The organism is Kaistella carnis, assembly GCF_003860585.1.
In the GTDB taxonomy this organism is placed as follows: Bacteria; Bacteroidota; Bacteroidia; order Flavobacteriales; family Weeksellaceae; genus Kaistella; species Kaistella carnis.
Genome location: NZ_CP034159.1, coordinates 1,038,087 through 1,095,757, shown reverse-complemented (window position 1 = coordinate 1,095,757; position 57,671 = coordinate 1,038,087). Strand labels below are relative to the sequence as shown.

At 37.0% G+C, this 57,671-nt stretch carries 50 protein-coding genes, 1 tRNA gene and 2 pseudogenes (2 of these 53 cut by a window edge); 36 read left to right on the top strand and 17 right to left on the bottom strand.

Translation table 11 applies throughout. The annotated features are described in order from the left end of the window. Together EIB73_RS04895 and rbfA are read right to left on the bottom strand one after the other, a co-directional pair. Positions 1-103, bottom strand: partial view of an ABC transporter permease gene (locus EIB73_RS04895; RefSeq protein ID WP_125023185.1) — the beginning only. It extends 1,109 nt beyond the left edge of the window; the window shows 103 of its 1,212 coding nt (coding positions 1-103); the start codon lies at positions 101-103; its stop codon lies beyond the left edge, outside the window. A gap of 21 nt (positions 104-124) precedes the next feature. Next, positions 125-487, bottom strand: coding sequence for a 30S ribosome-binding factor RbfA (rbfA, locus tag EIB73_RS04890; RefSeq protein WP_125023183.1), 363 nt, complete (start codon positions 485-487; stop codon positions 125-127). Positions 488-753: 266 nt separating this feature from the next. On the opposite strand from rbfA, the gene mce reads away from it, so the two are divergent. Continuing rightward, entirely contained in the window at positions 754-1,158 is a 405-nt protein-coding gene (gene mce / locus EIB73_RS04885) for a methylmalonyl-CoA epimerase (RefSeq protein ID WP_125023181.1), read from the top strand. Positions 1,159-1,437: 279 nt separating this feature from the next. Then, a tRNA-Ile gene (locus EIB73_RS04880) sits at positions 1,438-1,511 on the top strand. 60 nt (positions 1,512-1,571) lie between these two features. On the opposite strand, the gene EIB73_RS04875 is transcribed toward EIB73_RS04880, so the two are convergent. Next, entirely contained in the window at positions 1,572-2,426 is an 855-nt protein-coding gene (locus tag EIB73_RS04875; RefSeq protein ID WP_125023179.1) for an urea transporter, read from the bottom strand. A 207-nt stretch (positions 2,427-2,633) separates the two neighbouring features. Further along, entirely contained in the window at positions 2,634-3,416 is a 783-nt protein-coding gene (locus EIB73_RS04870) for a glycosyltransferase family 32 protein (protein WP_262706721.1), read from the bottom strand. A gap of 187 nt (positions 3,417-3,603) precedes the next feature. Between EIB73_RS04870 and EIB73_RS04865 the strand changes: the two genes are divergently transcribed. Beyond that, positions 3,604-4,941, top strand: coding sequence for an alpha-amylase family glycosyl hydrolase (locus tag EIB73_RS04865; RefSeq protein WP_125023177.1), 1,338 nt, complete (start codon positions 3,604-3,606; stop codon positions 4,939-4,941). 380 nt (positions 4,942-5,321) lie between these two features. Continuing rightward, on the top strand, positions 5,322-6,851 hold the full coding sequence (locus EIB73_RS04860) for a hypothetical protein (RefSeq protein WP_125023175.1): 1,530 nt from the start codon (positions 5,322-5,324) through the stop codon (positions 6,849-6,851). Positions 6,852-7,096: 245 nt separating this feature from the next. Here EIB73_RS04860 and EIB73_RS04855 read toward each other — a convergent pair whose 3' ends face one another. Next, the gene (locus EIB73_RS04855) at positions 7,097-8,002 is read right to left on the bottom strand and encodes an IS1595 family transposase (protein ID WP_125021496.1); all 906 of its coding nucleotides are present in this window, start codon (positions 8,000-8,002) and stop codon (positions 7,097-7,099) included. Positions 8,003-8,186: 184 nt separating this feature from the next. Here EIB73_RS04855 and EIB73_RS04850 point away from each other — a divergent pair, with 184 nt between their 5' ends. From EIB73_RS04850 to EIB73_RS04805, 10 genes are all read left to right on the top strand, one after another. After that, positions 8,187-9,032 (top strand): hypothetical protein, encoded by an 846-nt coding sequence (locus tag EIB73_RS04850; protein WP_125023173.1) that lies wholly within the window; start codon positions 8,187-8,189, stop codon positions 9,030-9,032. A 173-nt stretch (positions 9,033-9,205) separates the two neighbouring features. Continuing rightward, entirely contained in the window at positions 9,206-9,919 is a 714-nt protein-coding gene (locus EIB73_RS04845; protein WP_125023171.1) for a 3-ketoacyl-ACP reductase, read from the top strand. Between the two features lie 272 nt (positions 9,920-10,191). Further along, positions 10,192-13,167, top strand: coding sequence for a SusC/RagA family TonB-linked outer membrane protein (locus tag EIB73_RS04840; protein ID WP_125023169.1), 2,976 nt, complete (start codon positions 10,192-10,194; stop codon positions 13,165-13,167). A gap of 6 nt (positions 13,168-13,173) precedes the next feature. Further along, a complete protein-coding gene (locus EIB73_RS04835) occupies positions 13,174-14,622 on the top strand; it encodes a SusD/RagB family nutrient-binding outer membrane lipoprotein (RefSeq protein ID WP_125023167.1) in 1,449 nt (482 codons plus the stop codon). After that, complete coding sequence (locus EIB73_RS04830) at positions 14,615-15,373, top strand: glycerophosphodiester phosphodiesterase family protein (RefSeq protein ID WP_125023165.1); 759 nt, start codon at positions 14,615-14,617, stop codon at positions 15,371-15,373. The genes EIB73_RS04835 and EIB73_RS04830 overlap by 8 nt, the downstream gene beginning before the upstream one ends. Beyond that, a complete protein-coding gene (locus EIB73_RS04825; protein WP_125023163.1) occupies positions 15,374-16,954 on the top strand; it encodes a calcineurin-like phosphoesterase C-terminal domain-containing protein in 1,581 nt (526 codons plus the stop codon). Between the two features lie 292 nt (positions 16,955-17,246). Next, complete coding sequence (locus EIB73_RS04820) at positions 17,247-17,849, top strand: TetR/AcrR family transcriptional regulator (protein ID WP_125023161.1); 603 nt, start codon at positions 17,247-17,249, stop codon at positions 17,847-17,849. A gap of 94 nt (positions 17,850-17,943) precedes the next feature. Beyond that, positions 17,944-19,290, top strand: a complete 1,347-nt coding sequence (locus EIB73_RS04815; protein WP_125023159.1) for a TolC family protein — start codon at positions 17,944-17,946, stop codon at positions 19,288-19,290. A 144-nt stretch (positions 19,291-19,434) separates the two neighbouring features. Further along, the gene (locus EIB73_RS04810) at positions 19,435-20,496 is read left to right on the top strand and encodes an efflux RND transporter periplasmic adaptor subunit (protein WP_125023157.1); all 1,062 of its coding nucleotides are present in this window, start codon (positions 19,435-19,437) and stop codon (positions 20,494-20,496) included. A gap of 4 nt (positions 20,497-20,500) precedes the next feature. Continuing rightward, complete coding sequence (locus EIB73_RS04805) at positions 20,501-23,689, top strand: efflux RND transporter permease subunit (RefSeq protein ID WP_125023155.1); 3,189 nt, start codon at positions 20,501-20,503, stop codon at positions 23,687-23,689. Between the two features lie 386 nt (positions 23,690-24,075). Here the strand turns inward: EIB73_RS04805 and EIB73_RS04800 are convergent, their stop codons facing one another. Further along, complete coding sequence (locus EIB73_RS04800) at positions 24,076-26,199, bottom strand: Tex family protein (protein WP_125023153.1); 2,124 nt, start codon at positions 26,197-26,199, stop codon at positions 24,076-24,078. A gap of 200 nt (positions 26,200-26,399) precedes the next feature. Between EIB73_RS04800 and EIB73_RS04795 the strand changes: the two genes are divergently transcribed. The 5 genes from EIB73_RS04795 (at position 26,400) to EIB73_RS04775 (ending at position 30,500) form a co-directional block, all read left to right on the top strand. Then, positions 26,400-26,789, top strand: coding sequence for a DoxX family protein (locus EIB73_RS04795; RefSeq protein WP_125023151.1), 390 nt, complete (start codon positions 26,400-26,402; stop codon positions 26,787-26,789). A 2-nt stretch (positions 26,790-26,791) separates the two neighbouring features. Next, complete coding sequence (locus EIB73_RS04790) at positions 26,792-27,370, top strand: TetR/AcrR family transcriptional regulator (RefSeq protein ID WP_125023149.1); 579 nt, start codon at positions 26,792-26,794, stop codon at positions 27,368-27,370. Between the two features lie 78 nt (positions 27,371-27,448). Beyond that, positions 27,449-28,444 (top strand): NADP-dependent oxidoreductase, encoded by a 996-nt coding sequence (locus EIB73_RS04785; RefSeq protein ID WP_125023147.1) that lies wholly within the window; start codon positions 27,449-27,451, stop codon positions 28,442-28,444. A gap of 17 nt (positions 28,445-28,461) precedes the next feature. After that, positions 28,462-29,622: an iron-containing alcohol dehydrogenase gene (locus tag EIB73_RS04780; RefSeq protein ID WP_125023145.1), complete on the top strand. Its 1,161-nt coding sequence runs from the start codon at positions 28,462-28,464 to the stop codon at positions 29,620-29,622. A 197-nt stretch (positions 29,623-29,819) separates the two neighbouring features. Further along, complete coding sequence (locus EIB73_RS04775; protein WP_125023143.1) at positions 29,820-30,500, top strand: type 1 glutamine amidotransferase domain-containing protein; 681 nt, start codon at positions 29,820-29,822, stop codon at positions 30,498-30,500. 134 nt (positions 30,501-30,634) lie between these two features. On the opposite strand, the pseudogene EIB73_RS04770 reads toward EIB73_RS04775, so the two are convergent. From EIB73_RS04770 to EIB73_RS04735, 7 genes and pseudogenes are all read right to left on the bottom strand, one after another. Beyond that, a pseudogene (locus tag EIB73_RS04770) lies at positions 30,635-31,741 on the bottom strand (DUF2254 domain-containing protein). A gap of 178 nt (positions 31,742-31,919) precedes the next feature. Next, positions 31,920-32,825 carry an IS1595 family transposase gene (locus EIB73_RS04760; protein ID WP_125023137.1) on the bottom strand — a complete coding sequence of 302 codons (906 nt, stop codon included), beginning with the start codon at positions 32,823-32,825 and terminating at the stop codon, positions 31,920-31,922. A gap of 44 nt (positions 32,826-32,869) precedes the next feature. Beyond that, on the bottom strand, positions 32,870-33,766 hold the full coding sequence (locus EIB73_RS04755) for a mechanosensitive ion channel family protein (RefSeq protein ID WP_125023135.1): 897 nt from the start codon (positions 33,764-33,766) through the stop codon (positions 32,870-32,872). A 38-nt stretch (positions 33,767-33,804) separates the two neighbouring features. Beyond that, entirely contained in the window at positions 33,805-34,629 is an 825-nt protein-coding gene (locus EIB73_RS04750; RefSeq protein ID WP_125023133.1) for an alpha/beta hydrolase, read from the bottom strand. 178 nt (positions 34,630-34,807) lie between these two features. Then, positions 34,808-35,308 (bottom strand): FKBP-type peptidyl-prolyl cis-trans isomerase, encoded by a 501-nt coding sequence (locus tag EIB73_RS04745; protein WP_125023131.1) that lies wholly within the window; start codon positions 35,306-35,308, stop codon positions 34,808-34,810. A gap of 235 nt (positions 35,309-35,543) precedes the next feature. Continuing rightward, complete coding sequence (locus EIB73_RS04740; protein WP_125023129.1) at positions 35,544-37,661, bottom strand: type IA DNA topoisomerase; 2,118 nt, start codon at positions 37,659-37,661, stop codon at positions 35,544-35,546. A gap of 260 nt (positions 37,662-37,921) precedes the next feature. After that, positions 37,922-38,812: a M23 family metallopeptidase gene (locus EIB73_RS04735; RefSeq protein ID WP_125023127.1), complete on the bottom strand. Its 891-nt coding sequence runs from the start codon at positions 38,810-38,812 to the stop codon at positions 37,922-37,924. A gap of 205 nt (positions 38,813-39,017) precedes the next feature. Here EIB73_RS04735 and EIB73_RS04730 point away from each other — a divergent pair, with 205 nt between their 5' ends. The 10 genes and pseudogenes from EIB73_RS04730 to EIB73_RS15020 all read left to right on the top strand — a co-directional run bounded on the left by EIB73_RS04730 (position 39,018) and on the right by EIB73_RS15020 (position 48,129). Beyond that, the gene (locus EIB73_RS04730) at positions 39,018-40,046 is read left to right on the top strand and encodes an NAD(P)H-dependent glycerol-3-phosphate dehydrogenase (protein ID WP_125023125.1); all 1,029 of its coding nucleotides are present in this window, start codon (positions 39,018-39,020) and stop codon (positions 40,044-40,046) included. After that, the gene (gene trhA, locus EIB73_RS04725) at positions 40,046-40,720 is read left to right on the top strand and encodes a PAQR family membrane homeostasis protein TrhA (RefSeq protein ID WP_125023123.1); all 675 of its coding nucleotides are present in this window, start codon (positions 40,046-40,048) and stop codon (positions 40,718-40,720) included. The genes EIB73_RS04730 and trhA overlap by 1 nt, the downstream gene beginning before the upstream one ends. 85 nt (positions 40,721-40,805) lie before the next feature. Continuing rightward, entirely contained in the window at positions 40,806-40,940 is a 135-nt protein-coding gene (locus tag EIB73_RS15280; protein ID WP_262706720.1) for a hypothetical protein, read from the top strand. A gap of 96 nt (positions 40,941-41,036) precedes the next feature. After that, entirely contained in the window at positions 41,037-42,539 is a 1,503-nt protein-coding gene (gene mqo, locus EIB73_RS04720; RefSeq protein WP_125023120.1) for a malate dehydrogenase (quinone), read from the top strand. A 117-nt stretch (positions 42,540-42,656) separates the two neighbouring features. Next, positions 42,657-43,046 carry a hypothetical protein gene (locus tag EIB73_RS04715; RefSeq protein WP_125023118.1) on the top strand — a complete coding sequence of 130 codons (390 nt, stop codon included), beginning with the start codon at positions 42,657-42,659 and terminating at the stop codon, positions 43,044-43,046. A 1-nt stretch (position 43,047) separates the two neighbouring features. Beyond that, positions 43,048-43,524: a hypothetical protein gene (locus tag EIB73_RS04710; RefSeq protein WP_125023116.1), complete on the top strand. Its 477-nt coding sequence runs from the start codon at positions 43,048-43,050 to the stop codon at positions 43,522-43,524. Next, a complete protein-coding gene (locus EIB73_RS04705) occupies positions 43,521-44,138 on the top strand; it encodes a DUF1684 domain-containing protein (protein WP_125023114.1) in 618 nt (205 codons plus the stop codon). Before EIB73_RS04710 ends, EIB73_RS04705 begins: the two co-directional genes overlap by 4 nt. A gap of 267 nt (positions 44,139-44,405) precedes the next feature. After that, a pseudogene (locus EIB73_RS04700) lies at positions 44,406-45,215 on the top strand (glucose 1-dehydrogenase). A 58-nt stretch (positions 45,216-45,273) separates the two neighbouring features. Further along, a complete protein-coding gene (locus tag EIB73_RS04695; RefSeq protein ID WP_125023112.1) occupies positions 45,274-47,949 on the top strand; it encodes an MGH1-like glycoside hydrolase domain-containing protein in 2,676 nt (891 codons plus the stop codon). A gap of 24 nt (positions 47,950-47,973) precedes the next feature. Further along, positions 47,974-48,129 (top strand): hypothetical protein, encoded by a 156-nt coding sequence (locus tag EIB73_RS15020; RefSeq protein ID WP_164467856.1) that lies wholly within the window; start codon positions 47,974-47,976, stop codon positions 48,127-48,129. Here EIB73_RS15020 and mtaB read toward each other — a convergent pair whose 3' ends face one another. From mtaB to EIB73_RS04680, 3 genes are all read right to left on the bottom strand, one after another. Further along, positions 48,130-49,479 carry a tRNA (N(6)-L-threonylcarbamoyladenosine(37)-C(2))-methylthiotransferase MtaB gene (gene mtaB, locus EIB73_RS04690; RefSeq protein ID WP_125023110.1) on the bottom strand — a complete coding sequence of 450 codons (1,350 nt, stop codon included), beginning with the start codon at positions 49,477-49,479 and terminating at the stop codon, positions 48,130-48,132. Between the two features lie 129 nt (positions 49,480-49,608). Then, the gene (locus tag EIB73_RS04685) at positions 49,609-50,190 is read right to left on the bottom strand and encodes a cupin domain-containing protein (protein WP_125023108.1); all 582 of its coding nucleotides are present in this window, start codon (positions 50,188-50,190) and stop codon (positions 49,609-49,611) included. Between the two features lie 94 nt (positions 50,191-50,284). Next, positions 50,285-50,875, bottom strand: coding sequence for a DUF1572 family protein (locus EIB73_RS04680; RefSeq protein ID WP_125023106.1), 591 nt, complete (start codon positions 50,873-50,875; stop codon positions 50,285-50,287). A 49-nt stretch (positions 50,876-50,924) separates the two neighbouring features. On the opposite strand from EIB73_RS04680, the gene EIB73_RS04675 reads away from it, so the two are divergent. The 5 genes from EIB73_RS04675 (at position 50,925) to EIB73_RS04655 (ending at position 56,157) form a co-directional block, all read left to right on the top strand. After that, a complete protein-coding gene (locus EIB73_RS04675) occupies positions 50,925-51,287 on the top strand; it encodes a hypothetical protein (protein WP_125023104.1) in 363 nt (120 codons plus the stop codon). A gap of 180 nt (positions 51,288-51,467) precedes the next feature. After that, positions 51,468-53,126, top strand: coding sequence for an alpha-glucan family phosphorylase (gene glgP / locus EIB73_RS04670; protein ID WP_125023102.1), 1,659 nt, complete (start codon positions 51,468-51,470; stop codon positions 53,124-53,126). 140 nt (positions 53,127-53,266) lie between these two features. Continuing rightward, positions 53,267-54,379 carry a peptide chain release factor 2 gene (prfB, locus tag EIB73_RS04665; protein WP_125026061.1) on the top strand — a complete coding sequence of 371 codons (1,113 nt, stop codon included), beginning with the start codon at positions 53,267-53,269 and terminating at the stop codon, positions 54,377-54,379. Between the two features lie 40 nt (positions 54,380-54,419). Beyond that, the gene (locus EIB73_RS04660; protein ID WP_125023100.1) at positions 54,420-55,388 is read left to right on the top strand and encodes a sterol desaturase family protein; all 969 of its coding nucleotides are present in this window, start codon (positions 54,420-54,422) and stop codon (positions 55,386-55,388) included. Positions 55,389-55,461: 73 nt separating this feature from the next. Further along, the gene (locus EIB73_RS04655; protein ID WP_125023098.1) at positions 55,462-56,157 is read left to right on the top strand and encodes a DedA family protein; all 696 of its coding nucleotides are present in this window, start codon (positions 55,462-55,464) and stop codon (positions 56,155-56,157) included. Between the two features lie 90 nt (positions 56,158-56,247). Here the strand turns inward: EIB73_RS04655 and EIB73_RS04650 are convergent, their stop codons facing one another. Next, entirely contained in the window at positions 56,248-56,619 is a 372-nt protein-coding gene (locus tag EIB73_RS04650) for a glyoxalase (protein ID WP_125023096.1), read from the bottom strand. Positions 56,620-56,784: 165 nt separating this feature from the next. Here EIB73_RS04650 and EIB73_RS04645 point away from each other — a divergent pair, with 165 nt between their 5' ends. Both EIB73_RS04645 and EIB73_RS04640 read left to right on the top strand, forming a co-directional pair. After that, positions 56,785-57,114, top strand: a complete 330-nt coding sequence (locus tag EIB73_RS04645) for an ArsR/SmtB family transcription factor (protein ID WP_125023094.1) — start codon at positions 56,785-56,787, stop codon at positions 57,112-57,114. 62 nt (positions 57,115-57,176) lie between these two features. Continuing rightward, on the top strand, positions 57,177-57,671 hold the 5' portion of the coding sequence (locus tag EIB73_RS04640) for an arsenite methyltransferase (protein WP_125023092.1). The gene runs 339 nt beyond the window's last position; only the first 495 of its 834 coding nucleotides appear in the window; its start codon is at positions 57,177-57,179; its stop codon lies off the right edge, out of view.

Genomic DNA, 57,671 nt, shown 5'->3' with positions numbered 1-57,671 from the left:
CCAACATCGCCAAAGCCGCCAGCCACGTAATAAATGTGACGGCAGTACTTCCTTTTTTTGCCAGAAGATAGCGCGTAGCAATATAAAATGCAGTATTTCTCAAGAAAAGTAATTTAAGGCCGGATTACAAAATCGGATTATCGCCTAGGCCTTTCAGCTCTCTTTCAATTTTTTCTACATCGTCCAGCGTGGTATCCAGATAAAAATTCAGTTCCGGAATAATACGAACCTGTTTCCCCATTTTCTGGCCTAAAAAGTTTCGGTAATGGGACTTATTTTCTTTAATTTCCTTCATGATCGAGTCCCGAAATTCTGGAGGGAAAATACTCAGATAAATTTTAGCGATACTCAAATCTGCCGTTACTTTAACATCAGAAACGGAAATTAAAAAGGTCTGTTTGCTCTCAGAAGCCTGTTTGCGGAAAAATTCTGCAAAATCTTCCTGTATAATTTGGGCGACTTTTCTTTGTCTGTTGCTTTCGTTCATGGCGCAAATTTACTACTTTTGTTTGAATTATTTTGGGCGTGCCCATTTTTTACAGCACCAAAAAGGCCAACGTAAAAAATCGTCGGTCTGCGTGCAGTCGCTTTTTTCTGCCATCGCCAAACCAGCCTAAGAAAAAGAGCTCCAACAATGCACTCCGCCCTCACGCAAACGCATCTGAAAATGAAACACAGTCACCAACAGAAATGTAAAATTAAATTCTACTTTCATCAACCATCAACTAATTCCTACAACCTAAAATCTAACAAATGAAAATTGAACACCTCGGTATCGCCGTCAAATCTTTAGAAACATCTGATGATTTATTCGCCAGATTATTAGGCAAAGGAAACTATAAAAAAGAATCGGTGGAAAGGGAAGGAGTTACCACTTCATTCTATGAACTTGGGGAATCTAAAATTGAACTTCTCGAAGCTACAAATCCTGAAAGTCCAATCGCTAAATTTCTGGACAAGCGTGGCGAGGGAATTCACCACATCGCTTTCGGGGTCGAAAACATTTACACCGAAATAGAAAGATTAAAAAAAGCCGGCTTCATCTTTATCTCGGAAGAACCGAAAGACGGCGCAGATAATAAATTGATTGTTTTCCTCCATCCAAAATCCACGAACGGAATTTTAATCGAGTTGTGTCAAGAGAAAAATGCGGTTTAAAAGGATAGTAAAAGTAAAAAGAGCCAGGTAAAAAGTAAAAAGAGCCAAGTAAGTTCTTGGTTGACATTGCTAAGTTAAACGCCTTTGCGTCCTTAAAAGTTTCATCAAAAACCATATCAATTGTAAGAGAATTTATTGCGTCTTTGCGTTAAAAAGAATTCTTCACACCTAATTATATCGTAATTTTCTCAGGAAAAATCTAAAATAAATTTTGATTATTTCAAAAAAACGCTATTTTTGCAAACCAATTGAGACGGTATTTCTTCGGAAATAAAGTTAGGCCCTATAACTCAGCTGGTTAGAGTAGCTGACTCATAATCAGCAAGTCCCTGGTTCGAGCCCAGGTGGGGCCACTAAATTGGAATAGAAGCACTTACAGAAACGTAGGTGCTTTTTTGCGTAAAAAAGTGCTGTTAATTTGCAATTTTCTTCTTTCTTTCTTCGAGTTCTTTTAATCCCAACACGATCCAGGTTGTTAAGACAAATGGTGCTGTCAAAGTAATAATGCCTGTTTTCCCTAAGCCAATCTGAACTAAGGTCGACAAAATAATAGCGAACGTAATCCAGACCAAATCTTTCTTTCGTGTTCCGCCTAAAGCGATCGCACACAGAATCGCATTGTAACCCATCAAACCATCATTAATACTGGAAAAAGATGCCGAGAAAAGCCATCCAAATAGGGAACCGGCAACTGCAGCGTACACTGCATAAAGCGCAGCCAGTTTGTCGTTGATCAAAAGAGCCACCAAAAATAAGAAACCGGTAACTGCATTGTTTTGAAACATCACCTGACCAAAACTCTTGCCGGATGATTCTATAATCTGAAAAGAATAATCAATAGCTGAAGACGGTTCTGTTTCCAGCGGAAATTTAAAAATGTATACTAGGGAATAAATTAAAATCCAAGTCACTAAAACAAATGGAGCTGTAAAAGGCGGAACTATTTTCTTCAAAAAGTTCATTACCACCGTTGAAACTAAAGAACCTACGATTAAAGCTACAATTGATCCTAAAGTTGGTTCGAAAAAAACCAATATTGCAATTCCGGTCAAGGCACCATTAAAACCAAATAAACCATTTTTAATGTCCTCTTTTGAATAGTTCAAAATTTGTGCAGACACCGTACTGATTATGGTTCCGGCAATAGCCGCCAATCCAAATAACCAGGAATTATAAAAGATGCCGATCAAAAACAAAAGACCAGAAAAGTAGTTATTTTGAAACATGACTTGGCCTACGCCACGCAAAATAATCTCTATAAATTTCATTTAAAATGAGGTTCTAATTGAATTTTAAAAGGCAATGGTACAAATATTTTTAAAGAAATTGATAATACCGACCATAATTCTTCCTCTGCGAGGTTATCAAATCAAGATATTTATTTTGGCTCTAATAGCACTATACGATTGATCATTAAATTTTTAATAAAGATAAGTTTACCAAGATCACATGACTTTAAAAATATGCTTGTAGAATTAACGAAGGTCTCTTTTTTCCAGATATTCTCTGATCTGCGCGTGGGGTAAAAGATCCAGAATATCACTCACCTTAAGGAGTGTATGTTCTTCTAAAATACTTTTCACAGCGCTTGCAGCGTCAGGATAATGAACCAGCCGATCCAAAAGTCCATATACATTGACCATTTTTTTGTGCGTATTTTCCGAATCTCCCCCAAACCATGAGCCGTTGAAATGGTGACTTACATAATTTCTCTGCAAATCCTGGGAAAAATAGACGGAGGGATACAGCGTGACATCATGCTTCAGATGTTGGATCGTATCGCTATATCGGTCAGCTCCATATTTCGTTTCCAGCATTTCAGAAAAAATATCCGTATTAATTCGTTCTACAAAACCTTCCTGGCTTTGATAATAATCACAAAAATCTTTTGCCAGTTGATGTTTCGGTTCGGCCATCCAAAAAGCGGAGTAGGGAACGCTTTTCACTTCGAAACCACACACTGCTTTTTCACTCAGGAATTCATCCAGCGGTAATTTGAGTTCCATATCGGTGTCCATATAAATTCCGCCATGCTCGTACATCACTTTCGATCTTACATAATCGGAGACGAAAGCCCATTTTCCCTGTGCGAAGGCTTCTTTTACATAGTTGTTGTCTGTCAGCGGTGAATTATCTTCATTCCACTCCACAAATTCGAAATCTGGATGAATTCTTTTCCAAGAGGCGATGCAGAATTTTGCAAGGTCATTTTTTTCCTGTCTGCCAAACCAGCAGTAATTGATTTTCTTCGGAATCATAAATAATAGTTTAGGTAATGCTTTCGGCCGCAGATCAGCCTTTTTGATCTTTTTTCTCAGCAAATAGCAAACCTAATTGTATTAAACCCTTAAAAAAGGAATTCGTAGAAAAAATTATTTAAATTAACCCGTTCTTAAATGATCAAAGAACTCTTCTGTCAAGCGATAACTTTTTACTTCACCTACCATGCATCATCCTGACTTCGATCCCTACCAACCACAAAAATACGTACAGATTAAAAATCCGGATTGGCTTAAAAATGCTACCCTATATGAAATTAATGTGCGTCAGTTCTCCAAAGAGGGAACTTTTAAGGCTGTCGAAAAAGAACTTCCACGTCTGCGAAAAATGGGAATCGATATTATTTGGCTTATGCCTATTCATCCTATTGGAATTGTTAATCGGAAAGGATCTTTGGGCAGTTTTTATTCTGTAAAAGATTATCTGGGAGTAAATCCGGAATTTGGAACTGAAGAAGATTTTCGCCATTTGGTGGAAACCGTTCATGCGCAGGGCATGCGTCTGATTTTGGATTGGGTGGCGAATCACAGCAGCTGGGACAATTCTTTGGTGACGAAGCACCCAGAGTGGTATAAAAAGTCCCAAGACGGAAACTTTCAGTCGTTGCCGTGGCGGGACTATGATGATATTATCGATTTTGATTACACCCATCCCGACTTGCGAGAATATATGACCGAAGCGCTCAAGTTTTGGGTAAAAGAATATGATATTGATGGATATCGGTGCGATGTGGCCAGTTTTGTTCCGATTGACTTTTGGGAAAATGTTCGAGCTGAACTGGAAACCATCAAGCCCGTTTTTATGCTGGCAGAGGCAGAAGACAAAGAACTTCACCGCAAAGCTTTTGATGCCACGTACAACTGGACTTTATGGAATATTCTGCATCAGATCGCTATCTATGGTAAAAGCGCAAAAACACTAAGTGAAGCCTATCTTGCAGAGCATGTTTCTATTTTTCCGAAGGAAGGGATTCGTCTTAATTTTATTGACAATCACGACAAAAATTCCTGGGAGGGGACGCCGGATCTTAATTTTGGTGTGGTACTTCAGGCGGCAACTATTTTTACGCTGCTTATGGATGGGATGCCCCTGATTTACAATGGACGGGAAAGCGGTCTGGATCGTTCTCTAAGTTTTTTTGAAAAAGATCCTATACATTGGAAGGATCATGATAATGAAGCACTCTTCACGCGTCTTTTCGATTTAAAGCATAAGAATGAAGCGCTGTGGAACGGTAACTGTGGCGGGGAGATGATTCGTATCTTTAACGATAAAATGAATCAGATCGTGGCTTTTTCGCGCGAAAAAAACGGCGATAAGGTTTTGGCTTTTTTTAATTTGAGCAAAGACGTGGCGGACGTTCACTTCGACACGAAAGCGGAGAAGAGAATCTACGAGAACCTTTTTACAGGAAATACAGAAAATATTACGGAAAACTTACATCTGATCCTTGCGCCTTGGGAATTTCTGGTTCTTCATTCCTCAAAAGAGGAGCGTTTTTAAGTGGAAAAAAATAAAATAATTCTATTTAGTAGTTTACTTTAATTTTTAATAATTAAAGATGAACAGAAAGTAAAATTTCTAAATCCAGAAGATTTATTAGTTCAGCATTAATATTTTTTAAAGAGAATTAATTCAAAAATGAATTAAAGAAAACCATTACCTGTTTAAAGAAAGGAAAAGGTTTAGAACGTACACTCTCAAAAATGCTTCTTTTATTATTTTCATAAATTCATTATTAAAATGATTTTTTTTATTTTCCACTAATTAACCTGTTCACTATTCTAATTTTCTCTTATCAATATACAATAAGTGCGATCGTTTTTGAGTTATTATTAATTATTTAGACCTTTTATAATCAATTATTAACCAATTATTCAATTATGAGAAGATTTTTAGCATTTTTAGGCATTTTCACATTGCTAAGTGGAGTCGCAGTTTCATGTAGGGATGACGAAAGCACGAACACTCCCGATGTACCAAAAGTAATGTTAGATAACGCCACAGGGATTTACAGCAGCATTGACGATGCAAAAGGCTTATTTAAAATAGAATTGTCAGGAGAAGACATCGATTTTCATCTCCAGTTTATTTCTGATCACGTAGCAGACGCCGATTTGCTAAATGCAGAAATGACTGCTGAAACCTACAAAGTTGCTGATTTAGCAAATAAATATACCCTAACTCTTGACAGTTATTGGAATAAAGAAGGGGTGACGTCCGGGATTGTAACCGGAACATTATCTGTTCAACGCAGTGACGAAAACTATACGATTAAAGGGACGCTGAAAGACGCAAAAGACGTAGCTTATGAAATCGACTTCACTGGTGTTATAGACATTCAGCCTCAATATGAGGTAGAATATGCAAAACAAAATGGCTGGTATTGGGGCGATGATCCGTACAATTTCCCAAATATTGGTGAATATATGAGCTATTTTGTTCAAGGACAAACAAATAATTATGGCGAACTTACGGGCGATGGATATTATATCAATATTTCGTTTTTCAATGAGATGGCGCCTAAAGCATGGGAAGCGCAGATCCCCAACCAAACCTACACCGCTTCTACGGAATATAAAGTAGGAACTTTTAAAATCGCATCTCAAGCTGATATTGATTCTGGAGCACCGTATTACGCATTTGCTTCATTTCAACACGTAAATCAAGAAAAAGGAATCAATAAAGAAGTATTTATTACGGGCGGAACGGTACAGGTTAAAGATATGGGAGAGAATCAGGAAGTTCGGTTTAATCTGGAGTTGCAGGATGGAACGCGCCACGTGGGTAAATATACGGGCTTCGTTCGTCAGGGAGATGAATATACGGTTTCTTCACTTCTTAGCGATCGCGATATAACCGACTTAACTCATGGTTATTTAGAATACAGAGGTCAGTCGCCAATAGCAGGCAAAACAAACAAAAGATGGAATATGTATCTGTTAAGTGAGAACGTTTCTACAATGCCGGAATATTATTGGTCCCCAAGTGGTACCGGAAATCTTCTACGCGTCACTCTTTATACTTCTTCAACACAATCAACCGATATTCCTGTTGGAACCTATCCTATTGGAGAAGAAGTTGCGGGAAATGCCGGAGTGGGACAGGGATATGAAGTAGGATTGGATTTTGGAACATGGTTTTTTGAATTGAGTTCCGATGAACACGAAAACTACGCACCTATAAAAACAGGAACGGTGGAAGTATCGAAAAACGGTACCATTTACACTGTTAGTTTAAAAGGGGTAGATGATCGTGACAACGCCATTACAGCAACCTATTCCGGAGAACTTACATTTGTAGACCACGGTTACGGGACCAAACTTCCCAAAAAGGAGAACACTCCGAAGAAAGTGAATACCAAAAATCAACTCTACGATTGGAAAAAGAATTCCAGAAATATGAAATTCTAATTAGTATTTTCGAAAAATGAAAGAAGCCGTCTCAATGCTGAGGCGGTTTTTTTAATTGTTTTTAATGATTGTTAGGTTGGTGTAGTCTTCGTATTAGGTGTTGACTATCAATTCCATCAATATTTAATTTAGAATTAAAGAGGAGCAGTTTTTCTCCAGCCTGAAAAATGAACGTAAAAGAAAATTAAGAATTTATGAACCATAAAAATATATGTTTTATTTTTTTTATGTATATCCGTTTTTAATCATACTCCTGTAATGCTTGCTATCACAAGTCTATCGAACAGTTTATCTTCAAAATATCTCCGATTTAACTTATAAACAAACTCATTTAGATAAAGTTGAAGGTTTTTGCGTTTTATTTTGTGGTAATTTCCTAATAAATTCCTTTTCGCATTACTGATAAATATGTGAACCCAACGCAAAGTATCTTTTGTAGTTTCTTTCGAAGATTTTTCTGAAATATGAATTTCTACAAGTTGTGATATATCAACATATGACGTGCTTTGATCTGTAAAAACTATGCTGGATTCTGCCAAAGATTCTTTAATAGTCTCATTAATTCCCTCTGCTGTATGATCTTCTAATACTATTGCTTTAAAATATCTACAAGATTTCGATGTCTCTCCTGTTTCTATATTTTCTAATGGCGTAGATTCCGCCATCACTGCAACATTTTGCTTTCCAACTGCACCTCTTCCACGAATCCCTTTCTCTTGTTCCAGTTCTCTAGATTCAACTGTAAAATACCCTTCATCCATTTCAATCATGCCCTCTAAAGTGTATCTTTCATCTCGTTTTCCCATCGCTTTTCTCAATTTGTGCATCATAGCCCAAACTGGCTCATAGCGCTTCAAACCTAATTGCCTTTGCATTTCTTTAGCAGAAAATCCTTTTTTTGTTGCACTCATCAAAAACATCGCTTTATACCAAACTAGAAAGGACAAATTGGAATTTTCCATGATGGTTCCACTTCGTAATGTAGTTCGCTTTCTACAAGATTTACACTCGTAACTTAATCTGCTTTTAATCCAAAAAAAATCAGTTTTTCCGCACTTGCAGGAAACGCCAATTTTGTCACGTTCTGCTTTAAAATGAGATATACAATCCTCTTCACTGCTAAACTCTACGCCAAAACTAAAAATATTCATCTCAATGATTTAATTATCAAACAAATATACGAAATTATGTGGAGTTACGGACATACATAATTTTTTTAATTGATAATGATGATTCAAAAACAGGCAATGCATAAATAGTTAGAGTAAAATTCAGCTTTTTCCAACTCGTTTTTCTAAATTTGCCTCTCCAATTCAGACCACAAAACTTAACATAATGATTGATAAAACCTTCTACTTAGAAAATCTTTCTGCCTTTGATATTCTCATTCAGGATGAGGACCGCAAACAGGCCGAAGAAGTTATTTTCAGGGTGTACAGTATATTGCAGCGAGATAAAATCTGGCTTCATGAGGTAGCGACGCGGGAGGAAATTTTTGAGGAAGATGTTGAGCTTTTGGAAGAAGTAGAACAGGAGCTTAAAGAACTGGATGAGCAATATGATTTCCGGTTTGACGAATTTAATAAACTCGTTCAGCAGGAGATGAAGAAACTTCAGTCCAATTCCAATGTGAGCCTGACCGAAGTTGATGATTTCCAAAATGAAGAAGATGATATTTTTTACGGTCAGGATGATGAAGAATTGGAGGATATTACCGAGGACTTTGAAACTGAAGATGAAGAGGACTTCTTGGTAGACGGTGATTTTTATGACGAAGACGAGGATGAAAGTGATGATGTCCTAAGTCATTTATCAGATGAAGAAATCGATCTGGTGCCGGAGTTTATTCTTGAAAGTGCAAAAAAGCGGTTTAATTATCCTGCATTTTTGGAATCATTCCCGGTTGATGATGAATTTTTTGTAGAGGAGGAATTTCTATTTCCTGTTATCGTAGGAAAAGCCTTTGGAGAAAGCAGCATGGAGATTTCTGAAAAGATACATTCTTCAATGATGATGCACGGCTATGTAATGGAAAAGACGGATTTGCTCCAAATGATTGATCAGAAAGGAAAAGAAATGGGCCCTGAGATTTTAGCCTTCAAAGTTGCGTCTGATTCCTTGCAGCAAGCCGCTCATCCACGTGATGTTGTTGCACAGATTGCACCATTATTAAGATCTTAATATTTTTGAGGAAAGTTGAGCATTTAAATAACAATTTTAGAACAGATTAAATAAAGGTTGGTACATCGTATGCTGACCTTTTTAATTTCCTTAACATCAATCTTAACTTTCCCCTCAATTCCTTAAGCGACCAAATATAATTCCTTAAATTTACTTTATCAAAAATGTATAAAATGAATTTAAAAGGAAAAAACGCCATCGTTACAGGTGGAGGTAGAGGTCTTGGAAAAGCAGTCGCTTTAATTTTAGCCAAAGAAGGAGTCAATATGGGTATCACCGGACGTAATGAAGAGAATTTAAAAAATACCGTTGAAGAATTGAAAGGTTTAGGAGTTCAGGCTTCTTACGCCATTTTCAGTATGGATGAAGAATCTGCGGTTCAAAAAGGAATTTCAGATTTAGCAAAAGATCTAGGTGGAGTAGATATTCTTATCAACAACGCTGGAATTGGTGACTTTGGAAGTATTGAAGATATGCCGTCTGAAACTTGGGAACAAGTCATCAAGACCAATTTGTTCGGAGTTTATTATGCAGCAAAAGCAGTCTATCCATTCTTAAAGGAGAAAGGAGCGGGCGATATTGTCAACGTTGCTTCAACAGCAGGTTTAAAAGGAGGACCAAATATGTCGGCTTACGCAGCTTCGAAAGCGGCAGTTGTTTCTTTATCACAATCAATGATGGCAGAATGGAGAAAACAAAACATCCGCGTCATTACTTTAACGCCAAGTACGATTGCTTCTGATTTGTCGATTCAAGGTGGTTTGACCGATGGAAATCCAGAAACTGTACTTCAACCTGAAGATTTTGCTGAATGGGTAAGAGATATTTTGAAAATGAACAGAAGAGCATTAATTGCTAATGGTTCTATTTTTTCAACCAATCCTTAATCGTCATTCTTTAAAAATTAATAAAGAGTTTAAATACTTATATCAAAAGCGGGTTTTTGCCCGCTTTATTTGTTAAAAATTTATAAATATTAACAAAATATTAAGATAGGTAACATATTATTATTGAGTTATTTCCAAGGTCTTTTTGCGCCTCAAAATTTAGAGAGCGACATTGTGAAGAGTAGAATCTTAATATGGATTTAATAATTGTTAACGCCCTGTTAACGGTGTTTTAGAAGGGTTTTTCTAGTTTTGCGCAAACAAAAAAGATCATGAGAAAGGAAACTCAGAAAATATTGACAATTCCAATATTATTGCTGTTAAGTGCAAATGTAGGCGCACAGCAAAATGTTAAAAAAGACAGTACAGTAAATATTCAGGAGGTGGTCATTACTGCTTTGGGAATTAAGAGACAAGATAAATCTCTGGGTTACGTTGCGGAGAAAGTGAAAGGTGAAGTTTTTGAGAATATTCAAAATAACAATTGGGCACAAAGTTTAGAAGGAAAAGTTGCAGGTTTAAAAATTCAAAGCACAGGTGCAGGTCCTTTGGGCTCATCGAGAATTACGTTGAGAGGTGAAAAATCAATGAGCCTGGATAATAATTATGCCTTAATTGTTGTTGATGGTGTGCCTTTGAGCAATTCCACAACAGGAACTGGAACTCCAGCGTATGGAGCAGGCTCTGGGGGAGATGTCCCTATTGATTTAGGAAATGGTCTCAACAGTATCAATCCAGATGATATTGAATCAGTAACAGTGTTGAAAGGTGCTTCTGCAGCAGCGCTTTATGGCGCAAGAGCTGCGAATGGCGCTTTGATGATTGTCACAAAGTCAGGAAAAAGTAAAAATGGTAAGGTAAAAGTTTCCTTTAATTCATCGTTGAGTTTTGATTCGGTTTTAAAGTGGCCGGATTATCAATATGAATACGGTCAGGGGACCCTAACAAAAAATAAGGCTGGACAATTTTATTATTCATACGGTGCCTCACCAGATGGCGTAAATACAGGTTCGACGAGCAGTGCGTTTGGACCGAAATTCGAGGGACAATCCTATTACCAGTATGATCCAACACTCGAAGGACAAAGTGCAACAAGGCAACTTTGGCGTCCTTACAAAGATAATATCAAAGGTTTCTGGGGCGTGGGCACGACATCTTCCAACACTGTTTCTATTGAAAATTCCAGTGAGAAAACTAACTTCCGAACATCGTTAACTTATCTTGATAACGAATGGATGATGCCTAATACGGGTTTCGATCGATTTAATATGGCATTATCGGTAGCGCATAAACTGTCGGATAAACTCAAGATCTCGGCTAAGTTTAATTATGCCAATACCAAAAGTGATAATCTTCCCGCGACTGGCTACAACAATCAATCGATTTCTTATTTTATGATTTTTCAAAATCCTAATGTTGATTTGGCTTGGTATAAACCCATCTGGAAAAAAGGGCAGGAAAATGTAGATCAAATTCACCCTTTCAGCAGTTTTATTGATAATCCTTATCTGATTGCTTATAAAATGTTGAACGGAGTAGATAAAAAATTAATTAATGGAAATGTAACTGCCGATTATCAATTCACCAAAGATTTTAAAGTAATGCTTAGATCAGGAATTGAAGCGTTAAATGAAAAAAGGACCACCATCAGGCCTTGGAGTTCGGCGAATTATAGCAAAGGCTTTTACCGAGAACAATTTATTACAAATCAAGAGTTTAATAACGACGTTTTATTTACTTATAAAAAAGATTTAAACAAATTTAATATCAGTGCCAATCTTGGAGGAAGCATTCGTTATAATGAATATATCATGAGTGACTACCGCGCGGAAGGTCTGAAAGTCGCCGGAGATTATACACTGAACAATGCCATTTCGTTGCTTACCAAAGTTCCGCAACCGCGCGATCAGCAATCCAATAGCATTTACGGATTGCTAAGCCTTAATTATGAGAATCAGGTTTTCTTGGATGTTACCGGAAGGAATGACTGGAGTAGTACGCTTTCTAAAGATTATCGGTCATTTTTCTATCCTTCAGTAAGTACCAGTTTCATTTTGTCTGATATTTTTAAGATATCTACTAATAGGTTCAATTACTGGAAATTGAGAGCTTCCTGGGCAAAAGTAGGTATTGCCGGCTCGCCTTATCAGTTAGATAAGTACTATAATATCAGTGATTTTGTAGGATCTGTAGAGACACCAGGGACGTATCCGAACCCGTTTTTAAAACCTGAAAAAAACACCAATATTGAAGCGGGAATGGATTTTTCTTTCCTGAACAACAGACTAATATATAACTTCACTCTTTATCAAAATGACACGGAAAATCAAATTATTGTCATTCCTACACTTTATGAGTCCGGCTATTCAAGCCGAGTGATCAATGCAGGTAAAGTGAGAAACACAGGCGTTGAAATGAGTTTAAATGCAGTTCCCATAAAATCGAAAAACTTCTCTTGGAATATTGGTGCAAACTGGTCAACAAACGGCAATGAAATCATCAGTCTGCCAGAAGAATTTAGTGGCGAAAACTATTACACCATGGCAACGGTGGCAGGAGTAGTGTATTACAACGCAACAGTTGGTGGATCTTTAGGAGATATGTGGGGTTTTAAATTATTGCGAAATGCAAATGGTGAGGTGATTTATGATAATAATGGACTCCCAGCAAGACCGGAAAGAATAGAGAAGGTGGGTAATGCTTTCCCCGAATGGCGCGCAGGTCTTCATAATGATTTTAAATATAAAAACTTCACTTTAAGTGTTTCTTTTGATGGGCAATATGGTGGTGTAGCTTATTCGCAGAGTCATCATAAAATGTCGGAGCAGGGGAAACTCCGTCATACTTTAGTCGGGAGGGATGATCCAAACGGCACGATTATCGGAGACGGCGTTGTGGTAAATAGCGACGGATCCTTCAGTCCAAACGCAACACCAGTCTCACTTAGTTCTTACTACGGAGATTATTACCGAAGAGCCAATGTAGAAACCAATACGTTCGACACCTCGTTCGTAAAATTAAGAGATGCCAGAATTGCGTATTCTTTTTCAAAAGAGCTGATTTCTCCTTTAAAATTATCAGAGCTCACTTTCGCAATTTTCGGGAAAAACCTTTGGATGTGGACAGAATTCCCACTATTCGATCCTGAAGTAGCATCATTAAATAATTCAACTATTACACCCGGAGTCGAAATCGGGCAACTTCCATCGGCCAGAACCATTGGTTTTCAACTTAACTTAAAATTTTAAATTCTTATGAAGAAGATAATATTAAATTCCGCATTCATCATTTTACTCCTTGTAGTAAACTCATGTCAAAGATCGTTCGAAGAAATTAATACCGATAACAGCAGGATCAAAAGCCCGTCGGCAGGAAGTTTTTTGAAACCGATTCAATATGAAATGGCAAGTTATGGCTACAAAAGAGCTGATGATTTTACCTTTGATATTATGCAGGTCGCACTGCCGTTTCCCAATGAAGGAAACACCGTGAGCAGATATTATTTAACGGAAGGTACTGGAAATGGCTTTTGGAATACCAGTTATAAGTGGTTAAAACAAGTGAGCGAATTAAATGCCGCTGCGACAAAAGAACAAAACAACAATTATATTGCGATTTCTAAAGTATTAAATGCTTGGATTTTTGCCAACCTCACCGATGCTTTTGGAGATATTCCAATGTCCGAGGCATTGCATTTAGAAAATAATATGATGAAGCCGAAATATGATGAACAAAAGGATATTTATCAATTTCTTTTAGATGATTTAAAAGCAGCGAACTCCTTATTTGATGCTACGAAAACATTACCTGAAGGCGATTTATTTTATCATGCAGATGCCAGCACAGAAGGAATCGTAAAATGGAGAAAGTTATCTAATTCCTTATCACTACGATTGCTGACTCGAATTTTGAACAAAAACGGAGAAATTAATGTTCACCAAAGAATCAATGAAATCGTGAACAATCCAGCGACTTATCCTATTTTTACGAGTAATGAAGATGGTGCGACTTTGGATATTTCAGGAATTGCGCCCTTGCTTCCTCCGATTGCCAGACCTCAGGATTTTACGGCATACCGCGCTGCTGCAGAATTTTTTACGAAGACTTTGGTAGACAATCAGGATCCCAGGCTGAGCAAATTTTTTACCCAAGCCAAAAGTATTCCGGCTAATCAAAATATGGGCTACAAAGGCGCACCTTCGGGTTATGCTTTAGGAAGCAGTTTCGAATATCAACCTTCAAATATGAATCAGAATTTAGCAAAAGCGCCATTGAAAATTCTGGTAATGCCTTATGCTGAAGTACAGTTTATTTTGTCTGAACTGGCTTTCAAAGGAATTATTTCGGGAGATGCCAAGAATTATTATCAGAATGGCGTTAAAGCAACAATTGAACAGTGGGGAAATGTGGTGCCCGCAAACTATTTTGATAATCCTAAAGTGGCCTATAATGGAACTTTTGAACGGATTATGTTACAAAAATATGTCAGTCTTTTCTTTATCGATCATCAACAGTGGTATGAGCAAAGGAGAACTGGGTTTCCAGTACTTCCAAATAATGGAGGTCTATTGAACGACGGAAAAATGCCTCAGAGAATGCTTTATCCAACATCGACTAAAATTCAGAATTACGACAATTATTTAATTGCCTCTCAGCGAATGGGTGGTGATAATATTAACACTAAAATGTGGTGGAATGACTAAGATTACGATAAAATTTACCAGTGCATTTTTACTATTAAATCTTTTATTAATGCAGGCACAAACTCAAATTATAGCACACCGTGGTTACTGGCAAACAAAACCTCCGACCACAGAAAATTCCCTGAAAGCTTTAGAAAATGCTCAAGGTTTAAATATTTACGGAACCGAGTTCGACGTTCGAATGTCAAAAGACGGCGTGCTGGTAATCAATCACGATGAACATCATGGTTCTATGGAAATTTCGGAAACTAATTTCCAAGATCTGGAAAAATTGAAATTAAATAATGGCGAGAACATTCCAACTTTAAAAGACTATTTAGAAAAAGGAAAAAAATACTCCGCCTTAAAACTAATCATAGAACTGAAACCAATCAATTCAGAAACCAAGGAAAATGAATTGGTACAGAAAGCAATTCAAATCGTGAAAGACCTGAATTTGGAATCCCAAAGTGAATTTATCTCCTTCAGTTTAAATATTTGTCAGCAGATCAAAAAATTAGAACCTGCATTTAAAGTGCAATATCTCAAGGGTGATCTTTCGCCTTTAGAAATAAAACAAAAAGGATTGGATGGTTTAGATTATCATTATTCTGTGTTTCTGAAAAATCCTACTTGGATTTCGGAAGCAAAGACTTTAGGATTAATCACCAACTCCTGGACGGTAAATGATGTTGAAATATTCGAAAAACTAAAAAACCAAGGAATCAATTTTATTACCACCAATATTCCTGACCAATTAAAAAATAATTAAATGAAAACATTCTTATTTTCCTGTTTGTTAATTCCGGGAATAGCATTATCGCAAACGTCAGTCTCTGGCTATATTTATAATGATCTCAATAAAAATCAACAAAAAGATCACAACGAGAAAGGAATCGAAAATGTTGCAGTTTCAAATGGTGTTGATGTTGTTTTAACTGATAAAAGAGGGCGTTACAGTTTGTCCATTCAAGACGATCAAACCGTATTTGTCATTAAACCCAGGGGTTATCAAGTTCCCGTGAATGAAAGAAATTTACCTCAGTTTTATTATCATCATAAACCAGCAGGTTCTCCTACGACTTATAAATATCAAGGGGTAAAATCTACAGGGAAACTTCCAAAAGAAGTAAATTTCTCTTTACAACAGCAAGCTGAAACCGACAGTTTCGATATTTTAGTTTTTGGTGATCCACAACCTTACACTGAAAAAGAACTGGACTATTTTAAAAGAGGAATTGTTAATGAAGTTAAGAATAATAGAAAAAATGCTGTCTTTGGAATTAGTTTAGGAGATCTTGTAGGAGATAATTTAAATCTTCAAAAACCTTACGCAGAAGTGATGAGGGAAATTGGTTTGCCTTGGTATAATGTAATGGGAAATCACGACATGAATTATGAGGCGACCGAAGATCATCTTTCCGATGAAACTTTCGAATCGAATTTTGGACCGGCCAATTATTCATTTAATTATGGTAACGTCCATTTTATTATTCTAGACAATATTCTATATCCCGATCCACGAACAAAAAAAGGATATTGGGGTGGTTTTCGCGCAGATCAGTTGCGTTTTATCGAAAACGATTTGAAGCTGGTAGATCAAAATAAATTAATCGTGGTTTCATTTCATATCCCGCTAAACCATAAAAATGAGGACACTTTTAGAAATGCAGATCGCCAGAAACTGTTTGATTTACTAAGTCCATTTTCCAATGTTTTGCTGCTTTCTGCACACACGCATTTACAGCAACAACTTTTTTATGGTAAAAAAGACGGGTGGAATGGGATCAAAGAATTGCATGAATACAATGCCGCTACTACAAGCGGAGACTGGTATTCTGGCACAAAAGATGAAGCCGGGCTTCCTGCTTCTACCATGAGAGATGGCACTCTGAAAGGCTATTCTTTCCTTAGTTTTAAAGATAATCAGTACGATATAAAATACAAATCTTTCGGCAAAGAGGATGACTATCAAATCAAATTATATGTACCAAAGGTGATTCCTTTTCCTTCCAAAACATCTGCGAAAGTGGTGGCAAATTTTTTTATGGGAAGCAAAAAGGATAAGGTAGAGTATCGTCTTGATGGTGGCCAATGGAAGTCGATGGACTATCATGAAACCATTGATCCCGCTTTTGCACAGTCGGTCTATAAATGGGATACTACTGAGCAGCTTTTTGAAGGTAGAAGACCATCAAACCCTGAAGTGTCAAGCCATATTTGGGTCGGTGGTTTTACAAATAAATTGAATGCCGGTACGCATAAAGTAGAAGTGAGAGCTTTCGACATGTTTGGTCATGAATTTACCACTTCGGAAACTTTTGAAGTGCAGAAGGCAATTCCAATTCCGTAATTTTTTTTCTTTTTATATTTCTTTCAAAGACCAACTTATCGTAAGTTGGTTTTTTCGTACAAAATCCCTATAAATGAGGTCGCTATATTTTATACCATTTAAATTGCCGGTTACATGATAGAATTATTGAAGCTCTATTAAATTTTTAGTAAATCCGTTTCTTAAATTAGATGTGACAATAAAACTCAATTTTATCCATCATTATTAATTTTATCTATCGAACATATTACATATGAAAACTTGGAAACTAATTTTGTTTTTTAGTTTTCTTTTGTATCTTTGCCCCCGAATTATGGACGAAAAAACAATTTTTTTAAGTAAAGCATCAGAACTTTTCATCAATAACGGCGCGAAAAGTGTGACGATGGATGAGATTGCAAAAGAGTTTGGAATTTCTAAGAAAACCCTTTATCAGAAATACAAAAATAAAGAGGAATTATTGGAAGAAGTCTTGGAATACAAACTTCACGAAGTGATCGACCGACTTCAGTATCTGGATGACAATGTTGAAAATGCCATTGAAAGAATGTTTTGTCGGGACGAAGAAATCGACAAGGTTTCTCACTCTAACAATAATATTCTGATTCGCCAACTTTTAAAATATTATCCGACTATTTTTCACAAACACATGTTGAATTTTTCTACAAAATTCGCAGAAGTATTGGTGCACAATATTGAAAAAGGAAGAAATCAAGGACTTTACCGAGAAGATTTTAACGCAGAAATTTATGCGAAGATTTTTTTCCAACTTGTGATGTCTTATGACAGTTCTCCGTTTTTTGATACCGAAGTAATCGAACGTGAATATTTTGTGCAGGAAGCTTTGTTGCTCTACATGAACGCGATTACGAACGAAAAGGGAAAAGAAGTGCTAAAAAGTCTTCACCAAAAGTAATATCCTGTAGTTTTCCTTAGAAGTTGATTCATAATATTTCAATTTAATGGAGGTAAACTTAATTATAATCAGTAATAAATAACAATTATATAAAATGACCAATTGGAGAAAAATGGCTTTTGTCGCCCTCTTTGCCGGCTCAATCACAGGATTGAAAGCGCAGCAGACGGTTACCTTAAAACAAGCCATAGAGTACGCGCTTCAAAATAAAGCAGAAGCGCTAAAAGCAAAACTGGATGTTCGGAATGCCGATTATCAAATTATGGAAGCGAAATCGAATGCATTGCCCCATCTTTCGGGTGTTGCGAATCTTACCTATAATCCGCTTTTGCAGAAATCTGCCTTAGATGTGGGTGCATTTAGTGGTGGGCCAAGCAATATACAGTTGATTTCTTTCGGACAGAAATGGAATGCCGGTGCAGGTTTGCAGTTGTCTCAGGCGATTTTTAACCAAAAAGTATTCATAGGACTGAAGGCGGCAAAATCAACCAAAGAATTTTATCAAATCAACGAACAGTTAACTGAAGAGCAGATTATAGAAAGAGTTTCGAATGCTTACTTTCAGGTCTTTACGATTCAGCAGAAAAAGGAAACTTTAGAAAGCAGTTATACAAGTACTGAAAAAGCCAGAAATGTGATCAAAAGTTTGTTCGATAATGGGTTGGCGAAAAAAGTGGATTTGGATCGAACCAATGTAAATTTGACCAATATCAACACCATTTTGAAGCAGCAGGAAAACGGCATTAACCAGGCGGAAAATGCGTTGAAGTTTTACATGGGAATGCCGATAGAAACTGAAATTGAATTGGTGAAAGCCGATATGGAAGTCACTCCACATTTGTTAGATGATGTTATAGAAACAGATAACAGAGCGGAAGTCCAACTTTTAGCCAAACAAAAAGAATTGTTACAGTATAATAAAAAAGCAGTTGAAGCAGATTATTATCCGACAGTAAACTTAAATGCGAATTACAGTTATCAGGGATTGGGAGATAAATTTCCTTTAACCCACGGCGAAAAAAGCGGCGTTTTCTGGTCAGATTATTCTGCGATTACGTTAGGCGTAAATATTCCGATTTTTAATGGTTTTGCCACGAAAGCGAGAGTAGCAATGGCGCAAATAGAACTTGAGAAATTAGATGTTGATATTAAAGACACCAAACTTGGTTTAGATTTGTCGTATCAAAACGCGAAATCTCAAATTGAGAACAGTCTTGCTTCTTTAGAAAGTCAAAAAGCCAACGTAAGTCTTGCGGAAACCGTAGCCGCCAATACCAAAAGCAATTACCAATATGGTTTGGCAACACTTACGGATTTGTTGGAAGCCGAAAATGCTTTGGTAGAAGCGAAAAACAATTACAGCAATGCGATCCTGGATTATAAAATTGCAGAAATTCAATATTATAAATCGAAAGGCGAACTTAAAACCTATTTAAAATAAACTAAAAATAAAATCGTGTTGAAAGTTTCCTTTTGACATTAAAAAAAATAATAATTAAGATGAAATCGCCAAGATTGATTAACCCAAATACCCTTAAAAATACAGCGATTGCATAAGTCCTTAAAAAAAAATAAATATATTCTTATGAAAAAAACTTTAATATATATTATCGTCGCAGTCGTACTCATCGGTTTAGGAGCGTACAAAATTGCCAGTAATAAAGCGAATCAAAAGAAAGAAGTAGCCGAAGTTGCCAAACAGGTTGATAAGATCAACGTGAATGTGGTGACGGCAAGCAGAGAAAACATCAATACCGATTATTCTGCCAACGGAACATTTATCCCGAAACAGGAAACCAATCAGTCTTCTGAAATCTCCGGACGTATCGTGAATGTCTTAGTGAGAGAAGGTTCCAGAGTAGGCGCAGGTCAGGTTTTAGCAACTATTAAAAGAGATGCGATCGAAGTAGATCTAAGCCAGGCACAGAATAATCTACAAAACGCCATCATCGATAACCAGCGTTATGAGAATGCATATAAAACTGGCGGAGTTACAAAACAACAGTTAGATAATTCCAGATTACAATTGAAAAATATGCAGTCTGCTGTTCGTGCACAAAGCGTAAGAGTAAATGATACAAGCGTAAGAGCGGGAATCAGTGGAATCATTAATAAAAAAATGGTTGAACCAGGAATGGTCGTTGCACCGGGAACTCCTTTGTTCGAAATCGTTAATATCAACAGTTTGAAATTATCTGTTTTGGTGGACGAAAGTCAGATCGGCAGAATTCAAATTGGACAAACTGTTCCAATTACTGTGAACGTTTTACCTGATGAATCTTTCGCCGGAAGAATTACCTTCATCGCTCCCAAAAGTGATGCCTCTTTAAATTTCCCGGTAGAAATTGAAGTGGCCAACAACGGAAGTTTAAAAGCCGGTATGTACGGAACTGCTTTATTCAAAACCAATTACGGTGCTGAAAATCAAAATATGTTAACCGTTCCAGCAGAAGCATTTGTAAATGGCGTAAGTTCAGGACAGTTATTCATCGTTGAAAACGGAACAGCGAAAATGATCAACGTGAAAACCGGAAAAGTATATGGTAACAAAGTACAAATCGTGAGTGGATTAAATGGAGGAGAGCAGGTAATTACCAGCGGACAGATCAACCTGGACAATGGTTCAAAAATAAACATCGTAAAGTAGAAAGATGAAATTAGCAGAAATATCAATTAAAAGACCCTCGTTAGTCATCGTTTTATTTACGATACTTACTTTAGGTGGTTTACTGAGTTACTCTATGATGGGGTACGAACTGATTCCGAAATTTGAAACCAATGTGGTAACGATTTCTACGGTTTATCCGGGAGCCTCGCCAAGTGAGGTAGAAACTTCGGTGACCCGTAAAATTGAAGATGCCGTGGGATCTTTGGAAAACGTAAAAAAGGTAGAATCATCTTCTTACGAAAGTCTCTCCGTAATCATGGTTCAACTGAATACCGGTGCTGATGTTAATTATGCCCTGAATGATGCACAACGTAAGGTAAATGCGATCTTATCTCAACTTCCGGATGACATCGATGCTCCGTCATTAAATAAATTCTCCCTGGATGATTTACCAATTATGACGATGAGTATTTCCAGTAATAAGTTGAACAACAGAGAATTGTATGACCTTCTGGATAAAAAAATTGAACCGATTTTTTCCCGTGTAAGCGGTGTTGCCCAAGTTGACCTCGTAGGTGGACAGGAGCGTGAAATTCAGGTTAATATTGATGAAAAGAAATTGCAGGGTTATAATATTTCCATTGGAGAAGTTCAGCAAGCGATCCTTTCTTCCAACTTAGATTTCCCCACAGGAAGTTTAAAATCAAGAACGTCTAAATCAACGATTCGACTATCTGGAAAATATAAGTCGATTGAAGAGATGAGCAATTTGGTAATTTCAAATAGAAATGGAGCGCAAGTTAGACTTTCAGATGTGGCAAACGTTTTTGATACTACACAGGATGTAGAAAAAATTGCAAGATTTAATCAGAATCCTACGATTTTGATGCAGGTAAAAAAACAGTCGGATGCGAATGCTGTTGCCGTTTCTGAAAACGTTCAGAAAACAATTGCTGATGTTACAAAGAATTATGCAGTTCAAGGTCTTAACGTGAAAATTGTTGATGACAGTACAGACTTTACTTTGGCAGCAGCAGACCACGTGATTTTCGATTTGGTGATTGCGGTGATTCTTGTGGCGATCGTAATGTTGCTTTTCCTTCATAATATTAGAAATGCCTTCATCGTAATGGTTTCGATTCCATTATCGTTGATTGCGACGTTCATTGGAATGTATTTAATGGGATATACCTTAAACTTAATGAGTTTATTAGGACTCTCACTGGTAGTAGGTATTCTGGTGGATGATGCCATTGTGGTCCTCGAAAACGTTTACCGACATATGGAAATGGGCAAGAGCAGAATTCGTGCAGCGTATGATGGTGCCTCCGAAATTGGATTTACCGTAACTGCAATTACCTTGGTTATTGTGGTGGTGTTCTTACCAATTGCGATGAGTTCAGGGTTGGTATCTGATATTTTAGCGCAATTCTGTGTAACCGTGGTTATGGCGACTTTGTTCTCTTTATTAGCGTCCTTTACTATTATTCCATGGTTGTCTTCAAGATTTGGAAAAGTCGTACATCTTACGGGTAAAAATCCATTTGAAAAATTCATCCTTTGGTTTGAAGGACAACTGGATAAATTCACGCACTTCATTACAGGAATTCTGGAGTGGTGTTTGAAAACCGGACTAAGAAGAATAATGACCGTTGTGATTACTTTTATTATTTTAATTTCCTCATTTGCGTTGGTCGCTTTCGGTTTCATTGGGGGAGAATTTTTCCCAAAGATGGATCGTGGTCAATTCTTGGTACAGATAGAATTACCGAAAGATGCAACCGTTGAAAAAACCAATCAGGTTACTTTAAATGTTGAGAAATATTTACGTTCTAACAATGATGTGGTTGATTTAATTACCACGGTGGGTCAGCAATCTACAGGTTTTGGAGCATCACAGGCAACCGTTTATCAGGCGGAAGTTCAGGTGAACTTGGTTGATAAATCAGAACGTGCCCAAAGCACCGATATTTTAGCGGCCAAATTCAAGAGAGATCTTGAAGAAAAATTCACCGGTGTCGAATTTAAAACCGCACCAATCGGATTGATGGGAGCAGATAACGCCCCAATCGAAATGGTGGTAACCGCTGCAGATAACGAAACTGCAAACAAAGAAGCCAATAGAATTTTAGAATTATTGAAAAAAGTTCCGGGCGCAGTAGATGCTGAATTATCAACCGATACCGGAAATCCGGAGGTTCGTGTAAATATCGACCGTGATAAAATGGCGACTTTGGGTCTTAACCTTTCCAGTGTTGGACAAGCGATGCAAACTGCGTTTAATGGTAATACCGATGGAAAATACCGCGCAGGGGAATATGAATATGACATCAACATCCGTTTTGCAGATGCGAACCGACAATCCATTGATGACGTAAGAAACCTAATGTTTACAAACGCGAATGGCGAACAGATCAGATTGAGTCAGTTTGCAACTGTTGACATGAGTTCCGGCCCGAGTTTGCTTCAGCGAAGAGACAAATCGCCTTCTGTAAAAGTAATGTCAAAAGTAGTAGGTCGTCCTGCTGGGGATGTTGCCAACGAATGGGCAGCCATGTTTATGGACAATGAAAAAACAAAACCAGCCGGAGTAAATTACATCTGGAGTGGTGATATGGAAAACCAGACCGAAGGTTTCGGTACTTTAGGACTCGCTTTATTGGCGGCTGTTGTATTGGTATATTTGGTAATGGTTTCGCTGTATGACAGTTTCGTTTATCCATTTGTGGTCTTGTTCTCAATTCCTTTGGCCTTGATCGGAGTAATGGTAATTTTGGCTTTGACCAATAATTCCATTAACATTTTTACCATGTTGGGGATGATTATGTTGATTGGTTTGGTGGCGAAGAATGCGATTATGATTGTCGATTTCACCAATATGCGTAAAGCGGCAGGTGAAAATACCCACGATGCTTTAATACAGGCAAATCACGCCAGACTTCGTCCGATTTTGATGACGACGATTGCGATGATTTTCGGGATGCTTCCAATTGCTTTAGCAAAAGGAGCCGGAGCCGAAATGAATAATGGTTTGGCTTGGGTAGTAATCGGTGGTTTAACATCGTCGCTATTCCTTACCTTAATTATTGTTCCTGTGGTATATTCACTTTTCGACTCTATGCTCAGAAGAATGGGTAAAGATGAAAAGGTAGATTACGAAAGTGAAATGGTAGCCGATTATGAACACAAAGAACTAAGTGAAGACGGATTTACTCCGAAACATCAGTTATAATTATAGTTATTTTATTTATGAAAAAGCCGTTTCAGTAATTGAAACGGCTTTTTTGTTGGTAAAAATTGGAGTTATAAAATTTTAATTTAGAAGCACCAAACGCTACTTACAAAACCCGTCCCGCTGTCCGCTATATCCCGCCAATGCGGGGATGCGGCTCCCATCGGGGCTATAACTTCAGACATTTCTTCTTGCCATAAGAAAATCAAAATGTCTGTCTCACAATTATATGAGCGGAACAAATCACAAAATCATACTCAATGAACTTTCCACCATATTTTGACCAATATTTAAGAAAAATCCCTTTGCTGAGCGAAGCGCCTTTGCGCCCGTAATTTATAAGCAGTCATTTTGTTAAAAACCTTGCGCCTTTGCGTTTAAAGAAATCACAAAATCATACTCAACTGAATCCGCTTTCTCGCTTCATCTACTTCGGTCACTTTCACCTGGACATGCTGATGCAGTTTTACCACCTCATTCACATCAGATACAAAACCTTCTTTCAATTGAGAAATATGAACGAGTCCGCTTTCTTTAATTCCGACGTCTACGAAACATCCAAACGCCGTAATATTATTGACGATCCCCGGAAGAATCATTCCTGCTTTTAAATTTTTAATGGATTTCACAGTCGGATCAAATTCAAAAACTTTCGTTGCTTTTCTCGGATCTAAACCTGGTTTTTCCAGTTCTTTCAGAATATCTTTAATTCCTAAAATACCAATCGCTTCCGTGATATAATTTTCAGGATTGATGGATTTTATAAGTTCTTTATTGGCGATGAGGTCATTCGTTTTGATACCTAGATCTTTCGCCATTTTTTCAACAATCGAATACGCTTCCGGGTGAACGGCTGAATTATCCAAAGGGTTTTTACCATTCGAAATCCGAATAAATGCTGCCGCCTGTTGAAAGGCTTTTTCTCCTAATCTCGGAACTTTCTTTAATTGTTTCCGGTCTTCAAAAGCACCATTTTCTGCACGGTAATTCACGATGTTTTCTGCCATCTTTTCCCCAATTCCGGAAACATAACTGAGCAAAGATTTACTCGCCGTATTCAGATTAATTCCAACTGAATTCACACATTTCATCACCGTAGAATCCAGTTCATTTTTCAATTGCGTTTGATCTACGTCATGTTGATATTGTCCGACTCCAATTGATTTTGCATCAATTTTTACCAATTCAGCCAACGGATCAGAAAGTCGTCTTCCAATAGAAATTGCACCACGAACCGTCACATCATAACTCGGAAATTCATCTCGCGCAATTTTACTCGCCGAATAAACCGACGCACCAGCTTCTGAAACAATGAAAACCAATGGCGGTTTATCAAAAGCAATTTTCTTAATAAAAAACTCCGTTTCCCGACTTGCTGTTCCGTTTCCAATGGAGATCGCTTCAATGTTAAATGAATTCACGAGCGACCGAATTTTCTTCATCGCCATTCCCGTTTCATTCTGCGGCGCGTGTGGATAAATAGTTTCGTTGTGTAATAAATCGCCTTTTTCATCAAGGCAAACGATTTTACAACCACTTTTAAATCCGGGATCAATTGCCAGAATTCTTTTCTCGCCTAATGGCGGAGCGAGTAGAAGTTGTCTGAGGTTTTCAGAAAATATTTCAATGGCTTTCTGATCTGCTTTTTCCTTGGCTTCCTGTAAAGTTTCATTAGAAATCGCGGGTTCCAGCAATCTTTTATAAGAATCTTTGATGGCCAAAGCAATCTGATCTGCACACTCATTATTGGATTTAATGAGGGTGTTTTCTATGAATTCCAGCGCTTCTTTCTTATCAATTCCAATATTGGTCTTTACAAAGCCTTCCGTTTCTGCGCGTAACATCGCCAATAATCGGTGCGATGGAATTCTGTTCAGACTTTCTTCCCAATCAAAATATTGCGAAAATTTCTGGGCGGCTTCTTCCTCTTTTTTTGCCTTAATGACTTTGGAAGCAATGACTGCTTTTCTTTGAAACAATCGGCGCAAATTTTTCCGAACGTACATGTTTTCGTTGATCCATTCCGCCATAATATCTCGCGCGCCCTGCAAAGCCTCTTCTTCCGTAGAAACTTGATCGTTCAAATATTTGGAGGCTAAACCTTCAAGATTGTTGGCGTTCTGACTCATAATCATTCTTGCCAATGGTTCTAAACCTTTCTCTTTCGCCGCATCGGCTTTCGTTTTTCGCTTTTTTTTGAAAGGCAAATACAAATCTTCCAGTTCCTGCAAATCGAAAGTTTCTTCAATTCTTTGTTTGAATTCCGGCGTTAATGCATTTTGTTCTTCAATTGATTTCAGAATACTTTCTTTCCTTTTAACTAGTTCTTCAAATTGTTTATTCAGTTTTGAAATTCCTTCAATCTGAACTTCATCTAAATTTCCCGTCGCATCTTTTTGATAACGGGAAATAAATGGAATCGTACAATCTTCCGCTAACAGTTTCAGCGTTGCTTTAATATTGTTTTCGGATATGGGAAGGGATTTTTTAATATAATCAATGGAATTCATGCGGCATTTTTAGAAGTGCTAAAATAAGAGTTTAGGAGGAATTGAAAGAACTGTTTTGGAGAAATTAAAAGTCTTTCAATTAAATTAAAGATCATTGAATTAAACTCAAAAAAGTTCCCAAATTTCTGTAATAGATAAAATAAATGAACGATCATTCTTTTTTTTGTATCTTTGTTCTGTTAAAAATTAAAAAACTAAACATGAAAGTAATATTTTGGGTCATCACAAGCATCCTTTTAGCAGTTTTAATGATGGTCTCTGGATTTTATCATTTATTGAAACCTGAATTTTATGTTCCTATCGTTCCGTCATTTCTACCATTTCCGTTGGGAATCGTTTATCTGTCCGGAATTGTAGAGTTGTTGCTGGGAATAGTGACCTTATTCTTAAATCAAAAATACACGAAGTATGGACTGTTCGGAATTTTCATTTTAATGGTGATGTTTCTGCCGATTCATATTTTCGATGCGATGAAAGATCAACCTGTTATCGGAAGTTCAACAGTAGCATATGTTCGATTGGCTTTTCAATTCGTGTTGATTTGGCTGTCTTGGAAATCCTATAAATTTACTTCGCTCGCAAGAATTTAATCATGATTAAAAAAGAAAAAATATCTGACAAGAGAACTGCGCTTTTAAACGCAACCTTGACTTTGGTGAATAATCATGGTTTTCATAATACTCCGATGTCCAAGATTGCGAAATTAGCGGGTGTCGCTCCCGCTACGATTTATCTTTATTTTGAAAACAAGCAGGACCTTGTTAACAAGTTGTATTTAGAGGTAAAAGAAGATTTTAGCAATTGTGCTTTCGAAGGTTACAGTGAAGATTTATCGGTGAAAAAAGGATTTGAACTGATCTGGTTTAATATCGCGAATTACAAATTATCTCAAATTAAAGAAACCAATTTTTTAACGCAATGCGACAACAGTCCGATGATTGAGGAAGAGATTAGGGTAGAAGGTTTAAAACATTTGCAACCTTTACTCAATTTGTGGCAGAGAGGAAAAAATGAGGGAATTATAAAACCACTTACAGACTACGTTTTGTACGCCTTCACCATTTATCCTTTGTCTTTTTTATTGGGAATGCAGGAAAGAGATATTCACACTTTAAGCGAAACTGAGAAGCAGGAAACGTTCAAAGCAGCGTGGGATGCGATAAGAATGTAATTTTTTAATTAAATAAAGAATGAACGTTCATTAATAATCATACTCTATAGAATTTAAAATGTAAAAAAATTAAACATAATGAATAAAACGATCATATTAAACAGCCGACCGGTTGGGAAACCTCAACTCTCAGATTTTAAATTTGTTGAGGAAGAAATGCCTGCTTTAAAGGAAGGCGAAATTCTTTTAAAAACAAAATTTGTTTCCGTAGATCCTTATTTAAGAGGAAGAATGAGTGATGCAAAATCGTACGTTCCGCCTTTTGAACTTCAAAAAGCAATGAGTTCCGGAGTTGTGGCAGAAGTGCTAGAATCTCAAAATGAGAAATTCAAAAAAGGAGATTTTGTCTCAGGAATGTTGAACTGGAAAGAATTTCAAACTTCAATCGGAGAAAATCTTTTAAAAATAGATGATAAAATTGCGCCACTTTCCAACTATCTCGGTGTTTTGGGAATGACCGGATTAACGGCTTATTTTGGCTTGACAGAAATTGGTAAACCGCAAAAAGGAGAAACCCTTGTTGTTTCCGGAGCCGCTGGAGCCGTTGGAAGTATTGTTGGTCAAATTGGAAAGATTTTAGGTTGTCGCGTTATCGGAATCGCCGGAACTGATGAAAAAGTAGAAATGCTAAAATCTAAATTTGGTTTTGATGAAGCCATCAATTATAAAACAACGGAGAACATGACCAAAGCGATTGCAGAAGTTTGTCCCGATGGAGTTGATGTTTATTTTGACAATGTTGGTGGAACGATTTCCGACAGCGTTCATGCGAATATCAACAGATTAGGAAGAATTATTGTGTGTGGCGCCATTTCGGCTTACAACGATACTTCAGTTCCTCAAGGTCCAAGAGTTGAACATTTTTTAATTCGTAAAAGTGCCTTAATGCAAGGTTTCATCGTAGGGAATTATGCAGACAAGTTTCCGGAAGGAATGAAACATTTATCGCAATGGTTGAGCGAAGGAAAACTTATTTATTCAGAAACCATCGTGGAAGGTTTTGAAAATATTCCACAGGCTTTTATCGACCTTTTTGAAGGTAAGAATAAAGGAAAAATGATCGTAAAAATATAAACAGTAAAAAAAAAAATATGAACAATTTTAAATACAGAAATCCAACAAAAATCTTGTTTGGTAAAGGACAAATTGAAAATCTTCCAACAGAAATTCCAGCAAATTCAAAAATACTCATGCTTTACGGCGGAGGAAGTATTATGAAAAATGGAGTTTATGACCAGGTAAAAAAAGCACTTTCAGGATATGAAGTGGTAGAATTTGGTGGAATTCCTGCCAACCCGGAATACAGCGTTTTATTAGATGCGCTGAAAGTCATTAAAGAAGAAAACATCACTTATCTTTTAGCAGTTGGTGGCGGTTCTGTAATCGACGGAACTAAATTTTTATCAGCCGCTGCTTTATATGAAGGCGAAACTCCTTGGGATTTATTAACCAATAAAAAACCAGTAACCGAAGGAATGCCTTTCGCAACAGTTCTAACACTTCCTGCAACAGGTTCAGAAATGAATTCAGGTTCCGTAATTACGAGAGCAGAAACTCAGGAAAAATTAGCCTTTGGTGGACCTGGAATGTTCCCGCAATTTTCTGTCCTTGATCCGGAAGTGATCAAATCAATTCCACAACGTCAATTGGCGAACGGAATTGCTGATGCTTTCACGCACGTGATGGAACAATACATGACGTATCCAATTGGTGCCAAATTACAGGATCGTTTCGCTGAAAGTATTATGCAGACTTTAATTGAAGTGGCTCCGGCGATTATGAAAGATCCAACCAATTATGAAGCAGCATCTAATTTTATGTGGAGTTGTACCATGGCTTTGAACGGTTTAATTCAGCAAGGAGTTCCGGGAGATTGGGCAATTCACTCGATGGGTCACGAATTGACCGCGATGTACGGAATCGATCACGCTCGAACTTTAGCTATTTTAGCCGGAAATCATTACCGTTATAATTTCGAAACCAAGAAAGAAAAATTGGCGCAATATGCCGAACGCGTTTGGAATATTACAGAAGGAACTTTAGAAGAAAAAGCCCACGCTGGAATTGACAAAACCGATGAGTTCTTTAAATCTTTAGGAATCGATATTAAATTATCAGACTACACGAAAGATTATTCAGAAACCGGAAGCACAGTTGCAAAACGTTTCACCGAAAGAGGTTGGGAAGGACTTGGAGAACATAAATCTTTGAAACCTTCTGATGCTCAGAAAATCATCGAAATGAGTTACTAAAAATCAGAATTATAAAAATTCATACTAACAATTCATTGCGTGCATTGCTAAGTGAAACGCCTTTGCGAACTTTAAAGAAGTACTTAAAACAGCATTTTTTTGAAGAAACCATTGCGAGGCTTTGCGTTAAAATTTCATTGTTCAATATGAATAATCATTAAATTATTAAAAATATAAACACTTAAAAAAAAATAGATATGAAAATATTATTTGTCTTAACATCACACGATCAATTAGGAAACACCGGCGAAAAAACTGGATTCTGGATTGAAGAATTCGCAAGTCCTTATTACTATTTAGTTGATAAAGGAGTTGACGTGACTTTAGCTTCTCCAAAAGGCGGTCAACCACCGATTGATCCAACTAGCGACAAACCCGAAAATCAAACAGAATCGACTATAAGATTTAAAGCTGATAAAGAATTACAGGAAAAACTAAGCAAAACGCACAAACTTTCTGAAGTTTCATCTGACGATTACGACGCCGTATTTTATCCGGGCGGTCACGGACCTTTATGGGATTTGGCAGAAAGCGAAACTTCCGCAAAACTGATCGAAAGTTTCTACAATTCTAACAAACCTGTATCTTTCGTTTGTCACGCTCCCGCAGCGTTGAAACATGTGAAAAATACGGATGGAGAACCTTTAGTAAAGGGTAAAAAAGTAACCGGATTTACCAATACCGAAGAAGAGTTGGTGAAATTAACCGATGTTGTTCCATTTTTAGTTGAAGATATGTTGAAAGAAAACGGAGGAATCTACAGCAAAAAAGGAGATTTTGAAGAATATGCAATTGAAGACGGATTGTTGATCACGGGTCAAAACCCGGCTTCTTCAGAAAAAGTGGCTGAAATGCTCTTGGCTAAACTTCAAAAATAAAATAGACTTCATTTCTACTGAATTAATTAAAAATGTTCCAAAGTGAGTTTTCGCTTTGGAACATTTTTTTGATTTAGTATTTTTAAAGTCAGTTCTTAAAAAAAAATATTTTATTTGCTTGCGAACTTCATTTGTTATCTTCTTATTTTTTGAATCCACGCTTCAAATAAATTCAAATATAAGTGTTGATGATCTTTATTTTTTAGTTGTTGCAGCATTTCCAGAAACGTTGCCTGAATGTATTGATCCTGTTTTCCGTAATTCCAAATCGGTTCCAGACACTGATCAAATAATTTTTCAAAGGATGAAGTTTCTGAAAATATGGAGATTTCATCTTTATTATTTAAAATCGATTGGGGCAACTGATGGTATTTCCTGTAATCGAAAAGCGCAAATAGGGCATGCAATGCAAGTACCGCAGTTCCCGGATCATTGATTCCCGGACTGAGCGCTTTGATGGCAATCTCTGAAAGGTGCCGAAAACCAAAATCGGCGTTTCGGTCAATGGGTTGGCCTGTGAAAAAATCTGCACAATCGGCAATGTCTTTCAGAAGTTTCGGCGTCAATTTCTCCTTGCCGTATACTCTTATACAAGGCGTTCCTTCTAAAAGAAACTGGCCTGCAGGAAAAAGAAATTGAATCTTAACATCATTATTTTCTGAAATTTCCAGTAATCTTTTGGCATTGAAACCTTGAAAATAATCTGATCGCTGTGCAGGAATAATGGTGGAACTTCCCTGAATCCAACTTGGTGATAAAGGCTGAATCTCAGCGAAATCGCGTTCCATTGTTTTAAAAGTCTGGAAACGCACACGATTGATTACGGTTTCGTATTTTACAGTTTGGGTAACATAATTCAAGAAATAGATGAACAGAAAAAGATCATTCACCGTAAGCACAATGAGAAGATAAATACTCAGCGCAGGCACATAAACACCACTGGAAATATCACGAATCGTGCTCAATAAAAATAAAGCATAAACAACGGTGCCGATATAAATTCCCAGAATTACCTACTGAAAACGGTTTTCTATCATGCTTTTCAAAACACGGTTGCTCATTTGCGAAGCTGCCTGATTCAACACAATCATCACCATCGAAAAACTGAAAACGGTAAGTGAAATAATGGTGCCTGCCACCGTTGAAATAATAGTTCGGGCGGTGCCGGCATCTTTCAAACTCAGCCAGCTTAAATTAGATTTGATATGTTTTCCGTACTCCGAAAAATCAAATTCCAACATTCCCCAGGACAACCCAAGAAATCCTATGGCAATAATAGCAGGATAGAAAGCAATGCTCTCGATCGTTTTGTTGTAATAAATTCGGATCCATTTGCTGAAACTCATTCTAGGGATTTTTTCGGTTCAAATGGCGGGTAATCGTCTTTCGTATTTAAAATATATGTATATCCGTTTTTCATCATACTCCTGTAATGCTTGCTATCACAAGTCTATCGAACAGTTTATCTTCAAAATATCTCCGATTTAACTTATAAACAAACTCATTTAGATAAAGTTGAAGGTTTTTGCGTTTTATTTTGTGGTAATTTCCTAATAAATTCCTTTTCGCATTACTGATAAATATGTGAACCCAACGCAAAGTATCTTTTGTAGTTTCTTTCGAAGATTTTTCTGAAATATGAATTTCTACAAGTTGTGATATATCAACATATGACGTGCTTTGATCTGTAAAAACTATGCTGGATTCTGCCAAAGATTCTTTAATAGTCTCATTAATTCCCTCTGCTGTATGATCTTCTAATACTATTGCTTTAAAATATCTACAAGATTTCGATGTCTCTCCTGTTTCTATATTTTCTAATGGCGTAGATTCCGCCATCACTGCAACATTTTGCTTTCCAACTGCACCTCTTCCACGAATCCCTTTCTCTTGTTCCAGTTCTCTAGATTCAACTGTAAAATACCCTTCATCCATTTCAATCATGCCCTCTAAAGTGTATCTTTCATCTCGTTTTCCCATTGCTTTTCTCAATTTGTGCATCATGGCCCAAACTGGCTCATAGCGCTTCAAACCTAATTGCCTTTGCATTTCTTTAGCAGAAAATCCCTTTTTTGTTGCACTCATCAAAAACATCGCTTTATACCAAACTAGAAAGGACAAATTGGAATTCTCCATGATGGTTCCACTTCGTAATGCAGTTCGCTTTCTACAAGATTTACACTCGTAACTTAATCTGCTTTTAATCCAAAAAAAATCAGTTTTTCCGCACTTGCAGGAAACACCAATTTTGTCACGTTCTGCTTTGAAATGAGATATACAATCCTCTTCACTGCTAAACTCTACGCCAAAACTAAAAATATTCATCTCAATTATTTAATTATCAAACAAATATACGGAATTATGGGAAGTTACGGACATACATATAAAATATCGATCGGGAAAGGTTTTGTACGATCGTACCATTTGATTTCCTGGATATCAGATGGGAGGGAGAATCCTTCTTTCATCAAAACTTCTTTTACGAGTCTAATGATTTCACTTTTAATTTCTCGCACGCCTTTTTTATAATTCAAAGTATCTGCCCAGAAATAGGTGCGAAGATTTACAGTACTCGTCGCCAACTCTTCGACGACGGTAAAGGGTTCCTTTTCTTTGATCATGGTAGCCGTTGGTTGGATGGTTTTAAAAATCAGCGAAATTGCTTCTGTAATATTATCCTCATAAGCGATCCCAACCACAAAGTCTAACGGTATTTGACCATCTCGTGTAAAATTGGTTACAGGCTCTTTAACTACGATAGAATTCGGCAAGAAAACATCTTTCTCATCAAAGGTTTTAATGTGCGTGGTTCGGAAATTTAAAGCTTTAACGTGCCCCGTAAAATCCCGAATCTGAATGGTGTCATTTAAACTGAAGGGTCTGTTGAAAGCCAATATTAATCCACCCAAAAAATTCTCCGCAATTTCTTTAAAGGCAAAGCCGAAAATAAAAGCCGAAATCCCGGCACCGGCGAGTAATCCTTTAGCAATACAAATTAAACCCATGGTTTGCATGGCGAATATAACGCCGATAATGATGAGCACAACCTTGGAGGTCTTGCTTAGAAAAGTCACAAAAAGTGGATCGTGATCTGCATTTAGAAATCTTCTCTTGATTATTCTAGAAAGGTATTGAGCAATGTAATAAAACGCGGTTAAAATAACCAGGGCGAAAATAATGCGTGGTAAAGATTCTACTAAATTATTCCAATAGCTGATAATTGAATCTTGTAAACCTTGCACAAAACCAATGGGATTATCTTTCATAAGCTGAAATTTAACCTAAAGATAAAACAAATAGATTGCTATTTGCTGTTTATATCCATGAATTTTTTTGTTTCATCAAACCGATCGCTCCAAGGAAAGAAATATTGTAAGATCATCGGTATGTGTTTCTTTTTCAAAAATATCGGCTTCACCTCCGGTTGAAATTCATTCAGTTTTTTAAGAAAATGTTCATTCGCCGTGGTGATTGAAGGATAGGTTTTGGTTCCGACATATATTAAAAAAGGCGGCGAATTTTGATCCAGGAAATTAATAGGAGAGGCTTGATACCAGTTCTGCGGATCTGTACTCCAGGTTGTGATATAATCGTCTTTTGTTGTTGGCGGATTTTTTTCCAGATAATCTTTCATATCAATTCCGGCTGCGTCATTTAAAATTATTCCGGAAATCGATTTTTCATCAATGCCAAATTTCGGATTTAAAACTGCGTTGGTAACCAGTTGTGCTCCTGCAGAATGTCCTGTCACAAATAGATTTTTTGCGTCTCCGTGGTATTGAGAAATATTATTTTGAACCCATTTTACGGCTGATGCGATCTCGGTCGTCATTTCATCCACATTCGCTTTTGGACTCAAAGTATAAGAAGGAATCACCGTAACAACATCTTTTTTTGCAAAGTTCCGACCGAAAAAACCATATAGATCTTTATTGCCGCTGTTCCAGTTGCCGCCATGCACGAAAATCAAAACCGGGAGTTTTTTATTTTCAGAATTCTTCGGCACAAAGATATTCAGCTTCAGATCCTCTTTGCTTTTCGTTTTTCCGTAAACCACATCTTTGTATTTCATAGTGCTGCAGCTCATCATCATTAAAATTCCGAAACCCAGATAAAATATTTTTTTCATACCTAAAAATACGAGATTTTGTTGAACAAAGTTTGTAAAGAACAAACAGTAATTTTACATAAACTTATGTTCAAAATCTCTCTGGCAATTAAATTTATTTATATCAGTATTTCAATAAATATTCGCAAATAAAAAAAGCTACGAAAATCGTAGCTTTTAATTGTAAGAAAAAATGTTCTTAGTGTGCTTCATTACCATCAACGCCATGGGCGTGACCATGAGATAGTTCTTCTTCGGTTGCCGGTCTTGTAGAGGAAACTTCGATATCGAAATGCAAAGTTTTTCCCGCCATTGGATGGTTGAGATCCACAATTACTGCTTCCGGAGTTACTTCCAAAACAACAGCATTTAAATGATTTCCTTCCGGATCCTGCAAAGGTAACATGGCACCAACAGGTGGCATACCAGATTGTGCAAACATTTCTACGGGCAATTGCGTAGTTGCGTTATCTACTTTTGCACCGTAACCTTCTTCCGGAGTAATGGTGAAAGATTTTTTTTCTCCTGCAGCCATTCCCTGAATTTCTTCTTCAAATTTAGGCAACATCATTCCTACACCATATAAAAAGGTAAAAGGGTTTTCTAAATCTGTTTTTTCGATGAAAGTCTTTTCGCCGTTGTCTTCCAGCGCGTTTAAAGTGTAATGTAATGCTACAACGTGATTTTTGTCTATAGTCATAAAGGGGGTGTTATCAAGGATACGATCATCCTTTTATTAAAATTTTGTTGATCAATGGGTTATTTTTAATTTGATCCCATTGATTGCAAAGATAATATTTTCAATTAAACTGAATTTTTACCAAACTTAGGATTCAAAAACGTCTAGAAAATTTTAAAAGAAATCTGAAGAACTTTAACTTTAATAAAAATTGATCAGCTGATTATTATCTTGAATTTAAGACACCAATACGGCTCTAATCAATTTTAAGTTCAAGCAGAAAATCATTTGTCACACGTAAAATCCCTTCAGATAAACCTTCAGGATGTTCTGTAAATCCTTTTAATTTAGATGATTTACCTTTTGTAATAAGATCGTGAATCTGTTTTTCCGTCAGCTTTTTTCCAAATAATAAAAAAGGAATTTTGAAACCACATCCTTTGTAATTGGAACAACCAATGGCGGTTTTTCCCTTCATCAGTTTATTTTCTTTGCATTTCGGACAATCTGTTTCTTCCCAAACAATGGCAACATTTTTTCTGGGAGTGGCTTCTTTCTTTTGTTTTGGCTGAATTTCTTCCTGAAAAGAAATAACTTTTGCTTTTTCGTTGATGACGCTTCTCGTTAAATTAGTCACCATTTCGATCAATTCCTCTTTGAACTGAGAAGCATCATATTCGCCACGCTCAATTTTCCGCAGTTTAGATTCCCATTCTCCCGTTAATTCAGGGCTTTTCAACAATTCATCCTGAATGGTGTCAATCAATTCTACACCGGTAGAAGTGGCAAAAATATTTTTCTTTTTTCGCTCAATATATTTCCTGCGGAAAAGAGTTTCAATAATATTGGCTCGCGTAGAAGGTCTTCCAATTCCATTATTTTTCATCATTTCCCGCAGTTCTTCATCATCAACCTGTTTACCGGCGGTTTCCATGGCACGCAGTAAAGTTGCTTCGGTGTACGGTTTTGGCGGACTGGTTTTTCCCTGATGAATTAAAGGCTTGTGTGGTCCTTTTTCCCCAACTTTAAATTCGGGAATGGTTTGTTCTTCGTCTTTTTCTTTCTTTTCGGTATCCTCTTTTTTATCTTTAATATAAACTTCCCGCCAACCCGGTTCCAGGATTTGTCTGCCCGTAGTTTTAAAAGGAATTGTTCCAACCTGACCTTCTACCAAAGTATTTGAAATTTTACATTCCGGATAAAAAACAGAAATAAATCGCTTTGCCACCAAATCATAAATCAATTTTTCTTCTCTGCTTAAATTTGATGAAGGAGCGATCTCGGTTGGAATAATCGCATGGTGATCCGTAACTTTCGAATCATCAAAAACAGCTTTGGATTTTGGAATTGGTTGCGCCAAAAGTGGAGTTGTAAATTCTTTATAGAAATTCATGCTCTGTAAAATTGCGGGAATTTGGGGATGCAAACTCTCGGAAAGGTAAGTGGTATCTACTCTTGGATAAGTCGTGTGTTTCTTCTCGTATAAATTTTGAATATATTTTAGAGTATGCTCTGCAGAAAAGCCGAACTTTTTATTGGCTTCCACTTGCAAAGCTGTCAAATCAAAAAGGCGCGGATTTTTTTCTTTTCCTTCTTTAATTTCAAAAGAGATAATTTCAAAAGGATGCTGTTTCAAATATTCCAGGCCTTTTTCGGCTTTTTCTTTCGTTTTTAAGCGGTCAATTGCGGCATTGAAAACTACGTCCCGATATTTCGTTTTCAGTTCCCAATAATCTTCAGTATTAAAGGCATCCATTTCTTTTTGTCTCTGAACAAGCATCGCGAGGGTAGGAGTTTGAACACGGCCTATAGAAAGTACACTTTTATTTCCGCCGAATTTGCGGGTAAATAAACGGGTGGCGTTAATTCCTAAAAGCCAGTCTCCAATGGCACGCGCGTTTCCTGCCAAATAAAGATTTTGATAATCTTTCGACGGTTTCAAATTGTTAAAACCTTCTTTAATTGCGGCTTCTGTAAGGGAAGAAATCCAAAGTCTTTTGATGGGTTTTTTGCATTTAGCTTTGTGTAGAACCCATCTTTGAATAACTTCTCCTTCCTGTCCCGCATCCCCACAGTTAATGACTTCTTCACAATCCGCGACCAGTTTTTCAATGATTTTAAATTGTTTTTCTACACCGGGATTCGAAATAAGTTTAATTCCGAAAGGATCAGGAATAATGGGAAGAAAGATAAGGTTCCAGGATTTAAGATGTGGTCCGTAATCGTGCGGTTCTTTGAGCGTGCAGAGATGACCAAACGTCCAGGTTACCCAATAGCCATTGCCTTCAAAATAGCCTTGTTTGGGCGTATCTGCCCCCAATACTTTGGCAATATCACGGGCAACACTTGGCTTTTCAGCAATACATAGTTTCATAACTCAACTTCATTTTTTTGGACGAACTGCAAATTTCAGTAATTTTTTCTAAACAAAGGATTTAAATAAAATGAAAAAAAGTTCTTCCTTCAAAAGTTCATTTTTAGGAATGCAGCAAAGTATTTTTTCAGCTTAACGTTCTGACTAAGTAAATAAACCGTGAAGGTCCTAAACTGTTATATGTTTGTCCGAAAAGATTTTTCCATAAAAAAAACGCTCCTGATAAATTCAAAAGCGTCAATATTTTAAAAATTTATTTACTACAAATTCATAAATAATTTCGGATTAACCGGGGTATTATTTTTATGAACTTCATAGTGAAGATGGGGTCCGGTTGAACGACCTGAATTACCTGATTTTGCAATCACATCGTTTACTTTAACCACATCATTTGCTTTGACCATGATGGTTGATAAATGGCCGTATAAAGTATCGAGTCCGTTGCCATGGGAAATAATCACACAGTTTCCATAACCTCCTTTTACGCCCGCAAAAATAACTTTTCCGGAAGCCGCACTTCGAACATCGCTGCCATACGCAACCCCGATGTCTAAACCTTTGTGAAACTGGATTTGATCTTTCTCAGCCGGTGCATTGTTTTGTGAAACTACCGGTGCCGGAATTGTTTTTTTGATGACATTTCCCAGACTGTCTTTTTCCTCTACAATTTTAACTTCTGCTTTTGGCGCGGACATAGAAGCCATCATAACTTTCGTTGGAATTGGATTTACGCGTTTTCCAAACTGGGAAGAAATGTAGCCATCGGTCGGAATTCCGAGGGGAACTTGCTGTAATTTATTATGAAGGTCCATTAAGTATTGACTGTAGCGATTGGTTTGTTTCGCAAGATACACGGCATTGGAAATACTGTCCTGCGCCAACATTTCAATTTTTCCGTCGCTTAAGTTTTTAGAAGCCAGAAAAGAATTAAGTTGTCTCACGGTGTGATCAACTAACGCCAGGTCGTTCTTCATACTTAAATAATCTATGCTGTCTTTCTCGGTTTTAATGGGAACCAAATTGACCTGGTAGGATTTGTAATCTTTCTCCGCATATAGTTTTCCGATCAACAATGCCTGAGCGAAAATAACGAAAGCTAATATTCCCAGAATCAGGTTTATATTTTTTTTACTGCTCAAAAAATTCTTCATATGATTTAGAGTAAGTTCTTATTTTAAAAATCAGGGTGCAAATTTATAAAATATAATTAAAAACGATTTTTTCTAACGATTCGTATTTTAAAACCCGATCTACTTATTAGAAACATTGTTTTTACTATCTCAGAAAGCTTTAATATATTTGTACTGAAAGATTATACGTCCCCCAATTACTGAAAAGTAACCAAGTTTTTAAACTATGACAAAAAAGATAAATTCCGATAAGAAAATTCCGAAACATGAAATTCCTGTTGGAGTAGTAGGTAGCGGAAGTTTCGCCACGGCGATTGTGAAAATGCTGGTAGAAAATTGTAAAGTGGTGCATTGGTGTGTACGGAATGAATTTGTAAAAGGTGCCATCGAATTGCGGGGTCATAATCCAACGTACCTCACTTCCGTGTCTTTTGACGTGAAAAATTTAAAAGTAACCACCGATATTAATGAGTTGGTTTCAGCTTGTGAAGTTGTGGTTTTAGCAACACCATCTATTTATCTTTCCGATGCGATGGATAAAATGACGTGCAACTACGAAAATAAAATTTTTGTATCTGCAATTAAAGGAATTGTGCCAAAAGTAAACGATGTGGTTGGCAATTATCTGCGCGACGAATTTAAAATCGGCTTCCGAAATCAGGCCGTTATTGCAGGTCCCTGTCATGCTGAAGAAGTTGGAATGGAACGGTTGTCTTATTTAACAATTGCGGTTGCGGATGATGAGGTTGCCAAGAAAATGAAAGATTTATTTTCTTCAGATTTTATAAATGTTCATACCAGCAAAGATATTTTAGGCAATGAATACAGTGCTATTCTGAAAAATATTTATGCTGTCGGCGCCGGGATTTCCAGTGGTTTGGGATATGGTGATAACTTTACTGCGGTATTTGTTTCGAACGCCATTCGCGAGATGGAAGTTTTTCTGGAAGCCGTATATGAAGTTCCTAGAGATGTGAATGACAGTGCTTATCTTGGGGATCTACTGGTGACTGCTTATTCCTTATTTTCCAGAAACAGAAACCTGGGAAATCTCATTGGTAAAGGTTACACCGTGAAATCGGCTATTCAGTCAATGAACATGATTGCAGAAGGCTACTACGCTGCAGATTCAGTTTATCAGACAGCGAAAGATAAGAATATTAAGACACCGATTATTGACGCGATTTACAGAATATTGTATCAGGAAGAGAGTGCCGAAACCAACTTTAAAAATTTAACCTTGCAACTGAACTGATGAAACCTCCAAAGCAATATGAAATTCATACCTATTCAAAACTGGAAGAACAGTTGAATATTTGGTCTCATTTTGCTGGGTTATTGTTGAGCGTTGTTGCCTTAATCTTACTTGTTTTTAAAGCCATTGCTTTGGGAAATATCTGGGTACTCATCAGTTTTCCTATTTTTGGACTGAGTATGATTGTGCTTTATCTGGCTTCCACGCTCTATCATTTTTCAGAAACGCCTAAACTCAGGTATCGCTTAAATATTTTTGATCACGCCGCGATCTATGTTTTAATTGCCGGAAGTTATACCCCGTTTGTATTGGTTTCTCTTAATGGTCCTGAAGGATTTACCATTTTTTCTATTGTTTGGAGCATCGCTTTAATAGGAATAATTTTTAAAATTTTCTTTACCGGAAGATTCAATGTTTTATCAACTCTTCTTTATGTCGCCATGGGTTGGCTTATTATTTTCAGTTTTAAGAGTCTTTTAAATTCCCTTGATTTTAATGGAGTTGCGTGGCTTATTGGCGGTGGAATTGCTTATACGGTAGGTGCGGTTTTGTACAGTATTGACCGACTCAAGTTCAATCATGCTATTTTTCATCTATTTGTTTTATTGGGTACGTTTTGTCATTTTATTTCGGTGTATTTTTATGTAATTCCCGTTTCTGGACATCACCAATAATTCTTTAGGTAGAAAAAATGTTTTAACATCATTAAAACATCTTTGATTTAAATTTATACAATCTCCCAAAAGGATAAATTCTTCAATGAAAAAACACGTAGAAAACAAAATCATTTTCATGGATAATTTCTATGGCTACAATCATTTATTTAAAGATTTCTCGAACCTGAGTGGCGAAAATTTTGATAATACAAAGCGTCTTTATAAACCTTCGTTTTAAGATCTGTTTTAGGTTTACTTTAAGTTAAATTTAACAGCGAGAACACGGCCTGAAACAAAACTTTTCCCGAAATTCGTATCACTTAAATAATAAATTATGCCTTCAAACAATCATCCCATCCCAAAATCTCATTACGACGTGGTTTTAATTGGCGGTGGAATCATGAGTGCCACACTTGGAACGATGCTTCATGAACTCGATCCTTCTTTAAATATTGCTATTTTCGAGCGTTTAGGACGCTTTGCACGCGAGAGCTCTGCTGCCTGGAATAACGCTGGTACAGGACATTCCGCTTTTTGTGAACTCAATTATACGCCACAAAAAGAAGATGGCTCCATCGAAATCTCCAAAGCTGAAAAAATTGCCGAACAGTTTGAAATTTCAAAACAGTTCTGGTCTTATTTGGTTGATAAAAACTATATTGATCATCCCAACAAATTTATTAATTCATGTCCTCACATGAGTTTGGTTTTTGGCGAGGGTGATGCAGAGTTTTTAAGAAAGCGTCATGAAAAAATGACCCAATCTGAACTTTTTAAGGGAATGCAGTTTACCATGGACCATGATAAACTTCGCGAATGGATTCCGCTTATTATGAGCAAAAGAAAAGAGAATGAAGTTTTGGCAGCCACCAAAATGGATTTAGGAACGGATGTTAATTTCGGCACACTCACACGAAAAATGGGACGTTATCTTGTAGATGATTCCAACGTAGAGGTCTTTTTGTATCACGCCGTGAAAGACATCGATCCGAGAGATGATGGAAAATGGCAGTTGAAAGTGAAAGACCGTATGAAGCACCGCAAACACGAGGTGACTGCAGATTTTGTATTTATTGGTGCCGGTGGTTATGCGCTGCCTCTGCTCGACAGTTCTGATATTCCGGAAAGTGAAGGTTACGGAGGTTTTCCCGTATCCGGCGAGTGGCTGGTTTCCTATAATCCCGAATTGATCGCGCAACACCAGGCAAAAGTTTATACTCAGGCGACTGTAGACGCTCCGCCGATGAGTGTTCCCCATTTGGATTTGAGAATAATCGATGGAAAACAAGCCTTGCTGTTTGGACCCTTTGCAGGTTTCTCCACTAAATTTCTAAAAGAAGGAAGTTACCTTGACTTACCAGAAAGTGTCAACTTTAAAAACATCAGATCTTTATTTGGCGCATGGTGGCATAATTTGCCTTTAACACAATATTTAATTCGTCAGGTTGCCATGAATAAGGATCAACGAATTCAGCATTTGCGGGAATTTGTGAAAGATGCAAAAGAAGAGGACTGGGAATTAAAAGTTGCAGGACAACGCGTGCAGATCATCAAAAAAGATGATGAAAAAGGAGGTAAACTCGAATTTGGAACCGAAGTGGTCGTGAATGAAAGTGGAACAATAGCTTCTCTTTTAGGTGCTTCGCCAGGCGCTTCTACTGCTGTTTTTGCAATGCTACAGGTGTTAGAAAAATGTTTTCCGGAGAAAGTGGAAAATGAATGGAAGGAGAAAATTCTGGAAATGATCCCAACATACGGGCAAAAACTTGCCGATAATCCCGAACTTACAGCGAAAATTAGAAATTATACGAAAGAGAAACTCCAGTTAAATTACTAGATCTCATTGAAGAATTACTGCTCAAACTTCTCCGTCCTCTTCAAATTTTAATAAGTGGAAGAAAGATGGAGAAGTTTGATTTAAAGTAAAAACCCTTATAAGAAAGTCCTGAGAAAAATGTCAACCATTGCAAAGCCCAAAATTTCGCCTGAACTTTTAGAAGCGCTTCAAACCCAAGTGGAGACGGAGAAGCAGGTCATTGTACATTGCTGTTTTCCGGGCACCCCTTTTTCAGATATGCTGATTCGAATCTGGTCCTCTACTTTTTTAATTGATGAAAGCCTGGGACACAGAAGTTCCCTCATTCATCATGAAAATATTTCCCTTTTCCCTTATTGGACGGCAGTTCCTCCGATGAAAGATTATTGGTTTACGCTTGTTTTTTCCGGTTTGCCAAAAGCATGTACAAGTTTTGATCTTCAGGAAGTTATTCCTCAGGAAGGCGGCTTTTTAGTAAAAAATATTAAAAGAAACGCCACCGATGTTTACCGTGTAACGATTACTTAATATGAAAAAAATCTATATTCTCTTTTTACTATCTATTTTGTTGGGAAGCTGTAACTCCTATTACAAAAGTGTTTCGTTAAATAAAGTAAGTCCTGAAAGAAAAAATATCGCTATGAATTTTGTGACCACTTATCTGGAAAAATGTGACAATAAAGACTATTCAGAATTGAAAGGTTTTAATATTTCAAAAAGATTTGAAGCAAGATTAAATGCAGATTCATTAGAGAAAAGCTGCGAAAATATAGCATTTAGAAACGGAAAGATCACCGTTGACCGGTTAGTTTCTGTTCATACAATAACATATATAAAGGATTATGCTGATGTTTTCAATATTAAAGTGAAGCTGGAAAAAAGTAACACCCCGTTTTATCTGCATTTGGGAATGTATCGTGATCAAAATTATATCGACTTTCCTTTTTATTTTTCAGCTGAGGAGAATTATTATAAAACCATCAAAAAAAAACACCCTAAAAAATGAGATCTCTTATTGTAATTCTCCTGTTTACGCTATTAAATTCCTGCGGTTCACAATCACAGAGTAAAATAATTTCTGACATTAAAAAGTTCCAGAGCGATCTTAACGCAGAATATAAAAACCCGAAGGAATCTCCATTGCGTGGAGATAATTTGACCAACTTTAAACAACATCCATTTTTCCCTATCAATTTGAAATACAGAGTGACCGCAAAATTCATTAAGACCGAAAATGCAATTCCTTTCGAACTTCCAACCTCTTCGGGCAAAACCAAAAGCTACAGAGAATATGGAAAGGCAGAATTTATGTTGGATGGCAAAGAATTGTCTTTAACACTGTATCAAAGTTTATCTTTAATGACGGATCCAAAATATAAGGATTTCCTCTTTCTTCCTTTTCGCGATGCGACCAATGAAATAGAAACGTATGGAGGCGGAAAATACATGGATTTAAAAATTCCACAAGGAAATCAAATCGTTCTGGATTTTAATAAAAGTTATCAGCCGTATTGCGCATACAACGCCTACGATTATAATTGCCCGATTGTTCCGGTCGAAAATATATTGCCTGTTAGAATTGAGGCAGGCGTGAAATATGAAGATATCTATCATCACTAAAATGATTACGGTAAATTTTTAGGTCCCGGAGATTTTCCTACAGGCTCTTCTCGTGATCTTCTACTTTGAAAAACTTATTTTGAAACGGTCCTGAAATTATTCATGTCGAAAATATGTAAAAACTCGTCGCCTTTCAATAATAGTTGACATCAACTTATTCATGCCGGGAAAAGAGAATAATGACAAAGTTGGTTCCTGAATATTCTAAAAATTAAAATTTAATCTACAAATGCTGAAGATTAAATTTTAAAATAATTACCTTTCATTATGGAAATATCACTAAAAAACCAAGTCGCTGTTATTACAGGTTCTTCCAGCGGAATCGGAGCCGGAATTGCAAAATCAATGGCAGAATCGGGAGCCACGGTAGTGATTAATTATCCAAATGAAAGCTCACAACCGAAGGCTGCTGCGGTTCTCAAAGAAATCACAGACAATGGTGGCAAAGGCATCATTTGCCAATGCGACGTTTCCAAAGAAGAGGAGGTTATAGCGATGTTTGCGCAGGTAGTTTCCCAATTGGGAACGGTAGATATTTTAGTGAATAACGCCGGTATTCAGAAAGATGCGAAACTGACAGAAATGACCATCGACCAATGGAACGCCGTGATCGGTGTCAATCTCACAGGGCAATTTTAATGCGCGCGAGAAGCTATAAAAGAATTTTTAAGAAGGGGAATTGATCCTTTAAAATCTGTCGCCTGCGGAAAGATCATCCATATTTCTTCCGTACATGAAATAATTCCGTGGTCCGGTCATGCCAATTATGCTTCCAGCAAAGGTGCCATCAGAATGTTGATGCAGACTTTGGCTCAGGAATATGGCGCTCATAAAATTCGCGTCAATTCCATTTGTCCCGGCGCCATTCAAACTCCTATTAATAAAAATGCCTGGGAAACAGGGGAAGAATTAAATGCTCTGCTGAAATTAATTCCTTACAACCGTATTGGTCAGCCACAGGATATCGGTACTCTTGCCGTTTTTCTGGCAAGTGATCTTTCCGATTATATTACCGGTGCCAGTATTTTTATCGATGGTGGAATGACCACTTTCGAATCGTTCTCCACCGGAGGTTAACGCCCGAACAAGTTTCTAAATAGCTGCAATAAAACCGAATAATCAAACAGTCCGCATTATGTCTGAAGAAAGTAAAAGAATACCTCATATCACCTGGAAAAAATGGGGACCGTACGTCAGCAACCGAGAATGGGGATTGGTGCGTGAAGATTACAGTGCAAACGGAGACGCCTGGAATTATACCAATCACGATTCTGCGGAAGCAAAAACGTATCGCTGGGGTGAAGAGGGAATTTGCGGAATTTGTGATGATAAGCAGCTGCTTGTTTTTTCTTTAGGTCTTTGGAATAAACAGGATAAAATGGTGAAAGAACGGTTTTTTGGTTTGACTAATGAACAGGGGAATCACGGTGAAGATGTAAAGGAATATTATTATTACCTCGATAATACGCCTGCGCATTCTTACATGAAAATGCTCTATAAATATCCGCACAATGCTTTTCCCTATGAAGATTTAATTGAAAAAAATGCGCTCGCAGGAAAGAAAAATCCGGAATATGAGTTGATCGATACCGGTATTTTTGACCAAAATGAGTATTTCGATATTTTTATTGAATACGCAAAATCTTCACCGGAGGATATTTTGATTAAAATCACCGTCACCAATAGATCGACTAAAGATGCACCTTTAATTCTTTTGCCGACCCTCTGGTTTCGAAATACTTGGAGTTGGGGTTATGATGATTATAAACCCGCCCTCAAATCTTCTGATTCTACTAAGATTACCATTAACCATAAGAATTTAAAGATTAAAAATTTTTATGCTAAAGATGCTTCATCTGTATTGTTTTGCGACAATGAAACAAACAATCAGCGACTTTATCAATCAAATGATGCACAGGACTTTTGCAAAGATGGAATCAATGAATTTATCATTCATGGAAACGAAACTGCGGTAAATTCAGAAAACACAGGAACAAAAGCTGCATTTTTTATTGATGAAACGATTCCTGCCAATAGTTCAAAAGTTTTTGAGTTTAGATTAAGTGATCAGAATTTTGAACAACCCTTCCGCGATTTTGAGGATATTTTCGAGAAAAGAAAAAAAGAGGCCGATGAATTCTATACAGATCTTCAAAAGGGAATTCATACCGACGATGAAAAACTGGTACAGAGACAGGCTTTTGCCGGAATGCTCTGGAGTAAACAGTTTTATCATTATAATGTTGAGAAATGGCTGAAAGGCGATCCGGCACAAATTCGTCCGCCTCGATCCCGAAAAGACATACGCAATTACGATTGGAAAAATTTTAACTCTTTCGACATTATTTCAATGCCCGACAAGTGGGAATATCCGTGGTTTGCGACTTGGGATCTTGCTTTTCATACGATAAGCTTTTCGATCATCGATCCCGATTTTGCCAAACAACAATTGAAGCTGCTGACTTTAGAATGGTTTATGCATCCCAATGGTCAGTTGCCTGCGTATGAATGGGATTTCAGTGATGTAAATCCACCGGTTCACGCCTGGGCAGCCTTTCGCGTTTTTAAAATTGATGAGGTCTTAAAAGGCAAACCTGATGTGGAATTTCTGGAAGGTGTTTTTCAAAAATTATTGATGAATTTTACCTGGTGGGTGAATAAAAAAGATGTGAATGGCAATAATATTTTTGAAGGTGGCTTTCTTGGACTCGATAATATCGGGATCTTCGACCGAAATGAACCTTTACCCAATTCAGAACATTTAGAGCAGGCAGATGCTACAAGCTGGATGGCTATGTTCTCTTTAAATATGATGCGTATCGCTATGGAACTTGCATTATACAATAAAGTGTATGAAGAAATGGCGACCAAATTTTTTGAACATTTCTTAAGTATAGCGCAAGCTTTAGACAATATGGGCGAAGATGATTTTTCGCTTTGGGATGAAGAAGATGAGTTTTTTTATGATGCCCTCGCTTTAAAAGACGGGACCAATATGTTTCTTCGAATTCGCACGATTGTGGGCCTCATTCCTATGTTCGCAGTGGAGGTGATAGATGATGAGATGCTCGAGTGTTTGCCACGGTTCAAAGAAAGAATGGACTGGGTTCTTAAAAACAAACCTGAACTGGCCTCATTGGTTTCTCATTGGCAGGTTAAAGGTGATGATTCGAAACATTTACTTTCTCTTCTGCGTGGTCACCGTTTAAAAAAGCTATTGGAAAGAATGCTGAACGAAAAAGAATTCCTGAGTGATTATGGCGTTCGTGCGCTGTCGAAAGAATATGAAGATGATCCTTTTTATCTGAAATTAGATGGAACAGAATATTGTGTAAAATACCAACCGGCAGAGAGTGACAGTTATATGTTTGGTGGTAACAGCAACTGGCGCGGTCCCGTGTGGTTTCCCATCAACTTTCTCATTATCGAAAGTCTGCAGCGATTCTTCTTTTATTACAGTCCGGATTTTAAAGTGGAATGTCCCACCGGAAGTGGCAACTATTTGAATTTGAATGAAATTGCGGAGTTTCTTGGCAAGCGTCTGGCAAAAATATTTTTAATGGATGAAAACGGGAAACGCCCTTTTAATGGGCAGTATCCAAGATTTCAGGAAGATGAAAATTTTAAAGATTATATGCTGTTTTACGAATACTTCCATGGTGACAATGGTCGTGGAGTAGGAGCATCACACCAAACCGGCTGGACGGGGCTTATTGCGAAAATTCTGCAGCCTCGCTTCACCCAAATGAAGATGGCAAAAGCCCAAACCGAAAGTCCGGAGGAAACTGGTGCAAAAGTTGATACCAAATAAGGTACACCAAAAAAACCAAAAATTATGGAACCAGATAAAAAAAACAGACCCGGACCGCTCGTTATTTTCGCCATCGCTGCGATTGTAATAGCGATAATCTCCTACTTTATTTTACTTGTATTTTTCCCGGATCTTTTTCAGGACTTACCTGTAGGATCGCAAACCCCGGTTTCGAACTAACTATACACTTGCAAGAAAATTTGCAAAAGCGGCGATAACTGAAACTGTTCCGTCGCTTTGTATCTTATCAAGTTTTAAGAATTCAATTTGATTTACGGAATTAGCATCGTAAGGTTTTTGAACGCGAACATAGTTTTCAGTGAAGCCGAACATCATTCCATTTTTATTTTCATGTTCCCAAAGAATAGGGTAAGTTTTGCCGAGCTGTGTTTCGTAGAAAGCCATTTTCTTTTTCTCCGATAAAATCCGCAGCATTTTATTTCTGCGTTTTCTTTCCGGGATTGGGATCACACCTTCCATATGCGCAGCTTCTGTATTTTCTCTTTCAGAATAGGTGAAAACGTGAAGATAGGAAATCGGCAATTCATTCAGAAAATGATAGGTTTCCAAAAATTTCTCTTCCGTTTCTCCCGGAAATCCAACGATAACATCAACCCCAATGCAGGAATCAGGCATCACCTCTCGAATTTTTGCAACCCGTTCGGAATATAGTCCGGTCATGTAGCGGCGTTTCATTTTCTTTAAAAGCTCATCACTTCCACTCTGGAGCGGAATATGAAAATGTGGTACAAAACGTTTGCTTTTCGCAACCAATTCTATACTTTCATCTTTTAACAAATTAGGTTCAATGGAAGAAATACGAATTCTTTCGATTCCTTCTACCTGATCCAGTTCTGAAATTAGATCCAGAAAAGTATGCTCATGCTTTTTATTTCCAAATTCTCCTTTTCCGTAATCACCGATATTCACACCGGTTAAAACAATTTCGCGTATTCCTTTATTTGCGATTTCACTTGCATTTTTAACCACATTTTCAATGGTGTCAGAACGCGAAATTCCTCTCGCTAAAGGAATCGTACAATAAGTACATTTATAATCACACCCGTCCTGCACTTTCAAAAAAGCGCGGGTTCGGTCGCCGATAGAATAGCTTCCGATAAAAAAATCTGCCTGATCAATTTCACAGGAATGAATGATTCCGTGTTCTTCAGATTTCTGTAAATCATCCAGATAACTGAGAATATTAAATTTTTCTTTAGCTCCTAAAACCAGATCCACCCCTTCAATTGCAGAAATTTCTTCGGGTTTTAATTGCGCATAACATCCTAAAATAACGACCAAACCTGCCGGGTTGGCTTTCATAGCGCGCTTTACATGAAGTTTACATTCACGGTCTGCATTTTCGGTAACAGAGCACGTATTGATAACATATACATCTGCATAGTCATCAAAACTTACTTTTTCGTAGCCCGCATCGGTCAATTGGCGTGCAATCGTTGAGGTTTCTGCAAAGTTGAGTTTACACCCCAACGTATGAAAAGCGGCGGTTTTAGGTGATAGATTTTCCATAATTTCAGACTGCAAATTTAAGAATAATTTTTTGCCCTGATTTGATTTCCATAAACAAAGAAAAAATCACCGTTGATTGTGATTTTTTCCTTTAAAAACAAACTTTATTTAAAATGAAAATATTTTAATTTAGACTTTGGTAATCTTTTGGAAAGCATTTTCCGGAAGATTCCAGGTGCACGATTTTGCGTCTTTAGATAAATAACCAATTTCCCTTTTTTCAGTATTAAATATCCGCACCCCTTCAAGATTAGATTTTGAAGTTCTGTAAATGTGCAAGCTCACTGAAATTTCTTCAGAATTATTAACAATGGAATTAATATCATTTTGTTCTTCAACAAAAATATCTCCCGCTCTGTGGGTTGCCCGCAAATCATATTCAATGAAATTGGTGTTTTCGCGGTAATTCACTTCCGTTAAACTACCTTTTAAAACTTTCACCTTAGAATCATAATTTGAATGATCCCGAATGGTGGAATAATTTTTGGGATCCCAAACTTTTAAAAACGAAATATACTCCCCTTGAAAAACAGGAATTCTAACAAAAGTTTCCGCTGGGACTTCTACACTGGAAATATGAAAAAGTTCTTCGAAATCTTCCAGTTTAAAGGTGAAAAGCAAGTCGCAGACATCTTCGAAACTGAGTTTCTTTTTCTTCTGTAGATTTTCTAAAACCTGTGCTAGATTCTGAGTTTCAAGATGGGTATTCATTTTTCACTTACTGATGCTGTAAAAATAAGAAGACCAAATAAAGTTTTTACTGGAACGAGGCTGACTTTTGTCAATAGTGATTTATATCAGGCATTTATAGTTTATAGTCGTCGCGAATTTCGTCGCTTTTTGCAAAACACACGGGAGAAGAATTCTCTTGAATTTCTTGCGGAATTTGATTTTTTAGGATCGCTAAAGTGTTATTTTCAGATATATTTTTAGGGATTGCTAAGGTTTTTCCCGCCTCATCTTTTAACATTTCCGCGATATAAGTTATTTGTCCGATATGATAAGCATAGGAGGAAAGTTGCTGTAAAACCTCGTCCAAAATTGAATGTTTTTCTTCACCCACAGAAATGCTTTTGTTAAAGGTATCGTCATCAATTTGATTTAGAGCACGAAATAAAACCGCCCAACCTCTTTCCCAACCTTCAATGAGTTGTGCTTTAGATTGTACATCCTTATTAAATACTATCTCTCTGTTTATTTTACTTTTTTCAAAGTCTTCCGGGAGGAAATTGCTCCATAGGGATTCCATATTTTCGGAAATATGTTGTACAAGGGTTGCAATAGAATTACTTTCAGAATTGTAGCTCCATAAGAATTGAATATCAGATAATTGGGCGAAAGTTTTGTCGCCTAAATCTTTGTAAGATCGAAATCTTTTGAGCAGTAAATCTTTCATTTCTAAAAAAAATAAATCTAAAGTTACTCATTTTGTCGTAAATATGCGCATGGATTGTAAAGTAACTTCTTTTATGCAGGATTTAAATTCGTTGAACGTAGATAATCTACAGAAATGGTTCAATGATGACAGTAAAATCTGGATTCCTCCTGCGAAAGAGATTCAGGGTGGAGGCAGAATTATGGCTCTTTTCCGTGCGATTTTCCGAAAATATGAATGTATTGAATGGAGTGAATCTGAAATTTTTGACCTGGGCAAAGGCCGTTATTTTTATGAAACGGTATCTTTAGGAACGATTAAAGGAAGCGGAATTTATAGCAATAATATATGCACTGTCATTAGTTTTACAGAGTGTGGTAAAATAAAATCGCTTTCGGATTATTTTAAAGATACTTCCAGTTTCAAGCCCTAGACAGAAACTGGAATTTTTCTTCTTTTCAAAAAAAAAATTAAATCTGCTTTTAAAGCGAAAATTTTTAATTCTACCTTACATAAAAGGTTGTTGCTTTCTGCATTGGAATTAATCTGCTTTAATAATTTAATAAAAACTTAAAATTGATATATTTGCTTTTTCTTAAAAATAAAAGCAAAAATGGATTTTAAAAACTATACGATGCCTTACCGCATCAATCCCGATTATTCAAAAAAAGTGGCGTATTTTTCAATGGAGTTTGCTATTGATCAGGCTTTGAAAATATACTCCGGCGGACTTGGTTTTTTGGCGGGGTCCCATATGAAAAGCGCCTATAATCTGAAGCAGGATTTGGTAGGAATCGGAATTCTTTGGAAGTTTGGCTATTATGATCAGCAAAGGAACCATGATCAAACATTACAACCGACCTGGACCCGAAAAATGTATTCTTTCCTACAGGATACCGGAATAAAATACCAGATCACCATTCATTCTGCACCGGTTTGGGTTAAAGTGTATTACTTAGATCCGGAGATTTTTCACACCGCACCCATGTTTTTTCTGTCCACCGATGTTCCCGAAAATGATCACATTTCCAAAACCATCTGTCACCGTTTATACGATGCCAATGAGTCCACGAAAATTGCTCAGTATATTTTACTTGGAAAAGGCGGAGCGAAACTTTTAGACCTCATGAATTTTGAAAGAGACGTTTATCATTTAAATGAAGCCCACGGTTTACCGGCAGCCTTTTACCTTCTAAAAAAATATGAAGGTGATTTGCAGAAAGTAAAAGAGAAATTGGTTTTCACAACGCATACGCCGGAAGAAGCAGGAAATGAAAAACACAATTTATTTATGTGTCATGACATGTCTTACTTTTCCGGTTTAAGTATTGATGAAGTGAAATCGATTGAAGGGGTGGAAGATGACCGTTTTAATCACTCGCTTTGTGCCTTAAGAATGGCGAGAATTGCCAATGGAGTTTCTCAGCTTCATGGCGTGGTTTCACGAGAAATGTGGAGTAAATATCCCGGAATTTGTGAAATTAAAGCGATTACCAATGCGCAGGAATATAAATATTGGGCAGATAAACCGCTGTATCAATCAAAGGATGAAGATGATGATGCCCTGTTCGATTTCCGAAAAAAATATTTGAAAAAGAGATTCTTTAAGATCGTGGCAGATCAAACCGGAAACCTGTTCGACCCCAACGTTTTCACCATCGTTTGGGCACGCAGATTTGCAGGTTATAAAAGAGCAGATCTGTTGTTGCATGATAAAGAACGATTTGAAAAATTATTGAATAATCCGAAATATCCAGTGCAGATTGTTTGGGCCGGAAAACCATATCCAATGGATTATTCCGCGATTTCTACCTTTAATTCTTTAGTAGAAGAAAGTAAAAATTATAAAAACATGGCCGTTTTAACGGGGTATGAATTAGCCTTAAGCAAATCAATGAAGCAAGGTTCTGACTTGTGGTTAAACAACCCGAGAGTTCCCAGAGAAGCATCGGGGACCTCAGGTATGACTGCGGCGATGAATGGATCTGTTAATTTATCTACGGATGATGGCTGGATCCCGGAATTTGCAAAACATGGGGAGAATTCCTTCGTGGTTCCAAAATGTGATTACCAGAATATGAGTATTTATGATCAGGACAATTACGATCTGAATAAGTTATATGAAATTTTAGAGAACGAAATTATTCCAATGTATTACGACCGCCCAGATGAGTGGCGAAAAGTGCAGCAAACTGCAATGGATGATGTGAAAGATGCCTTTAATTCCGACCGAATTGCAGATGAATATTACCAACAGATTTATAATAATTAGAAATTTACAATCCGGACTCAGCGATGTTTCCGGATTTTTATTTTTACATTAATTTTTAAGAAGATATAATTTGCGGGTTGAACCTTTGCATATTTAAAATTTTCTTTTAAAAAATATTACTTTTGCTAAAATTAAATTTCGTGATCAACAGCGACCAAATAAAAGACGTTCAAGCCAGAATTGGCGAGTTATATAAATATCTGCAAATCGACAGAAAGCAAATAGAAATTGCCAATGACGAAGAAAAAACCGTTTCTCCGGGATTTTGGGATCATCCCAAAGAGGCGGAAATCTTTATGAAACAACTGCGCTCCAAGAAAAAATGGGTGAATGATTATGAAGAAATTGTTTCCCGATTTGAAGACATTCAAGTGCTCATGGAATTTGCCAAAGAAGATGCCGATTCCGCAAAGGAACTCGACGAATCTTTTCCCATTCTTATTCAGAAAATTGAAGATCTGGAATTCAAAAATATGCTTTCCAACGAAGGTGATGAACTTTCTGCCGTGCTGCAGATTACCGCCGGAGCTGGAGGTACCGAAAGCTGCGACTGGGCTTCGATGTTGATGAGAATGTATACGATGTGGGCGCAAAATCAAGGCTATAAGATACGGGAACTTAATTATCAGGATGGCGATGTTGCGGGTATTAAAACCGTAACTTTAGAAATTGATGGGGAATTTGCTTTCGGATATCTGCGCGGTGAAAACGGCGTGCACCGTTTGGTGAGAATTTCCCCTTTCGACTCCAATGCGAAACGCCATACCAGTTTTGTGTCGGTTTACGTTTATCCTTTGGTTGATGATACGATTGAAATTAATATTAATCCGGCAGATATTTCTTTTGAAACCATGCGTTCCAGTGGAGCAGGTGGTCAAAATGTAAATAAAGTGGAAACCGCAGTTCGTTTGCGTCACGCACCGACCGGAATTATTATTGAAAATTCTGAATCCCGATCTCAACTTCAGAATAAAGAAAAAGCCATGCAGTTATTGCGTTCGCGCTTATATGAAATGGAATTGGAAGAGCGTATGAAAGCAAGAACAGAAATTGAAGCCGGCAAAATGAAAATCGAGTGGGGAAGTCAGATCCGGAATTATGTGATGCATCCTTATAAATTAGTAAAAGATGTTCGGTCCGGTTACGAAACCTCTGACGTTGATGGCGTTATGAATGGAGATTTGACTCCCTTCCTGAAAGCTTTCTTAATGGCAGACGGAACCGCAGTTAGCGAGGATGATTTTGAACTTTAATTTTATTGCAAGTATTTAAATGTAGGAAAATATCACAATTTTGAAAGAAACAATAAGTCAATTTTTCAATAATCTTGGTTTGTTTAGTCCCTTGGATTTTACAGATCCGGTTACTTATTTTGTTCCTGGATTCATACTTTTGATTTTGGGCGAAACATTACTGTATCAAATTTCTCAAAAATTATTTACTAAAGAACTGATAAAAGATGAACTTTCCAGTGTTGGATTGGGAGTAGGCGCCGTGTTTTTGGACTTTGGAATGAAAGCCATTTCGCTGTCATACTTTTTCTGGATTTACAATCATTTCAGATTAACCGATATTTTTGGAATTGAGAATTTTTCTGAATTTTTCACCTTAAAATGGCACCTCGAACATTGGTGGTTATGGATTTTAGTTATGATCGTTCAGGATTTTGGGTTTTATTGGCACCATCGCTTAAGCCATAAAATTCGGCTTCTTTGGACGGGACATGTGAATCACCATTCTGCGTCGCACCTCAGTTTTGCAATTGCTTTACGACAAGGTTGGTTCGAAATTATTTACCGAGATATCTGGTATATTCCATTTGTTCTGGTAGGTTTTCACCCTATTATGATCGCGATGATGCATCAAATTAATTTAATTTTTCAGTTTTGGCCGCATACAGATGCGATTGGAAAACTTGGTTGGTTCGATAAAGTTTTCAATTCACCATCCAATCACCGCGTTCATCATTCCAGAAAGATTGAAGATTTAGACAAAAATTATGGCGGGATTTTAATGATCTGGGATCATCTTTTTGGAACTTACAAAGCTGAAAATGAAAAAATTGAAGAGTACGGAATTCTGCACAATATTCATACGCACAATGTTTTCCACATTGTTTTCGATGAATTTGGGAATTTAATAAAAGATGTAAGATCTGCTCCTGACTTTCGGGCTAAACTAAGCTATATCTTCCGGGCTCCCGGGTGGAATCATACGGGAAAAGATGAGCGGATTGCCAATTTTCAAAAGAATTTAAAGTAATTAATGTTAAATCATCTTAAATAATTTTCATTACCGATTTTAATAAAGTATTTTTGTTTTTTTTAGAAAATATATGGGACAATTCGAAAGTTGGAAGGATCTTTTAAATCCTGAATTTTACATACAAATGGGCGGTTTCTGGCTCATCTTATTTATCATTTTTGCAGAGACAGGTTTGTTCGTTGGTTTTTTTCTCCCGGGCGACAGTTTACTTTTTGTATCCGGAATCTACGCCGTAGAAATTATTAAGGAAACTTTTGGTTCTACGGGGAGCGATCTTCTAGACACTACAATTTTAGCATCCTCTGTTGCAATTGCTGCCGTTATTGGTAACGAAATCGGTTATTGGTTTGGTTTAAAAGCGGGTCCCGCTTTGTATAAAAGAGAAGATTCATTCCTTTTTAAAAAGAAATATCTTTTCCAGGCACATGATTTTTTTGAGGAGCATGGAGCGCTGGCTGTGATCATGGCGAGATTTTTACCAATTGTAAGAACATTTACTCCAATCGTAGCCGGAATTGTAAAGATGGACAAAACCCGATTTTTAATCGATAATATTATTGGGGCTTTCCTTTGGTCGTTCTCTTTGATATTTGCAGGACATTATTTAGATGCCTTATTTAAAAACCAATTCGATATTGATTTGAAATCGCATTTAGAAATGATAATCATCATCATTGTATTAATTACTACTGTTCCTATTGTTGCTAAATTTTTCTTTGGAAAAAAGAAAGAAGAAGTAAAGGAAGATATTGATACCCACGGATAGAATTTGATCTTCTTGAAATATAAAACAGCATTCTTTTTTAGGAATGCTGTTTTTTTTGTCTCAGGTTCAAATTATTTCCTGTAAATGCAGTTAGGATTGCGTATGACTTTTCAGCCGCTCAATGATCATGGTGACGATTCGCCTGTTATAATCTTTATGTTGTGCTGCGTAAACTGCCAATTCTTCCGAAGTAAAAAGGCCGATTGTCATTCCGATAAAAGTGTTTTTTAGCACCATATCTTTTTGAAGACTTATTTCAATAAAGGTTCTTTTCTTTGCACCTGACAAAGTATCATAATCCGATTTCTGGCGTTTCGCGTAACTTTCAAATAAGGTAACAAAGTGGTCGTTTTGTAATTTTAAAATCGGTCTTAAAGTTTGGTTCTGAAAGTTCTCTACTTCAGTACTGTTTTCTAAAACCGGAATATCTAAAGTTTCTCTTAAATCTAATTTAGTGATCATTTATTGCTTTTGTTTTAATAAAATGTAAAGCTATTCATTTGAAACAAACCAGAAGATTATTTAATGCAGATCTTTTTTTAATTTTTAAAGTGAAAATTAATTTTATTGTAGTTTTATTTTTGGAATGAAATCTTTATCGTAATATTGCAATATAGAAATTTTGATATGGGAGCAAGTAAAACGGAACATTTTACCGAGGAGCAGAACGAATTGGCAAAGCTTATGAAAGCCTTGGCTCATCCGGCCAGAATCGCAATTTTAGAACATCTTTTAAAAGTGAATCAATGTATTTGTGGCGATATCGTCTCTGAGCTTCCCCTCGCACAACCAACAGTTTCCCAACATTTAAAGGAAATGAAAAATGCCGGTATCATTAAAGGAACAATCGAAGGAAATTCCATTTGCTATTGTCTTGATGAAAATACCATCGATAAGCTCCATCTTTATTTTAAAGAAATTTCAACAAAGCTATCTGAAAGAATCTCTTGTTGTTAATTGTATAAAAACCTACAATATTTTAACTATCAACTATCAACTATCAACTAATACCTAAAATCATGAATACCAACGAAGAAATCAAAGAAATGGTAAAGCAAAAATACAGTGAAATAGCTTTACAGGATCAGGAAACCAATGCTTCTTCCTGCTGTGGAAGTGGCGGCTGTACTACTGAAGTCTATAATGTCATGAGTGATGAATACAGTCACTTAGAAGGCTACAGCGCTGAGGCGGATTTAAAATTAGGTTGCGGCTTACCCACGGAATTTGCCAAAATAAAACCTGGCAATACCGTCATCGATCTGGGAAGTGGCGCCGGAAATGATTGTTTTGTTGCACGCCATGAGACTGGGGAAACCGGAAAAGTCATCGGAATCGACTTTACACCCCAAATGATTGAAAAAGCCAGAATTAATGCAGATAAGCTCAACTATAATAATGTAGAATTCCGTCTTGGTGATATCGAAAATATACCTGTAATGAGCAATATTGCTGATGTTGTGGTGAGTAATTGTGTAATGAATCTGGTTCCCGATAAACCTAAAGCTTTTTCT

Coding starts and splice junctions, on each gene's coding strand:
- rbfA (WP_125023183.1), bottom strand. CDS start 487: ATGAACGAAAGCAACAGACAAAGAAAAGTCGCCCAAATTATACAGGAA.
- mce (WP_125023181.1), top strand. CDS start 754: ATGAAAATTGAACACCTCGGTATCGCCGTCAAATCTTTAGAAACATCT.
- EIB73_RS04875 (WP_125023179.1), bottom strand. CDS start 2,426: ATGAAATTTATAGAGATTATTTTGCGTGGCGTAGGCCAAGTCATGTTT.
- EIB73_RS04870 (WP_262706721.1), bottom strand. CDS start 3,416: ATGATTCCGAAGAAAATCAATTACTGCTGGTTTGGCAGACAGGAAAAA.
- EIB73_RS04865 (WP_125023177.1), top strand. CDS start 3,604: ATGCATCATCCTGACTTCGATCCCTACCAACCACAAAAATACGTACAG.
- EIB73_RS04860 (WP_125023175.1), top strand. CDS start 5,322: ATGAGAAGATTTTTAGCATTTTTAGGCATTTTCACATTGCTAAGTGGA.
- EIB73_RS04855 (WP_125021496.1), bottom strand. CDS start 8,002: ATGAATATTTTTAGTTTTGGCGTAGAGTTTAGCAGTGAAGAGGATTGT.
- EIB73_RS04850 (WP_125023173.1), top strand. CDS start 8,187: ATGATTGATAAAACCTTCTACTTAGAAAATCTTTCTGCCTTTGATATT.
- EIB73_RS04845 (WP_125023171.1), top strand. CDS start 9,206: ATGAATTTAAAAGGAAAAAACGCCATCGTTACAGGTGGAGGTAGAGGT.
- EIB73_RS04840 (WP_125023169.1), top strand. CDS start 10,192: ATGAGAAAGGAAACTCAGAAAATATTGACAATTCCAATATTATTGCTG.
- EIB73_RS04835 (WP_125023167.1), top strand. CDS start 13,174: ATGAAGAAGATAATATTAAATTCCGCATTCATCATTTTACTCCTTGTA.
- EIB73_RS04830 (WP_125023165.1), top strand. CDS start 14,615: ATGACTAAGATTACGATAAAATTTACCAGTGCATTTTTACTATTAAAT.
- EIB73_RS04825 (WP_125023163.1), top strand. CDS start 15,374: ATGAAAACATTCTTATTTTCCTGTTTGTTAATTCCGGGAATAGCATTA.
- EIB73_RS04820 (WP_125023161.1), top strand. CDS start 17,247: ATGGACGAAAAAACAATTTTTTTAAGTAAAGCATCAGAACTTTTCATC.
- EIB73_RS04815 (WP_125023159.1), top strand. CDS start 17,944: ATGACCAATTGGAGAAAAATGGCTTTTGTCGCCCTCTTTGCCGGCTCA.
- EIB73_RS04810 (WP_125023157.1), top strand. CDS start 19,435: ATGAAAAAAACTTTAATATATATTATCGTCGCAGTCGTACTCATCGGT.
- EIB73_RS04805 (WP_125023155.1), top strand. CDS start 20,501: ATGAAATTAGCAGAAATATCAATTAAAAGACCCTCGTTAGTCATCGTT.
- EIB73_RS04800 (WP_125023153.1), bottom strand. CDS start 26,199: ATGAATTCCATTGATTATATTAAAAAATCCCTTCCCATATCCGAAAAC.
- EIB73_RS04795 (WP_125023151.1), top strand. CDS start 26,400: ATGAAAGTAATATTTTGGGTCATCACAAGCATCCTTTTAGCAGTTTTA.
- EIB73_RS04790 (WP_125023149.1), top strand. CDS start 26,792: ATGATTAAAAAAGAAAAAATATCTGACAAGAGAACTGCGCTTTTAAAC.
- EIB73_RS04785 (WP_125023147.1), top strand. CDS start 27,449: ATGAATAAAACGATCATATTAAACAGCCGACCGGTTGGGAAACCTCAA.
- EIB73_RS04780 (WP_125023145.1), top strand. CDS start 28,462: ATGAACAATTTTAAATACAGAAATCCAACAAAAATCTTGTTTGGTAAA.
- EIB73_RS04775 (WP_125023143.1), top strand. CDS start 29,820: ATGAAAATATTATTTGTCTTAACATCACACGATCAATTAGGAAACACC.
- EIB73_RS04760 (WP_125023137.1), bottom strand. CDS start 32,825: ATGAATATTTTTAGTTTTGGCGTAGAGTTTAGCAGTGAAGAGGATTGT.
- EIB73_RS04755 (WP_125023135.1), bottom strand. CDS start 33,766: ATGAAAGATAATCCCATTGGTTTTGTGCAAGGTTTACAAGATTCAATT.
- EIB73_RS04750 (WP_125023133.1), bottom strand. CDS start 34,629: ATGAAAAAAATATTTTATCTGGGTTTCGGAATTTTAATGATGATGAGC.
- EIB73_RS04745 (WP_125023131.1), bottom strand. CDS start 35,308: ATGACTATAGACAAAAATCACGTTGTAGCATTACATTACACTTTAAAC.
- EIB73_RS04740 (WP_125023129.1), bottom strand. CDS start 37,661: ATGAAACTATGTATTGCTGAAAAGCCAAGTGTTGCCCGTGATATTGCC.
- EIB73_RS04735 (WP_125023127.1), bottom strand. CDS start 38,812: ATGAAGAATTTTTTGAGCAGTAAAAAAAATATAAACCTGATTCTGGGA.
- EIB73_RS04730 (WP_125023125.1), top strand. CDS start 39,018: ATGACAAAAAAGATAAATTCCGATAAGAAAATTCCGAAACATGAAATT.
- trhA (WP_125023123.1), top strand. CDS start 40,046: ATGAAACCTCCAAAGCAATATGAAATTCATACCTATTCAAAACTGGAA.
- EIB73_RS15280 (WP_262706720.1), top strand. CDS start 40,806: ATGAAAAAACACGTAGAAAACAAAATCATTTTCATGGATAATTTCTAT.
- mqo (WP_125023120.1), top strand. CDS start 41,037: ATGCCTTCAAACAATCATCCCATCCCAAAATCTCATTACGACGTGGTT.
- EIB73_RS04715 (WP_125023118.1), top strand. CDS start 42,657: ATGTCAACCATTGCAAAGCCCAAAATTTCGCCTGAACTTTTAGAAGCG.
- EIB73_RS04710 (WP_125023116.1), top strand. CDS start 43,048: ATGAAAAAAATCTATATTCTCTTTTTACTATCTATTTTGTTGGGAAGC.
- EIB73_RS04705 (WP_125023114.1), top strand. CDS start 43,521: ATGAGATCTCTTATTGTAATTCTCCTGTTTACGCTATTAAATTCCTGC.
- EIB73_RS04695 (WP_125023112.1), top strand. CDS start 45,274: ATGTCTGAAGAAAGTAAAAGAATACCTCATATCACCTGGAAAAAATGG.
- EIB73_RS15020 (WP_164467856.1), top strand. CDS start 47,974: ATGGAACCAGATAAAAAAAACAGACCCGGACCGCTCGTTATTTTCGCC.
- mtaB (WP_125023110.1), bottom strand. CDS start 49,479: ATGGAAAATCTATCACCTAAAACCGCCGCTTTTCATACGTTGGGGTGT.
- EIB73_RS04685 (WP_125023108.1), bottom strand. CDS start 50,190: ATGAATACCCATCTTGAAACTCAGAATCTAGCACAGGTTTTAGAAAAT.
- EIB73_RS04680 (WP_125023106.1), bottom strand. CDS start 50,875: ATGAAAGATTTACTGCTCAAAAGATTTCGATCTTACAAAGATTTAGGC.
- EIB73_RS04675 (WP_125023104.1), top strand. CDS start 50,925: ATGGATTGTAAAGTAACTTCTTTTATGCAGGATTTAAATTCGTTGAAC.
- glgP (WP_125023102.1), top strand. CDS start 51,468: ATGGATTTTAAAAACTATACGATGCCTTACCGCATCAATCCCGATTAT.
- EIB73_RS04655 (WP_125023098.1), top strand. CDS start 55,462: ATGGGACAATTCGAAAGTTGGAAGGATCTTTTAAATCCTGAATTTTAC.
- EIB73_RS04650 (WP_125023096.1), bottom strand. CDS start 56,619: ATGATCACTAAATTAGATTTAAGAGAAACTTTAGATATTCCGGTTTTA.
- EIB73_RS04645 (WP_125023094.1), top strand. CDS start 56,785: ATGGGAGCAAGTAAAACGGAACATTTTACCGAGGAGCAGAACGAATTG.